Source organism: Paenibacillus pini JCM 16418 (genome assembly GCF_000576305.1).
GTDB classification, from domain to species: Bacteria; Bacillota; Bacilli; order Paenibacillales; family Paenibacillaceae; genus Paenibacillus_AQ; species Paenibacillus_AQ pini.
Genome location: NZ_BAVZ01000006.1, coordinates 57,672 through 115,342 on the forward strand (window position 1 = coordinate 57,672; position 57,671 = coordinate 115,342).

At 41.2% G+C, this 57,671-nt stretch carries 52 protein-coding genes and 7 pseudogenes (2 of these 59 cut by a window edge); 39 read left to right on the forward strand and 20 right to left on the reverse strand.

Going from position 1 to position 57,671, the window contains the following annotated elements; all coding sequences use genetic code 11:
• A protein-coding gene (gene catA, locus JCM16418_RS10620; protein ID WP_036648571.1) for a type A chloramphenicol O-acetyltransferase crosses the window boundary here: on the forward strand, nt 1-554 show its 3' portion. Its footprint begins 94 nt before the window's first position; only the last 554 of its 648 coding nucleotides appear in the window; its start codon lies off the left edge, out of view; its stop codon occupies nt 552-554.
• A gap of 563 nt (nt 555-1,117) precedes the next feature.
• On the opposite strand, the gene JCM16418_RS24935 is transcribed toward catA, so the two are convergent.
• Nucleotides 1,118-1,345: a DUF4190 domain-containing protein gene (locus JCM16418_RS24935; RefSeq protein ID WP_158442425.1), complete on the reverse strand. Its 228-nt coding sequence runs from the start codon at nt 1,343-1,345 to the stop codon at nt 1,118-1,120.
• Between the two features lie 89 nt (nt 1,346-1,434).
• Nucleotides 1,435-1,767 carry a DUF1904 family protein gene (locus tag JCM16418_RS10625; RefSeq protein ID WP_036648573.1) on the reverse strand — a complete coding sequence of 111 codons (333 nt, stop codon included), beginning with the start codon at nt 1,765-1,767 and terminating at the stop codon, nt 1,435-1,437.
• Between the two features lie 264 nt (nt 1,768-2,031).
• Between JCM16418_RS10625 and JCM16418_RS10630 the strand changes: the two genes are divergently transcribed.
• Nucleotides 2,032-3,570, forward strand: coding sequence for a bifunctional GNAT family N-acetyltransferase/carbon-nitrogen hydrolase family protein (locus JCM16418_RS10630; RefSeq protein ID WP_036648576.1), 1,539 nt, complete (start codon nt 2,032-2,034; stop codon nt 3,568-3,570).
• 18 nt (nt 3,571-3,588) lie between these two features.
• Nucleotides 3,589-4,464 (forward strand): carbon-nitrogen hydrolase family protein, encoded by an 876-nt coding sequence (locus JCM16418_RS10635; protein ID WP_036648579.1) that lies wholly within the window; start codon nt 3,589-3,591, stop codon nt 4,462-4,464.
• 308 nt (nt 4,465-4,772) lie between these two features.
• On the opposite strand, the gene JCM16418_RS10640 is transcribed toward JCM16418_RS10635, so the two are convergent.
• The 5 genes and pseudogenes from JCM16418_RS10640 to JCM16418_RS10660 form a co-directional block, all read right to left on the reverse strand.
• Nucleotides 4,773-5,309, reverse strand: coding sequence for an ABC transporter ATP-binding protein (locus JCM16418_RS10640; protein ID WP_306304771.1), 537 nt, complete (start codon nt 5,307-5,309; stop codon nt 4,773-4,775).
• Nucleotides 5,294-5,455, reverse strand: coding sequence for a hypothetical protein (locus JCM16418_RS26635; RefSeq protein ID WP_306304768.1), 162 nt, complete (start codon nt 5,453-5,455; stop codon nt 5,294-5,296). Before JCM16418_RS26635 ends, JCM16418_RS10640 begins: the two co-directional genes overlap by 16 nt.
• An 89-nt stretch (nt 5,456-5,544) precedes the next feature.
• Nucleotides 5,545-6,651, reverse strand: a complete 1,107-nt coding sequence (locus tag JCM16418_RS10645; protein WP_158442426.1) for an ABC transporter permease — start codon at nt 6,649-6,651, stop codon at nt 5,545-5,547.
• 34 nt (nt 6,652-6,685) lie between these two features.
• Nucleotides 6,686-7,818: pseudogene (locus JCM16418_RS10655) on the reverse strand (ABC transporter permease).
• Between the two features lie 376 nt (nt 7,819-8,194).
• The gene (locus JCM16418_RS10660; RefSeq protein ID WP_036648596.1) at nt 8,195-9,547 is read right to left on the reverse strand and encodes an MATE family efflux transporter; all 1,353 of its coding nucleotides are present in this window, start codon (nt 9,545-9,547) and stop codon (nt 8,195-8,197) included.
• Nucleotides 9,548-9,685: 138 nt separating this feature from the next.
• Here JCM16418_RS10660 and JCM16418_RS10665 point away from each other — a divergent pair, with 138 nt between their 5' ends.
• Nucleotides 9,686-10,387 (forward strand): TetR/AcrR family transcriptional regulator, encoded by a 702-nt coding sequence (locus JCM16418_RS10665; RefSeq protein WP_036648598.1) that lies wholly within the window; start codon nt 9,686-9,688, stop codon nt 10,385-10,387.
• 211 nt (nt 10,388-10,598) lie between these two features.
• Here the strand turns inward: JCM16418_RS10665 and JCM16418_RS10670 are convergent, their stop codons facing one another.
• Together JCM16418_RS10670 and JCM16418_RS25790 are read right to left on the reverse strand one after the other, a co-directional pair.
• Nucleotides 10,599-11,570 carry a DUF1214 domain-containing protein gene (locus JCM16418_RS10670; RefSeq protein ID WP_242403781.1) on the reverse strand — a complete coding sequence of 324 codons (972 nt, stop codon included), beginning with the start codon at nt 11,568-11,570 and terminating at the stop codon, nt 10,599-10,601.
• A 140-nt stretch (nt 11,571-11,710) separates the two neighbouring features.
• On the reverse strand, nt 11,711-11,983 hold the full coding sequence (locus tag JCM16418_RS25790) for a hypothetical protein (protein ID WP_242403782.1): 273 nt from the start codon (nt 11,981-11,983) through the stop codon (nt 11,711-11,713).
• A 355-nt stretch (nt 11,984-12,338) separates the two neighbouring features.
• On the opposite strand from JCM16418_RS25790, the gene JCM16418_RS10675 reads away from it, so the two are divergent.
• Together JCM16418_RS10675 and JCM16418_RS10680 are read left to right on the forward strand one after the other, a co-directional pair.
• Nucleotides 12,339-13,427 (forward strand): hypothetical protein, encoded by a 1,089-nt coding sequence (locus tag JCM16418_RS10675; protein ID WP_036648601.1) that lies wholly within the window; start codon nt 12,339-12,341, stop codon nt 13,425-13,427.
• A 272-nt stretch (nt 13,428-13,699) separates the two neighbouring features.
• Nucleotides 13,700-15,079 (forward strand): hypothetical protein, encoded by a 1,380-nt coding sequence (locus JCM16418_RS10680; RefSeq protein ID WP_036648604.1) that lies wholly within the window; start codon nt 13,700-13,702, stop codon nt 15,077-15,079.
• A 59-nt stretch (nt 15,080-15,138) separates the two neighbouring features.
• Here JCM16418_RS10680 and JCM16418_RS10685 read toward each other — a convergent pair whose 3' ends face one another.
• Nucleotides 15,139-15,609 carry a hypothetical protein gene (locus JCM16418_RS10685; protein ID WP_242403783.1) on the reverse strand — a complete coding sequence of 157 codons (471 nt, stop codon included), beginning with the start codon at nt 15,607-15,609 and terminating at the stop codon, nt 15,139-15,141.
• 331 nt (nt 15,610-15,940) lie between these two features.
• On the opposite strand from JCM16418_RS10685, the gene JCM16418_RS10690 reads away from it, so the two are divergent.
• The 3 genes from JCM16418_RS10690 (at nt 15,941) to JCM16418_RS10700 (ending at nt 19,468) form a co-directional block, all read left to right on the forward strand.
• On the forward strand, nt 15,941-17,347 hold the full coding sequence (locus JCM16418_RS10690) for an AcpB/EbpR/MafR family transcriptional regulator (protein ID WP_242403784.1): 1,407 nt from the start codon (nt 15,941-15,943) through the stop codon (nt 17,345-17,347).
• A gap of 189 nt (nt 17,348-17,536) precedes the next feature.
• A complete protein-coding gene (gene deoD / locus JCM16418_RS10695; protein ID WP_036648609.1) occupies nt 17,537-18,244 on the forward strand; it encodes a purine-nucleoside phosphorylase in 708 nt (235 codons plus the stop codon).
• Between the two features lie 42 nt (nt 18,245-18,286).
• On the forward strand, nt 18,287-19,468 hold the full coding sequence (locus tag JCM16418_RS10700) for a NupC/NupG family nucleoside CNT transporter (protein WP_036648610.1): 1,182 nt from the start codon (nt 18,287-18,289) through the stop codon (nt 19,466-19,468).
• Between the two features lie 118 nt (nt 19,469-19,586).
• Here JCM16418_RS10700 and JCM16418_RS24270 read toward each other — a convergent pair.
• Both JCM16418_RS24270 and JCM16418_RS10705 read right to left on the reverse strand, forming a co-directional pair.
• Nucleotides 19,587-19,718, reverse strand: a pseudogene (locus JCM16418_RS24270) (transposase); the annotation flags it as partial.
• An 18-nt stretch (nt 19,719-19,736) separates the two neighbouring features.
• On the reverse strand, nt 19,737-20,801 hold the full coding sequence (locus JCM16418_RS10705) for a WD40 repeat domain-containing protein (protein ID WP_036648612.1): 1,065 nt from the start codon (nt 20,799-20,801) through the stop codon (nt 19,737-19,739).
• A 440-nt stretch (nt 20,802-21,241) separates the two neighbouring features.
• On the opposite strand from JCM16418_RS10705, the gene JCM16418_RS10710 reads away from it, so the two are divergent.
• On the forward strand, nt 21,242-21,751 hold the full coding sequence (locus JCM16418_RS10710; protein ID WP_052020218.1) for a ribonuclease domain-containing protein: 510 nt from the start codon (nt 21,242-21,244) through the stop codon (nt 21,749-21,751).
• Complete coding sequence (locus JCM16418_RS10715) at nt 21,748-22,020, forward strand: barstar family protein (RefSeq protein ID WP_036648614.1); 273 nt, start codon at nt 21,748-21,750, stop codon at nt 22,018-22,020. The genes JCM16418_RS10710 and JCM16418_RS10715 overlap by 4 nt, the downstream gene beginning before the upstream one ends.
• Nucleotides 22,021-22,178: 158 nt before the next feature.
• Here JCM16418_RS10715 and JCM16418_RS10720 read toward each other — a convergent pair whose 3' ends face one another.
• The 4 genes and pseudogenes from JCM16418_RS10720 to JCM16418_RS10735 form a co-directional block, all read right to left on the reverse strand.
• Nucleotides 22,179-23,345 (reverse strand): DUF4179 domain-containing protein, encoded by a 1,167-nt coding sequence (locus tag JCM16418_RS10720; RefSeq protein ID WP_036648618.1) that lies wholly within the window; start codon nt 23,343-23,345, stop codon nt 22,179-22,181.
• Complete coding sequence (locus JCM16418_RS10725; protein ID WP_036648619.1) at nt 23,332-23,865, reverse strand: sigma-70 family RNA polymerase sigma factor; 534 nt, start codon at nt 23,863-23,865, stop codon at nt 23,332-23,334. Before JCM16418_RS10725 ends, JCM16418_RS10720 begins: the two co-directional genes overlap by 14 nt.
• Nucleotides 23,866-24,033: 168 nt before the next feature.
• Nucleotides 24,034-25,160 (reverse strand): annotated as a pseudogene (nspC, locus tag JCM16418_RS10730) (carboxynorspermidine decarboxylase).
• 1 nt (nt 25,161) lies between these two features.
• A complete protein-coding gene (locus tag JCM16418_RS10735; RefSeq protein WP_036648621.1) occupies nt 25,162-26,400 on the reverse strand; it encodes a saccharopine dehydrogenase family protein in 1,239 nt (412 codons plus the stop codon).
• 782 nt (nt 26,401-27,182) lie between these two features.
• Between JCM16418_RS10735 and JCM16418_RS10740 the strand changes: the two genes are divergently transcribed.
• The 5 genes and pseudogenes from JCM16418_RS10740 to JCM16418_RS10755 all read left to right on the forward strand — a co-directional run bounded on the left by JCM16418_RS10740 (nt 27,183) and on the right by JCM16418_RS10755 (nt 29,369).
• A complete protein-coding gene (locus JCM16418_RS10740) occupies nt 27,183-27,689 on the forward strand; it encodes a MerR family transcriptional regulator (protein ID WP_036648622.1) in 507 nt (168 codons plus the stop codon).
• A pseudogene (locus JCM16418_RS10745) lies at nt 27,686-28,129 on the forward strand (SRPBCC family protein). Before JCM16418_RS10740 ends, JCM16418_RS10745 begins: the two are co-directional and overlap by 4 nt.
• A gap of 105 nt (nt 28,130-28,234) precedes the next feature.
• Nucleotides 28,235-28,330, forward strand: a pseudogene (locus JCM16418_RS25795) (polyketide cyclase); the annotation flags it as partial.
• Nucleotides 28,320-28,514, forward strand: coding sequence for an SRPBCC family protein (locus tag JCM16418_RS25800; protein WP_242403785.1), 195 nt, complete (start codon nt 28,320-28,322; stop codon nt 28,512-28,514). The pseudogene JCM16418_RS25795 and the gene JCM16418_RS25800, both read left to right, overlap by 11 nt.
• Nucleotides 28,515-28,871: 357 nt before the next feature.
• Complete coding sequence (locus JCM16418_RS10755; protein ID WP_036648624.1) at nt 28,872-29,369, forward strand: hypothetical protein; 498 nt, start codon at nt 28,872-28,874, stop codon at nt 29,367-29,369.
• 84 nt (nt 29,370-29,453) lie between these two features.
• Here JCM16418_RS10755 and JCM16418_RS26895 read toward each other — a convergent pair whose 3' ends face one another.
• Nucleotides 29,454-29,789: a winged helix-turn-helix domain-containing protein gene (locus JCM16418_RS26895; protein WP_052020199.1), complete on the reverse strand. Its 336-nt coding sequence runs from the start codon at nt 29,787-29,789 to the stop codon at nt 29,454-29,456.
• Nucleotides 29,790-30,064: 275 nt separating this feature from the next.
• Between JCM16418_RS26895 and JCM16418_RS10765 the strand changes: the two genes are divergently transcribed.
• The 8 genes and pseudogenes from JCM16418_RS10765 to JCM16418_RS10795 all read left to right on the forward strand — a co-directional run bounded on the left by JCM16418_RS10765 (nt 30,065) and on the right by JCM16418_RS10795 (nt 39,018).
• The gene (locus JCM16418_RS10765; protein WP_052020200.1) at nt 30,065-31,870 is read left to right on the forward strand and encodes a S8 family serine peptidase; all 1,806 of its coding nucleotides are present in this window, start codon (nt 30,065-30,067) and stop codon (nt 31,868-31,870) included.
• Between the two features lie 283 nt (nt 31,871-32,153).
• A complete protein-coding gene (locus JCM16418_RS23705; protein ID WP_052020201.1) occupies nt 32,154-33,425 on the forward strand; it encodes an ABC transporter substrate-binding protein in 1,272 nt (423 codons plus the stop codon).
• 4 nt (nt 33,426-33,429) lie between these two features.
• Nucleotides 33,430-34,458 carry a FecCD family ABC transporter permease gene (locus JCM16418_RS10775; RefSeq protein WP_081765399.1) on the forward strand — a complete coding sequence of 343 codons (1,029 nt, stop codon included), beginning with the start codon at nt 33,430-33,432 and terminating at the stop codon, nt 34,456-34,458.
• Nucleotides 34,455-35,264, forward strand: coding sequence for an ABC transporter ATP-binding protein (locus tag JCM16418_RS10780; protein ID WP_052020202.1), 810 nt, complete (start codon nt 34,455-34,457; stop codon nt 35,262-35,264). Before JCM16418_RS10775 ends, JCM16418_RS10780 begins: the two co-directional genes overlap by 4 nt.
• Nucleotides 35,265-35,347: 83 nt before the next feature.
• Nucleotides 35,348-35,737, forward strand: a pseudogene (locus JCM16418_RS25810) (ankyrin repeat domain-containing protein); the annotation flags it as partial.
• A gap of 21 nt (nt 35,738-35,758) precedes the next feature.
• Nucleotides 35,759-36,199, forward strand: a complete 441-nt coding sequence (locus JCM16418_RS25815) for an antibiotic biosynthesis monooxygenase (protein WP_242403805.1) — start codon at nt 35,759-35,761, stop codon at nt 36,197-36,199.
• A 246-nt stretch (nt 36,200-36,445) separates the two neighbouring features.
• Nucleotides 36,446-37,858, forward strand: coding sequence for a YfcC family protein (locus JCM16418_RS10790; RefSeq protein WP_036648627.1), 1,413 nt, complete (start codon nt 36,446-36,448; stop codon nt 37,856-37,858).
• An 18-nt stretch (nt 37,859-37,876) separates the two neighbouring features.
• A pseudogene (locus tag JCM16418_RS10795) lies at nt 37,877-39,018 on the forward strand (M20 metallopeptidase family protein).
• A gap of 64 nt (nt 39,019-39,082) precedes the next feature.
• Here the strand turns inward: JCM16418_RS10795 and JCM16418_RS10800 are convergent.
• Entirely contained in the window at nt 39,083-39,964 is an 882-nt protein-coding gene (locus JCM16418_RS10800) for a LysR family transcriptional regulator (RefSeq protein WP_036648629.1), read from the reverse strand.
• A 291-nt stretch (nt 39,965-40,255) separates the two neighbouring features.
• On the opposite strand from JCM16418_RS10800, the gene JCM16418_RS10805 reads away from it, so the two are divergent.
• The 5 genes from JCM16418_RS10805 (at nt 40,256) to JCM16418_RS25820 (ending at nt 45,068) form a co-directional block, all read left to right on the forward strand.
• Complete coding sequence (locus tag JCM16418_RS10805; RefSeq protein ID WP_036648631.1) at nt 40,256-41,539, forward strand: GntP family permease; 1,284 nt, start codon at nt 40,256-40,258, stop codon at nt 41,537-41,539.
• Nucleotides 41,540-41,593: 54 nt separating this feature from the next.
• Entirely contained in the window at nt 41,594-42,370 is a 777-nt protein-coding gene (locus JCM16418_RS10810; protein ID WP_036648633.1) for a 3-hydroxybutyrate dehydrogenase, read from the forward strand.
• A 268-nt stretch (nt 42,371-42,638) separates the two neighbouring features.
• The gene (locus tag JCM16418_RS10815; RefSeq protein WP_036648635.1) at nt 42,639-43,373 is read left to right on the forward strand and encodes a glucose 1-dehydrogenase; all 735 of its coding nucleotides are present in this window, start codon (nt 42,639-42,641) and stop codon (nt 43,371-43,373) included.
• 193 nt (nt 43,374-43,566) lie between these two features.
• The gene (locus tag JCM16418_RS10820) at nt 43,567-44,619 is read left to right on the forward strand and encodes a lytic polysaccharide monooxygenase (RefSeq protein WP_242403786.1); all 1,053 of its coding nucleotides are present in this window, start codon (nt 43,567-43,569) and stop codon (nt 44,617-44,619) included.
• Nucleotides 44,523-45,068, forward strand: a complete 546-nt coding sequence (locus tag JCM16418_RS25820) for a carbohydrate-binding protein (RefSeq protein ID WP_242403787.1) — start codon at nt 44,523-44,525, stop codon at nt 45,066-45,068. The genes JCM16418_RS10820 and JCM16418_RS25820 overlap by 97 nt, the downstream gene beginning before the upstream one ends.
• A gap of 161 nt (nt 45,069-45,229) precedes the next feature.
• Here the strand turns inward: JCM16418_RS25820 and JCM16418_RS10830 are convergent, their stop codons facing one another.
• Nucleotides 45,230-45,811, reverse strand: a complete 582-nt coding sequence (locus JCM16418_RS10830; RefSeq protein WP_036648638.1) for a TetR/AcrR family transcriptional regulator — start codon at nt 45,809-45,811, stop codon at nt 45,230-45,232.
• Between the two features lie 401 nt (nt 45,812-46,212).
• Here JCM16418_RS10830 and JCM16418_RS10835 point away from each other — a divergent pair, with 401 nt between their 5' ends.
• From JCM16418_RS10835 to JCM16418_RS10860, 7 genes are all read left to right on the forward strand, one after another.
• Nucleotides 46,213-47,382 (forward strand): MFS transporter, encoded by a 1,170-nt coding sequence (locus JCM16418_RS10835; protein ID WP_052020219.1) that lies wholly within the window; start codon nt 46,213-46,215, stop codon nt 47,380-47,382.
• Between the two features lie 214 nt (nt 47,383-47,596).
• A complete protein-coding gene (locus JCM16418_RS25825; protein WP_242403788.1) occupies nt 47,597-47,992 on the forward strand; it encodes an MBL fold metallo-hydrolase in 396 nt (131 codons plus the stop codon).
• Nucleotides 47,993-48,060: 68 nt separating this feature from the next.
• Nucleotides 48,061-48,459 carry an MBL fold metallo-hydrolase gene (locus tag JCM16418_RS25830; protein WP_242403789.1) on the forward strand — a complete coding sequence of 133 codons (399 nt, stop codon included), beginning with the start codon at nt 48,061-48,063 and terminating at the stop codon, nt 48,457-48,459.
• Between the two features lie 384 nt (nt 48,460-48,843).
• Nucleotides 48,844-49,866, forward strand: a complete 1,023-nt coding sequence (locus tag JCM16418_RS10845) for a daunorubicin resistance protein DrrA family ABC transporter ATP-binding protein (RefSeq protein WP_036648640.1) — start codon at nt 48,844-48,846, stop codon at nt 49,864-49,866.
• Complete coding sequence (locus tag JCM16418_RS10850; RefSeq protein WP_036648643.1) at nt 49,863-50,678, forward strand: ABC transporter permease; 816 nt, start codon at nt 49,863-49,865, stop codon at nt 50,676-50,678. The genes JCM16418_RS10845 and JCM16418_RS10850 overlap by 4 nt, the downstream gene beginning before the upstream one ends.
• Before the next feature lie 175 nt (nt 50,679-50,853).
• Nucleotides 50,854-51,810 (forward strand): iron-hydroxamate ABC transporter substrate-binding protein, encoded by a 957-nt coding sequence (locus JCM16418_RS10855; protein ID WP_036648645.1) that lies wholly within the window; start codon nt 50,854-50,856, stop codon nt 51,808-51,810.
• A 224-nt stretch (nt 51,811-52,034) separates the two neighbouring features.
• Complete coding sequence (locus tag JCM16418_RS10860) at nt 52,035-52,946, forward strand: SMI1/KNR4 family protein (protein ID WP_036648647.1); 912 nt, start codon at nt 52,035-52,037, stop codon at nt 52,944-52,946.
• Nucleotides 52,947-53,036: 90 nt separating this feature from the next.
• Here the strand turns inward: JCM16418_RS10860 and JCM16418_RS10865 are convergent, their stop codons facing one another.
• Complete coding sequence (locus tag JCM16418_RS10865) at nt 53,037-53,633, reverse strand: TetR/AcrR family transcriptional regulator (protein WP_036648649.1); 597 nt, start codon at nt 53,631-53,633, stop codon at nt 53,037-53,039.
• Nucleotides 53,634-53,831: 198 nt separating this feature from the next.
• Between JCM16418_RS10865 and JCM16418_RS10870 the strand changes: the two genes are divergently transcribed.
• The 3 genes from JCM16418_RS10870 to JCM16418_RS10880 all read left to right on the forward strand — a co-directional run.
• A complete protein-coding gene (locus JCM16418_RS10870; RefSeq protein WP_052020220.1) occupies nt 53,832-55,349 on the forward strand; it encodes a DHA2 family efflux MFS transporter permease subunit in 1,518 nt (505 codons plus the stop codon).
• A gap of 290 nt (nt 55,350-55,639) precedes the next feature.
• Entirely contained in the window at nt 55,640-56,539 is a 900-nt protein-coding gene (locus tag JCM16418_RS10875) for a 3-hydroxyacyl-CoA dehydrogenase (protein ID WP_036648654.1), read from the forward strand.
• 215 nt (nt 56,540-56,754) lie between these two features.
• Nucleotides 56,755-57,671, forward strand: the 5' portion of a protein-coding gene (locus tag JCM16418_RS10880) for a protein adenylyltransferase SelO (RefSeq protein WP_036648656.1). It continues 559 nt past the right edge of the window; the window shows 917 of its 1,476 coding nt (coding positions 1-917); its start codon is at nt 56,755-56,757; its stop codon lies beyond the right edge, outside the window.

Consider the following 57,671-nt stretch of genomic DNA (forward strand, 5'->3'; position numbering starts at 1 on the left):
AAATTAATATTACTGTTCTTATGAAGAACTTAAAGAAAAAGGGATATAAGTTATATCCTGCGTTTATTTTTATGGTTACAAGAATAGTTAATTCTCACAGAGAATTTAGAACTTGTTTTAACTCAGAGGGTAATTTAGGTTATTGGTCAGAGATTTGTCCGTGTTATACCATATTTAACAATAGCACACACACCTTTTCAGCCATTTGGACGCCAAATATGAATAATTTTTCAAAGTTTCATTTTCAATATGAAAAGGATGTTCGAAAATACAAAGATACAAGTAGTTTATTTCCAATAGAACCTATACCAGATAATAATATTCCGATCTCTATGATTCCTTGGAGTTCTTTTAATGCGTTTAACTTAAATATTAATAACGGTGGAAACTTTCTCTTACCAATAATAACGGGTGGTAAATACTCCCTAGTTAATGATGAATTATTCCTGCCTGTCGCTTTACAAATTCATCATTCAGTTTGTGATGGCTACCATGCATCTATTTTTATGAATGATTTACAAAGATTGGCTAATGAAAGCGAAGAATGGGTTTAATGGATCTTTATGGTAAAATAATTACACATATTGGTCCAATGTTTAGACTTTGCTTGTTGAACAGGTTTACGTTCGATGGTGCCTCATGGTTTAAACGTATGTGATTACAAAGTAGGGCCATTCGACAAAGGATGGCCCTAAAACTTGCCGTTACAGACAGCGAGGTGAACCGTATTATAAATGAGGCGAAATTTTGGGACAGCCGCGGCGCAAGAAATTTCGCTTCTGAGATGATATGTAGGGCCTATCATAAGTGATGGCGACAAATGTTAGTGTTGGAAGGTGAAATGGGTAGTGGAGGATTAGTCATGGAGGTTGTTATTTATGCGTCAATCTCTCAAGGGACGGTTGTAAGGAGACTTTTGTATGGGGAAATACCCATCAGAGAAGAAATGCAAATGCTTCAGCTGTTCATTATCTGCTCTTAGATTATTTCACGACACTTGACCCCTAAGGTGAATTTACGACTACTCATGCTAAAAAGAACGGTGTAACAAATGATTCATTAGCTTTTTTAAACAGTCTGACCGCTTCCCAGTTTTGGGAAAGCGGTCTTGTTGTGTCTAGACATTATTCATACCACTCATGAAGGCAATCACAAACGAGATAACAAAGGCAAGCACACTAATAGACGTCGCGACAATTCCGCATACCAATCCTGAAATTTCCATACCCCGTCCTCGCAACTGTACCCGCTTGATTTTTTTTAACGATAAAGACGAGAACACAATCGCAGCGATACCGCTGAAGAAGCCAACGATTCCAAGGACTATGATTCCTCCAAATGGCAAAGTAATTACGCAAATTTTTATTAGAATATTGAGTATACTCGAATTGTAGAGCTTCTGAATGTTTCCAATACCACCATTTATACCATTAATCAGGAACCGTAACGTCGTCCGTTCATATAAAAATTGTCCTCGCGGCCAACACGGAAGGATATCTCCAGCTCGGGAATATCAAGTGACCGGACATGCCTGTCAATTGCTTCTGCCATCTTATCGCGCACTACATCCCCCCGCTCAAACCACCATACGTCGATGACTGGGTACGAATCCGTATATTTTCCGTCTAATATAGCGGTGACGTGCATGCATTCTAAGGTGAAATTATCTGTTCCGCATTGGCATATTGCGGCCATCTCTGCTACGAGAGGTATACTGATTGCACGTATGCCCTCGGCGGGAATTCCTCTAAATATTAACTGCGGCATTTGATTTCCTCCTGTTATTATGCTTCAGCCAATGTCTTTTTCTTATTGTATATGTACAAGTCTGTGTGCGGCAATCAGTGAAACAGATTTTGTTACATCACACCAATCATCAAAACGATAAAAGGGATGTCATTCTTAGAAAAAATAAATATATAGCAATTAATTGCGAATCATATGTTTACTTCTTTCGTCAGAGGATTATTAGAGGTAATAAGTGTATGTTAGAATATAGTTAAACACATTTGGTAAAGGAGCCTCTTTTCTATGACAACGGATCAAATTTCGCAATTTGAGAAGAAAATTATTATTCGTAACATTGAACGCGAAGATTTCGATAATATTATCGCGCTGCAAAATATTTGTTTTCCCAACATGAGTCCATGGAAGCTGGATCAACTGGAAAGTCACATCCGTACGTTTCCCGATGGTCAAATTTGCGTCGAGCTCGACGGTAACATTATTGGCTCCTGTTCTAGTTTGATCGTGAACTTTGACGATTATTTGGAGCAGCATACGTATTCCGAAATCACGGACAAGGGATACATTCGCAACCATAACCCCCGTGGCGGGAACCTCTATGGTATGGAAGTCATGGTACATCCAGATTTCCGTAGGATGAAGATCGGAAGAAGATTATACGAGGCAAGGAAACGGCTAGCGGAGCAACTTAATCTCAAGAGTATTATCGTAGGGGGACGCATTCCAGGGTATCACAACTATTCCGATAAGCTGTCGCCAAGAGCTTATGCGGAAGAAGTGTTGCAGCAGAATATCTACGATCCCGTGCTGACTTTTCAGATGATGAACGGATTTACGCTGAAGAGGATTATATCCAATTATTTGTCCGATGACGTCGATTCCGAGAATTTTGCGGCCCTGTTAGAGTGGAATAATATCGAATACAAGCCGAGCATCAACAAGACTCTTTATAAAATGTCTTTCCCCGTCCGCATTTGCGTGGTTCAGTATATGATGAAGAAGATCGATTCTTTCGAGGAATTCGCCAACCAGTGTGAGCATTACGTGGACGTGGCATCAGATTACAAGTCGGATTTCGCCGTTTTCCCGGAGAACTTCACCATGCAGCTGCTTTCCTTCTTGGATGAACGGTCTCCGAGCTTGGCTGTCCGGAAACTTACGACGTATACGACCAACTATGTGGAGTTATTCTCCGAACTCGCGGTCAAATACAACGTAAATATCGTAGGCGGCTCCCACTTCGTTGAGAACAATAACCGGATTTACAACGTCGCTCACTTGTTCCGCCGAGACGGCTCAATTGAGCAGCAATACAAGCTACATATTTCTCCGAACGAGCGGAAGTGGTGGGGCATCAACGGGGGTAACTCACTCGGGGTGTTCGACACAGATTGCGGTAAAATATCGATTCAACTCAGCAGTGACATCGAGTATCCGGAGCTGTCCCGTATCGTTGCGGAAGAGGGAGCGCAGATTATATTCGTTCCTTTCTGCGCGGAAGATCGGCAGACTTTCCTGAGGGTGAAATATTGCGCACAGGCCAGAGCGATCGAGAACCAAGTGTTCATTGTGACCGCGGGAACAGTAGGAAATCTAACCCATGTGGACAACATAGACGTTCAGTACGCCCAGTCCGGTATCTATACGCCGGCTGATTTCTCCTTCTCTCGCGACGGTATCGCAGGGGAGTGCAGCGAGAATACGGAGACAGTCATCATGGCTGAGGTAGACATGGAGACGCTCGAAAGGTACCGCAAGTCCAATGATGCTTTGTCGTTAAAAGATCGTCGGACGGACATCTATTCCTTACAAATTCGAACTTAAAACATACTAGAGGTGAATATGAAAAAGTTAACGATAGCAACTACGCAATACGGTCTCACCGATATCCGTACCGAAGAAGAGTTCTGGACGGGAATTGATATGAAGGTTCGGGAGGCTGCCGAACAGGGCGCCTCCATGATCGTTTTCCCGGAGTACATGACGGCTCACTTACTAAGCCTAGAGCCATCGATGTTGCACGATGAAGCATGTTATTTTCTGAACGGGCTGACGGATAAATATATCGAGTTCTTTAGAGAGTTAAGCCAAGAATGCGATATTGCCATACTAGCAGGGACGCATATATGTTTAGAGGGAGAGAACAAGTATTCGAACAAGGCATTCCTCTTCTTTTCAGACGGACGGGTGGAGACGCAGAGCAAGATACATCTTACGCCGGAGGAGCAGATTCGCTGGCCACTGGTAGCGGGTGACGAGCTTAACGTATTCGACACGGAGTGGGGCAAGATGGCAATCTTGACCTGTTACGACATCGAGTTCCCGGAACTGGCGAGGGCAGCCGCGGTTCGTGGCGCGGAACTGATTCTATGCCCTTCCTATACCGATAATTCCTTCGGATACCATCGCGTGCGGCATTGCGCCCAAGCGAGGGCGATTGAGAATCAGCTGTTCGTCGTATTGAGCGGCCTCGTCGGATCCTTGTCCGAGGATCGTCCGCAGGTGGACATGGGGTTCTGTCAAGCGGGCATATTCACCCCATGCGATTTGCCGTTCGAAGCAGATGGCATTTTACAGGTCGGAGAAACGAATGAAAACAGGACAGTGCTGGCCGAAATTGACTTCTACATGCTCCGAGAAAATCGTGAACGCGGAGCTGTAGCACCCTTCTTCGACCGCCGGCCTGAACTTTACGAACACCAGAAGACGCTCCTGTAAACTGAAAAGACGAGTATCAATCACATTGAAGCAGAGCTCTTACGTAAAATTTTTTGTTGCGAAGTATAGCAAACAACTGAACACGAAGGATAACACCAAGTCAGGGAATGCCTTTAGTATTCCCTCCCGAAAAGCATAAGAAGACCCTTCACAGGGTCTTCTTATGTTTTTTGCGCTAGTTTATCTGCTTAAATAATTTCTTAGGTATCCATAAGAAAAGAGCCATCCCGTTAAGGATGGCATTCAAACTTACCGTTTTAGTTGCACGGGTGAAATAAGATGAATACCCATGCTGAAAGCAAATCTAACTAACTTGCGACTACTTCTCCATCTTTCAATTCAATAATACGATTACATTGATTGGCTACCTCTGTATTATGTGTAACCATAATAATGGTGTTTCCAAGTTGATTTAATCTTTTTAATACCTGCATAATTTCCTCAGTTGTAGTGGAGTCAAGTGCTCCTGTCGGTTCATCTGCCAATATAAATGCTGGATTATTCACTATTGCACGAGCAATGGCTACCCTTTGTTGCTGTCCCCCAGAAAGCTGTAACGGTCGTTTATGGATATGGTCTTCTAAGCCTACAGATATTAAAGCATCTTTGCTTCTTTGTACTGCCTCTTTAAGATTGACCTTTTTCTTGCTATACAAATTATAAAATTGTAGATTGATCTTAACATTCTCCAACGCAGTTAACTCATGGATTAAGTTGAAATTTTGGAATACAAACCCGATTGTTTTGTTTCTGGTGAAGGCTCTCTCTTTTTCTTTTAATATATTTGTATCTTGATCTTCCAAGTAATATGTACCCGATGTTGGGCGGTCTAGTAGCCCCAGAATGTTGAGTAACGTAGATTTCCCCGATCCAGATGGACCATAATGGCAATCATTTCTCCATGATGAATGCGTAGGGATATATCTTTTAAGACATTTTTTCTTTCCACTTCAAAATATTTATGAATTCCATTTAGCTCAATATAGCTCATCTACCTAATCACTCCTTTAATCATCTCAATAGGTTCTATCTTCTTTAGCTTTATAAAAGGCATGATTATAGATAGCAAAATGAAAATAATCATAATGGCGAATGCATAGCTATAACAGATACATTCAACATGAGTGCTTCATTAACAAAAAGAGTTGCAAAAAGTATTTTACAAATAGCGGCAGCTAAAATGAAAGAACCCCCAAAAATAACGGTTATTTCTCCGAATACTAAACGAATGATATTATTTTTCGTCAGTCCTAATGAATAATAAATGCCAAAATCTTTATACCTTGTAGAGATATTAGCTAAAATAGCACCAATACTTCCTAACAGAGATAGTACTAAAAGAATAGCTGCGAAAGTGATTGTGCTTATAATAACTACCTTTCGGCTTTCATTATAGGAGTTTATTTCTCCCTGTAATGTGGTGTATTGTAAATCCAAACCGTTGCGGTTAAACACCGATTTAATTTGCTCCAAGCTTACTCCTCTTGCTTCGTGTTCTGGTAATTGAATTAATGAATTATATGCATATGTCAGATCAGATTCAAATTCTTTAAATTGGGGAGCTAAGATAAACTCTGTATTGTAAATGATATTATCACTAATCTTAGTTGAACCCCCCGGCCAAAAATGAACAGAAGGTGCCAGTACTCCCACAACCTTAATCTCTATCTTTTCAAGCTTGTCTGTATTTCCATTCATATAATATCGTGGATACGTTTGTCCTACTCTATATTGATCTTTCAGTGCAGCACTAACCACAACAGGTATATTTTCAAAAGAATGTATATCGGTTTGTAATGGTTCTATCGTTCCTTCCTGCAATGTAAGTTTTAACATTTCAATACTATCGTTGTTTAGAATATTTAAATGTGATTCATTCTTTTTTTCTTGAAAATTGGGATTGGGAATGTCATAAACATACATAGGCTCAAACAAACCGAGTTTTTCAACTAGATTCTTTTCCTTTAGTTGTTTAAAGACATTGCTATATTCGTTAAGCATACTTTTTTCTGATAAAGGATTTTTTTCATTAATATACGCATGAACTGTATCTAGGGGGACTAACGCTTCAATACTTTTTTTATATTGTAATAGATTGAAAATACAGCTTAATCCAAATAATAACGTAGCAAAACCAATTGTAAACTGTACCATTAACAGTGAAAATTTGCTTTTCTTTTTAATCATGGATTGGTAAATAAGTCTTATCACATATAACACCTCATGTACGATTAATTGCGTTGATGGGCTCAATACGCATAGCATTCAAGGCAGGAGCTATTGCCGAAATCATTCCGAACAATAAAGACACACCCATTGCAAAGAATAAATTCAACCATGTGATTTGAAAGCTTAGCTCTTTTCCAAGGGAAGAACTAGATAATAGTAGCATGGTAAGATATTGTACAAAGATCGCTAGTAAGCCGCCAAGGATTGAGATGATCAAGACTTCAAGCACCACGGTTTTGGCAATATAGCGTTATTCGCTCCTAAAGCTTTCATGATACCAATCTCTCTTTTTCGCTCAACTAACCAATACAGCATTAAATGAACAATGTTGATAACGGCTATGGTATAGATAAGTATGGTGGCCACTACAGTGATAACAAGTGAATTTCGGAAGGAACTAGCATCTATGTTACTCACATTCTTGTAATCTAATCTGATCCCTTTCTGATCGGCTGTCTCTATAAGACTCTTACTTTTTTGCATAAATCGGTCTTTTCCATTTTTCACAAGAATGCTAACAGCATTATGATCTTTTATTTCAAGGAAACACTCTGGATAAATATTCAGATAACCCTTCCAAGGCATATATATAACATGCTCCCATGAAGTTTCTCTCGAAGGACGCCCGCCAATACCAATCACGAGGAATTTTTTATCCCCAATAACTACGTTATCGCCTAGCTTAATCTTATGCTTATCAGCAATACTTTTTCCGATGATAATTGATTGGTTTCCTCCCATGTCTTCTGTTGAAAAATACTTACCCTCTACTAATGGTATATGCCAGTCTGGTTCCTGATGAAATAACACGGGAACGATTTGAAAGCTGTCATTATATTGATCGAGCTTTCGATTCTCCATATTAAGAAGCTGTGTTTCTCCAAATTCACTTAATCTTTCTATGGTATCTTCAACATCTTGTTGATTCCATTCGCCATTACGAGATAAAGAAACATCTACTTGCTGTTCAGGATTGCCACCTCTTTGATCATGTATATATTCTAATGATTCCATAGATGCACTTGTCCCAAGCGACATGACTAAACTGCCGATAAAAAATCCAATAACAATGAATAGAATGGTTACTTTTCTATTTTTCCATTGCCGAAAAATAAACTTGTACATGATCACACCACCTCCTGTTTTTAATTTATGTAGATCAGCTTTATAAGTGGTTATTACTAAAGTATATTTATACTAATTTAAGGGGTATCATCCTATTATTTATAAATTTAACTCTAATAGTATATTAATTTAATAAGAATTGGAATATTCACCCTTTTATATAGGAACTAGCGCTTCTGGTTTAGAAGAAGATTCGCCTTTTGGACTCCATGAGCCAGACGGAAGCGGTATTGATTCGGCGGAGTTGACGTTACGCTGGGAAATAGCAGTGCATAACATAAATAGGCCCAAGGAGGACAATCCTTGGGCCTTAAATTTTTTTTGTAGCATCAGGTTGAAACTTACCGACTTAGCCAATGAAGGCTGTGTAAATTATTTACTGTACTAAACTTTCTATATCCGGCTGTAATTTGTTCCGTAGCACATACAGCATGATGGCACCAACTAGGAACGAGACGGCATCCGCAATAACGATCGACCAGACTACCCCATGGAAGCCGTTCATATAATTAGCGATATAAAGCACAGGAATTAGAGTAACCCCTTGAATAATCGACATAATAAATGCAGCAGTTCCTTGCGCCGTTGCTTGAAAAATCCCTGTAAACAATGTGGTCATTCCAGTAATAAACAAGGATAAGAACGTCACATGCAGAATGTAGCTGCCCATTTGAATTAATTGTGGGTCATTCGTAAATAGACCAATTAAATTATCAGAAATCAGATAAACAAGGATGCCGAATACGACGGCTAATACCACGATCGTTTTGAGCGTGAATCCAATGGTCTGCTTCATGCGTACTTTATTCGCTGTAAACGTATAGGCAATGAGTGGAACGACACCTTCGCACAACCCCATCAGAATAAACTCAGGGAATTGCAATAAACGGGATGAAATGCCATAAGCCGCTACAGCCTGATCTCCATACTCGACAAGAAAACGGTTCAAGATCAGTGACATGGCTCCTAAGAAGATCGTCATAATAAAGACGGGAACTCCGATTTTGAACACATTACTCATTATTTCCTTCGAAATTTTAAACCATTTGACGGAGACGGATAAAAATTTGCTTTGTTTACTCATAAAGAAGATAAAGAATACACTTGCCACTAGGTTAGAGATGACTGTTGCAGACGCGACGCCAATGATGCCCCCGTGGAAGACGAAGATGACTAGCGCATCGAGAATCGTATTGACGACAACGCTTATAATCATCCCAGTCATCGACGTAATGGCTGCACCCTCGGCACGCACGATATTCTCGAGCGTAAAGAATAAGACGACGATAGGTGAACCCATGAGCATAACCGTAACATAATCCTTTGTATATCCGAAAGATTCAGGCGTTGAACCTAGGGCATGTACAATTTGGTCGATTAACGGGAGACCAACTGCTATCGCAATGAGACCGAGAACTAAACTGGCATAGAACGCGAATGAAGACGCATGCTTGACGTCATCATACCTTTTTTCGCCTAGTAAACGGGAGATAAATGCACCGCTACCGACGCCAATCAAATTACCTAGCGCCATAATAATCGCGAATAACGGCAAGGTTAGTGCAAGTGCGGTTAACATGGCCGTATTATGGAGCGTACCAAGGAAATAAGCATTCAAGATGGAATAGATGACACTTATTGACGTGCCTAAAATCATCGGTACAGCAAAGTGAGAGACCGCTTTTGCGACAGGTGCTTTTTCAAAATAATGGAGGTTTTCTGCGTCCATGTAAATCACTACTTTCTATATAAATTTCAAAGTTACTCTAACAGTGTTAGGTTGTGTCTTACAGTGTTAGATGATATCATAAACTTACGAACCTGTAAAGTATAAACTTACACTGTTAGATAAAAGGACGGATCTCTAATGAAAAAGAATAAGCAGCAGCCTCAGATTTCGGAGGATAGGATTTTGGAAGCCTCTTGGGTACTTCTGGGAGAGGATGGTATCGAGAAATTCAGTATGAGAAGATTGGCCGATCGGCTGGGCATACAAGCTCCTTCTTTGTACTGGTATTTCAAGAGTAAGCAGAATCTCTATCAGCGTCTTGCTAATTATGTTTCAAAAATTATTTTGGAGGAGTTTCACGCTGAAGGGGATTGGAAGGAGCAGCTAGCGGGGCTTGCAGTAACAGTGCGGAGCGTACTCGGCCGCTATCCATGCTCTTCGCAGCTCATGATGATTACGCTGCCCCATGAACCGGACATCATCCGGTTCACCAACAGAATGCTGCTCTGCGTGGAAGCAACGCCGCTTGAGCAAGCGGAAAAAATGCAAGTGGTCACTACGCTTGTGAACTATGTTTTCTACTTCGTTATGGATGATTATCAACATGAGCGGAATGTCTCGGCGATTCTTAAGGACCAGCCGGATGCGCTGCCAGGTGACGAGATGATTAGCCTGTTGAACACGATGAACGACAAGGAGGCAGGCTTATTCCGGCGGATGTTTAAGAATGGGCTGTTCGAATTGATGGGGACCGACGTAGCGTTTGATTTCGGCGTAAAGCTGATTTTGCTCGGAATTGAACAGGTGATTAAGGAGCAGGAAAACGCCAAGCTACCGTAAAGCGGGTGAATGAAATCAGGGAACATATAACAGCCATCCCCCACTTCAAGTGAGGGATGGCTGTTATCGTTAAGAACGAGGTTTGTAATTTCTCCTGCGGGATGTTTGAGCTCAGCTCACGGATGGAATGTCAGTTTGCTAAGAGTTCATGACTTAAATGATTATGAAGCCGATATCAGACGGATCCTTAATTACGGAGGCGCGGCCTCTGTCAGCGAAGTGCGTAACCGGCCGCCCGGTCGGCCAACTGCTGGTTACGCTGATTCGAAGTCACGTAGCTTGTATCGGACGGTAAAACACTACTTAGGTCAGCAAGCTTCACGACCTGTGTCTGTACGGACGGTCCACCTGATGCAGGAGTTGTACTCGGCAGGTTCTGCCAGCGAACCATAATCGTTCCTTCATGTAGACCTACAGGGTCAATCCAGTTAGCTACGCCCGGGTCTTTAACCGATACAACGAATGTATAGCTACCGTTAGCATTCGGCGCTGCCTGAATGTTGTTAAGACTTGATTGATGATGGATAGGATCTACAGTTACCATCCACGGGTCTGTAACCGGAAACACGACATAACCTGCTCCACCAGTAGTTACCCTTGCTACCAGCGCTTCATCATCTGCCAGTTTGAAGTGGCCGAACGAACTGGCTTGCGTGACCAGCGTGCCTAATGTAGATGATGAGGTCGGACTGGACAGTGTATTTACCGGATTGAGGTGTGTCTTGATGCCCAATGCACCAATACCATAATCGATAATTGATTCTTGCAGATTCGTCCAAGCTTCGGCAGCAATGGCAAGCTGACTCTTGGGCGTGTGCTGGCTGCCGTCCGGCAGCCGCTCTACCGTAAGCGCATCAGGCGTTTCGGTATTCCAATTGCCAAGGTTATTGCGTATGAACAACTGCACAGCCGCACTCGTGGACTGTATATGATTGGTACGCCCATTGGCCGGATCGCTATCAACGGTGATGCTGTAGCTCCCATCCGCATTCACGACTAGATCATTGCCTGACAAGAAGGTGATGGTGTTCTGCGAATTGGGATTGCTGATTAGCGAGAACGTTACATCGGTCGGTCCCGGAGAGGTACGTTTTCCGTGAATGATATACTTGGACGAGCCATCAATCGGGATAGTACGATAAATATTGTCCGGATTATCATAGGAATATCGTCCTCCCGGCACGTTCAGACCAGCCGAGCTCCGGGGTGGCGTGTTTAGCCAGTATACTTTAGGGAAATAAGGATCGTTGTTGGCCGCTTTCTGAATGGCGCTGAACGCGAGCTCATTGATAGCGTTATTAAGACGACTTTCCGCTTCTGAGCTTAAGGAGCTCCGTAAGCTTGCTTGTAAGCTGCCTTGGCTTGGGCCTTCAATAAAGGGTAATTGTTGTACTTATTGATTTGAATGCTTAATGCATCCAGTTCCTGTTGATCCGTAGTTCCTAGCACCGACGCAGACGCTTGGGCATTCTGCACCGTTACGGAGCTAAGGGACACGACAATAAGCGCGCTTAGTCCCAGTTTAATAAAGCGACTATGAAGCTTTTGAAAAACGTTCCTCTGTTTCTGTAAATGCATATTCATATTAGTCAGCATGCTCCCTCCAAATACAATATTTTTGCAAAACTAAAAGAGGCATACTTTGTTAACCCATATTATTGGGTTCATAGCATGCCTCTGGCTAACCAGTCGGTTGTATTAATTTAACAATAATGCATTTAATTACCTGTATTTAATTTAAATTATTCCGATATGTTTTGTCAACATATATTTAGATTGAATTTTATAATAGATGTTAAGCTGCCGGAATGCCTTCACTGCGGATCGGTTTCTGTAGGATGGCTTTAAATTTAAGAATTATAACGGGATTTTATGATTTGTGTTTGAATGTTAATAAATGCGTTTACATTATGAATTAAATAACAATACATAAAGAAAGAGGGATACGAATTTGAAGAAACAAGCATTTCAAGGTACTTTCAAAGCACTAATTTTGTTTATGATTTCTGTTCTGGTTATAACGGGCTGTAGTAAAGGTAACAAGGGTAGCGGGGATGACCTAAAGGTGTTTACTTCTAAGGATGGTCAAGTTCAGTTAACACTGGATAAAGCATGGGTTATGGATCCTGATCTGAATGACAAGGCTGTTCTGGGAGTATCTGAACGAAAAAAGGAAAAGTATGCAATGGTAAATATCGTATCAAAATCCGATATGCAGGACGATGCTACGTTGGATGAATTTAAAAGCGCATTTGTTAATAATACCAAACTTTCTGTAACGAATGCTGAGGAATCTAATAACAAAAAAATAAGTATTAATTCCACGGACGCCCAATTATTTGAAATTACGGGAGAGGCACAGAAAGTGAAGGTTCATTATTTAGTGGCCGTACTAGAAAAGGGTGGCTCATTCTATCAAGTGGTTACTTGGTCTCTAGCATCCAAATTCGAATCTAATAAAGATGAACTGTTAAAGGCCATTGAGTCATTTAAGATATTAAAGGAAACACCGGCTCCTTCAGCATCTGCTCCAAATTCTAAATCTACAGATACCAAAGATACTAACACCACAAAGGAAGACGATAAGAATACAAGAATGACCACTTTGAAGAGTGATGACAAAAAGATGGAGATTGCTGTTCCAGCATATATGACTTACGAACTAGAGCTATCTCCCAAAGCCGATATTCAAGCGTCACGTGCTGCACAAGAAGAATATATGATGGTTCTGCGAGAGAGTAAGGATGTTTTTTCCCAAAGCTACACATTAACGGACTATTATAACGCGATTAAGGGCTCCATGTCTAAATCAATAACTAATGCTACCCAAACAGAACCCAAGAAAATTCAAGTCAATGGACAGCCAGCATTACAATTCGAATTAAACGGCGAAATAGAAAAAATTAAAATTAGCTACCTGATAACACTTGTAGAAACGGATGGCAACTTCACGCAATTGCTCTTCTGGACTCTTCAAAATCGAATGGAAGATAAACGTGATATGTTCATTAAGTCATCGAGCACGTTTAAAGAACTTTAATAATCGTCCAAAACGAAGACTTTCATGGGTGCGCTTAACAGTTAGAGCATATACTGATATACTTTGCTAAACAGTTCATGAAACGCATCTATCATGTGCTTGGGAAGTGGATGAAGGCAAGCTTCTTCAATTAAGCAGTGCTCTGAGCCTGCAACAAATAAATAACTTAAAGATAAAGGCACCCGTTGAGGTGCCTTATCATTTGTTCTATAGAGGATTGGCTCCGTCTCTCTAATCATCATTTGTAATATAGTCAATGAAAGAAGGATATTATGGGTTTTAAAGATGAATTAAAACGTGAAGTACGTAATGCAGTGAAAGATGTAGAAAAGGAAGCACATCAAACGTGGAAGATTGACTATAAAGGACATGGTATTGAAATTACACACCAGTTAAAAGAAGAGCATCTTATTATAGATGGGATTACGGTAGATATGAATAAACGAAAAACTGTATTTTCACACATCATGCCGTATTCCAAATTATCAGGGACTCTTGATCTGGGTGATGGCGTGATGCATAAGATTTTCGTTAAACTTGGTGGCTACATAAGGTTTAATTGTATTGTCAAAATCGACAACGATACGGTGCTTGATCATTCCCTTAAGCTCGATTTTCTTCCGTGGAACCATAAAGACAAGATCGTTCCTTTTATTCAGCAACAAATTGAAACACACAGCAAAATAGTAGATGATCATTTACCTGATGACGAGTACGTATATGATGAGAATCATCCGCGAATGGCTGCGGGTTTGTCTGATCTCATAGTAGATGATATACCTACTCCTTTTTATGTGAAAAAACTGTTAAAGCTATTTAAAAAACAGCTCAATCATCCTACAAATAGGACACGAAAGGCGACATACGGGGAAATTATAACCGATCATATCGCTAGCTATCGTGATGATTTCATTGAACGGTTTCAGCAAGCGGAGTGGGATGAAGCTCTCGTACAGCAAGAGGCGTTATGGCTCCTTGAACATTCAGCGCATAGAGAGGTTGTGAAATTCTCAATCATCGTACTGGGTTGTACGAATTGTGAACAATATAAAGAACTGCTCTACACATTAGGAATGCATGAGGAATTCACCTCATATGTCACTTTCGCATTGAAAAATGGAACCAAGGAAGCAAATCAACACATTTGGCAGCTTGCTCAGTCTGTCCATGGATGGGGCAAGATTGCTGCAATTGAGCAGCTGGAAGCAACAACGCCAGAAATCAAGCGATGGCTGCTGACCATGGGCTGCGAAAATAATATCCCGAGCGAATATGTAGCCTATATTTGTGCTATTAAAGGAGAACTTGCCATAGCACTATATGAAGAGACGATTTCAAAAGAGTTATATGATGGAATAGGTTTGATTATCCAAACATTACTTAATGGTGATGTAGAGCATGATATTGAAGACTATTTATTTGAGAACGCGGTTCTATTTCGCTTTGTAAACCATGCTCGTATTCATTGCATAACACTCGAAGATATCTATCCTCTTATGATCATAAGTGAATATGTAAATGATGAGGAAATCTGGGAAGAAAAGCTTGAGGACGAATGGAAGCAACAGGAACGCGCTTCTATCCAGCAAGCTATTCAACCATATATTAATGATCCTAAATGGTCGAAGCTTACCACGCTGACGCAGAGTTAACCATGTGGAATGATAAAACCAAGAAGTCCGGGGAGGATGGACTTCTTCGTTGTCAAATCTTAGTAATCTAGCCGGTCTGTGATATACCCGGAGACATGCCATGTATTTGTACTGTTATAAAACTTAAAGTAATTTCCGACGGGTTGGCTTAAACCGTATACAGTGCCGAGGATCGCAGAAGCGACCTTAACATTATTTTTGTAAATATCGAATTTGCCAGTGATCTGATCGACAGTAGTCGATCCAAGACTAACTAGACGGAATTCAAAACGGTCGGGTCCGACTTCCGAGATTGCATTGAAAAATGCCTGATTTCCTGAGGCCAGCGGGGCTTCTGTCCAACTTGCTATCGCATTGCCGCTTGTCGAGGTCAGCCAATTGCCGGTCGTTCCATCCAATACATATAACGGTTTTTGCGAAAAAATGCCGTGCACATACGTGGATGGTGCTGCCGAGCTGCTTAAACTGAAACCCATGACAAAGACGGCAAACAGTAGGACAATAGAAGAGACTAGCCTTTTTCTCATCATTTCACACTCCTTTTAATTGATCATTCCCTCCCCATAACTGGAGCATATGATAAGGAAACCACTTTATACATAAATATGTAAATTTAGGTATTTTATTAGCGGCTATTCATTCATAGGAGAGGTTCAATTTGCTAATCATCAAAATATAAAAGCAGCGATCCTCCAATAGCCGGAGGATCGCTACTTTGCTTCCTTATATAGTATAGAAATGACGATTGGCTGCGCGAAGCTCCTCGTTCACGATGAACGGGTAAAAACCATCAAACAGGCTAAAGTGATTACGCTTGTTTATACTATATATATTCAAATTAAAATGAAATAGGGTGGGAACATGGATAAGGGCTTCACATTAGCAAGCCAACTATTAACGATGCTGGATACGGAACAAAGATGGTTTACCTTAGCTGAAGTTGAAAAAAGTTTAGGTATATCCGTTAAAACGATAAGTAAGATGGTTGAGGAAATCAGCAAGCAATTACCATCTAATGTAATCATTGAAGTTTCTAGAGGAAAGGGTATATTTCTTCGACGTGATGGTCGGAGTAAGACGATTAGTGAAGTGCTTTCTTCGATGTTTAGAGAAACCATCTTTTATCGGCTGATGCATGTATTGTTTATGAATGTAGGTCGACTGTCCGTGGAGGAGCTAGCGGGAGTCATGTTTATGAGTACTTCGTCTCTCAAGAAACTGATTGTGCAGATGAATAATCACGATCTAAAACCATATAAGCTACGCATTACGTATTCTACGCCTATGATCAAAGGAAATGAGATGAACATTCGATATTTTTACTGGAAGTTATATGGGGATGCGTATGAGTTTACAGGATGGCCCTTTGAGCATATTGATTTTAATGATATAAATCAGCTCCTCACCAATATAGAGAAAGAGAAGAACATCGTTTATTTTATCAATTCTAAACGAAAATTATCCTTTCTGCTCGCCATTGTAATCGAAAGAGTGGCTAAAGGGGAATGTGTCCAAATTGACGAACATAGTTACCCTTGGGAGAAGGGTTTTTTTCACGAACCCGTGATAACCCTTGCGAAGCAGCTGGAAGATGAGCGCGCCATTACGTTTTCCAAAAGTGAAATATTCTTTATTCAATCGCTCGTTAGTCTCAGCCAGTATCATTATTACGAAGGATCAGAAATAACACCAGTGAAAGAAATCGAATTACACAAAGATCAAGAAGAATATCGAATGGGCAATCTGCTTATCAAGCTATTGACGGAGATATTTCCCAATTTGGATGCGGGTGAACGATTTATTTTGGAGGTATACGGCTTCTTCGACAAGCTATTAATAGAAAACGCCATTCCTGAATGGATGATGATTTCGCAAACTAATTTATCGACATATGTTCAAAAGGAGTGCCAGCCGATTTATCAGGAATTGCTAACCTGCATGCAAACGTGGAATACGGCGTATCCTTCCGTTTCATACAATAATGTCCATTTAACCAAGTTGACCTTAATGGTTCGTTCAAGTTTACGTTATAAAAGCAAGAGGGCTTTCTTAGTGATTGGGGAAGAATTCTCGATTCGTCATTACATCGCGGACTTGATTAAGAAAGAAATTGGAGATCAGTTGATTATAGATACTTCCATAATGCAAGGCTTAACGGACGATATGATGCAGCAGCACCATATTGATTTTGTCATTAGTAATATCCCGGTTGCATTAGAGGCGGTACCTGTTGTTATCATCTCCACAATTCCCTCTAAAAGGATCTAGACAATATTCGTCAAGCTTTGCTTTTATAATTTGACCAATTATTTTCCGTATCCTACGTAATTTTTTGGTCTAGTTTGCTATGCGCAAAAAACGTATGCTCAAAGTAGTTTCAGAGCTGATTGACTTGATGGCTTGGAAGCGTTTTCTGTAAAATGATTTTTTGATATTTGAAAGTTTGGGGGAAGACATATGAGTAGACATTTAGGTGCAAAAAAAGGTGAAATCGCAGAACGGGTGTTGCTTCCAGGAGATCCTTTACGTGCAAAGTTTGTAGCAGAACGCTTTTTAGATGAGGCGTATTGTTATAACGAAGTAAGAGGCATGTATGGTTACACTGGATTATATAAGGGAGTACCGGTTTCGGTTCAAGGGTCAGGGATGGGAAATCCATCGATGAGTATTTATGCTACGGAATTGATTGTCGATTATGAGGTTAAGAAATTGATTCGTATTGGTACATGTGGCGCGATGCAGGAAAATATTAAGATTCGCGATATTATATTGGCCCAAGCGGTATCTTCAGATAGTAATATGACCGAGAAAATCTTTCATGGTTGTAATTATGCACCAACGGCAGATTTCTCCTTGTTAATGAAAGCCTATCAACAAGCAGAAGGTAAACCTGTAAACCTCTTTGTTGGCAACATCTATAATTCCGATGAATTCTACCGTGAAACCTTAGATCGACTTCATAAGTTTATGGATTTCGGTGTATTAGCGGTAGAAATGGAAAGCACATCATTGTATACATTAGCTGCTAAGTATGGTGTACAAGCACTATCGATTTTGACGGTGGGTAGTCAGCTGTTAACACAGGAACACTTAACACATGAAGAAAGTGAACAATCCTTTTATGACATGGTCGAAATCGCATTAAATACCGTCATTCAGGACTAATGTGGCAGTTAGAAAACTAACCGATTATTTGGGGGAATAAAGATGCACTATCTACTTTCTATTGCCGGTCTAATTATTGTTCTGTTACTAGCATGGCTTGCGAGTAATGACAAGAAAAAGATTAAGTATCGTCCAATCATTGTGATGATTGCGGTTCAGGTTATTTTGGGACTGCTTATCATAAAAACGAGTATCGGCGAATTTTTGATTAAAGGTTTTGCTGACGGTTTTAAACATTTACTTGATTATGCCAATGAAGGAACTAACTTTGTATTTGGTGGGATTGCTAATGAAGGAGCCCATACATTTTTCCTCTTTGTTCTAATGCCTATTGTTTTTATGTCAGCGTTAATAGGGATTCTGCAACACTATAAAATACTACCTTTCATTATCAAGTATATTGGATTGGTACTAAGTAAAATCAATGGTATGGGGAAATTGGAGTCCTATAATGCGGTTGCAGCTGCCATCGTAGGACAAAACGAAGTATTCATTTCGGTTAAAAATCAGCTTGGATTATTGCCGAAGCATCGCTTGTATACATTATGTGCGTCAGCCATGTCGACCGTATCCATGTCTATTGTAGGTTCTTATATGACTATGCTAGAGCCTAAGTATGTAGTGGCAGCGTTAATATTAAACTTATTCGGTGGATTTATCGTTTCATCTATTATTAATCCATATGAAGTGAAGCCAGAAGAAGATATCATTGAAGTGCAAGAAAATGAAAAACAAACGTTTTTTGAAATGCTAGGCGAATATCTGATGGATGGCTTTAAAGTAGCGATCGTAGTCGGAGTCATGTTAGTTGGTTTCGTAGGAATTATAGCTTTAATTAACGGAATCTTCAGTGGCATTTTCGGTATCTCATTCCAAGGAATTCTAGGTTATGTCTTTGCACCTATCGCCTTTGTTATGGGTGTGCCATGGCATGAAGCTGTTAGTGCGGGAAGTATCATGGCTACTAAGCTTGTTTCAAATGAATTTGTTGCTATGCTTGACTTTGTTAAAATTCAAGAGGGTTTAAGTGGTCGTACGACAGCAATTGTTTCTGTATTCTTGATTTCTTTTGCTAACTTTGGATCAATCGGAACTATTGTTGGTGCGGTAAAAGGATTGAATGAGAAGCAAGGAAATATTGTTGCAAGATTCGGATTGAAATTGTTGTATGGAGCCACGCTTGTAAGCGTTCTATCCGCAATTGTTATTGGTATTATATTTTAATTATAGTTTCAAATGAAAATATCGCTTAATCACAAAAGGCATTGGGAATGTATTCATTCCAATGCCTTTTGTCATTTTTAATTCTTTTAATGAATAAATCAGGCGGGTCCCATCCGATTTACGCCGGGATTGGTCTATTCCACGACCATCTCGCAATTTTCTTTAAGTTCATGGTAGCAAACGTAAGCATCGCCTGCATAGACAATTTTTTTAGCCCTCGCAGGGTTGTCCATCGCATGCCATGACTCTTATGGTTTTATATATTAAATTACTCAAATTTGATTAGAAATAATTCAGAAGAATCTTCATTTCTATAGCCTGCTATCAAATATCCCTCGTTTGTAAAATCTACAGTATCAACTTTATGATTTATGGATACCATTAAGTTAATCTTTTTATTCGATGATGTATCATAATAAACTAATTCATGATCTTTAGTTATATAAGCAGTATGATTTCCATATGAATCAAACTGGCTAATATAGTCTTTCTCAATCACATTAAAATCTTTGGTTTTAATATTATACGTTCCAAATTTTCCTGACGACCAAGTATTTATATCTTCGAAATTAATCGATATTATGTTATCGTTCAATAATTTAGCGTATCCCACATAAGGTGAAGAAGAAACGAACTCCTTTGTATCTCCTGTGGCTAAATTGTAAACATAATATTTACCTTTACTATTTACAGTATCTGTCCATAGTATATTTCCCTCGTTAAAATCAACAGAATTGTTATAGAAGCTTCCTAACTCTAACGTCGCTAATACTTTGTGTTTCTTGGAATCTAGATCATATAATACTACTTCAGATTTATTGTTTGTTGTTGTAATCCAAGCAATCATATTTTGATAAAGCCTAGGAGCGTCTAATGCCATTTTCTCTTGATCATCATATTTAAAGACAATTGATTTCTTGTCATTTGTTCTATTCCATGCATGAACGGATCCCTTTAGTCCAAACTCATCTGTTTCTGCCCAAACCATCCATTCATTATTACAAGTCAAATCATTTATAGTACCATTCTTAAGTTCTGATTTATAAATTGTTACAGATTCTTTTTTCTGTAAGTCATACTCTAAAATACTGTTCTGCAAGCGTTCTTTTTGGCTATTAAAGGGTATATATATTCTTTCATCTGTTGCGCAAGGTTGCGAATAACGTGAATACGGTATTTGTATATGTTCTACATCATACTCTAAGTTCTGAGTATTCTCTTTACTCTCACTTTTATCAACTATTGGTTCTGGTAAATTTACTACACTTTCGTTATTGCAAGCAGTAAATAGTAATAAAAGCATTAAAGCAATTGATGCTGATAAAAATTTCATTTGTCTTCTCCTTTAATAGTAATATACCATTGCTTTATTGGTACCATTTATGTCTGCAATATAAGAGAATCTTTTCATTTATAATTTTCACATCATTCATCATCGCTCCTGTAAAATGTCGTTAACAACTAGTATTAGTAGCATGGACCTTAGCGTTTGTGAAAACTGTGCACGAACTTAATAGTAATTGTAAATATTTTAATTAAATGGTAATTATATTAAATTTATTTACAATATTCAACACTATGAAACCGAATTAGAGAGAAGGTAAGTACTAAGATGGAGAGTTCGTACGCCATCGCTTACGGAAAGAGGTTTGCTCCGACGAGGAACGAGATCAGATTAGGGCGCGAGATGACCTTTATGCAGATGTCATGCTATGATGAGAAAGATAATGAATACATGTTTGGAAATGAGGTAAGAAAATGTTTTGCGTATTTATGAAACAAATCGGTAGGCACTCACGCTCCTTGCTGGCCGCGATGATTGTCATGCTGGCGATCATGCTGACGGGCTGCGGAACTCTGGACGTGGGGCCTTCTTCGACTAAGAATCCGTTTTCGTCTACTTCGATCTCAGAGGGACAGAAACGACCCCAACCCCCGCTAATCAGTTTTAAGGATGTATCGGATTATATACGAAAGCACCAGAAGCTTCCTGATAATTTCATTACTAAAAAAGAAGCTGAGCAGCTCGGCTGGGTAGCGGCTCAGGGCAATTTGAATACAGTTGCACCTGGAAAAAGCATCGGAGGCGACCGCTTCGGGAACAGGGAAGGACTGCTGCCAAAGGCCAAAAACCGGATATGGTATGAAGCGGATATCAATTATAAGAAGGGGTCGCGCGGAGCGGACCGAATTCTCTATTCAAACGACGGATTGATTTATAAGACGACAGACCATTACAAGTCGTTTACGGATATTACGAAGGAAGGTAGTGTCCCGCAATGAATAAAGTCACGGAACTGAGACAGTCAGAGGCAGATCGACACGAGAACGTCCATAAATGGTTGAAGCGGAAGCTCGGATTGCCAGAATGGTACGGGCACAATTTGGATGCCCTATGGGATTGTATCACTGGACATGTACCGTTGCCTTTACATATCCGTTGGATCGCGGATTCGGAACATGATGAGCGCTATAACGCGATCTTGGAGGTTTTTCAGGAGGCTGCAGACCAATTCGATAACATTAGCTTCGAGTACGTGTCTGTTCAGTAAGAAGACTGAATTCCTCGAGTGCTGGACTTTATATCGAAGAAGTCTTACCTGCTACCTCAAAAATTATTTAAATAAAAAGACGGAGCCATAATTGGCTCCGTCTTTTGTAGGTTTGCTAGACCCTTCTCCTAGTGAATAGGGTCCTTTTTACAGATAATCTATTTCACCGAAAATACAGTCTCTAGCTCAGGGATATATTCCTTGACCTTATGTGTAGCTTCCACTCGTCCTTCAGCCCCAGCAGGGTATTCTTCGGATATGACTAAGTACGGTTTGATGGTAACGGTACTCGGTAGAGTCTTGAAGGGTTCAAAGCGAATACTATATGATTCGCTAACAGGGTGAGTACCGATGGGCTTCAGTTGAACGCCATGCTCATCCACAATGTCATACTGAAGAGCGATGATGCTGCCTCCCCTAGTTTCATTCTTATATTTCGCAGGGATAGAAGCGAGCATTTCTTCTACACTCTGGCCCTTTTTGGTCTTGTACTCAACGGATACCTGCGTTGTGATTGGGGTGATTTCCAGCTTGCTGATCTGCAAGTTAATGTTATCGTGATGCTTGGTCTCCTCTGAAGTTAGAACGGTAGCTGGCGTTGATTTGGTAATAGGCAGCACGAATTGGAATGGATCATCGTAACCCTTTAACGTTACATTTACAGTCAAGTCAAACTGGTCAGGGAACTGGGCCTGTGTTGAGCTCTTCATTGCATAAGTGTTAGACACTTCAGCAATTAGGCTGGAAGCAGTCTCACCGTCCATGAATTCGTAACCCGAGGCCAGGGTTTGGCCTTTATAGAGGACCTCTAACTTATCTACTGCCCCTTTATTGGCATCGGAAGGCGGCGAATTGGGCTCCGAAGCCAGACGGTTTCCAGGAGTGGTTATGTTCATAAGAATGCGGGTTCCGTCAAATAACAACGTTGGAATATTCATCGTCAGCTTGCCATGGGTTACGCTTTGGTTTACGTTTGTGATGAAGTCCTCGGCTTGTTGAATACCGGGATCGTCGTTTTTGTCGCCCCACAAGGAGTAGATCTGTCCCAGAACCGGAATTTGCTTGAGTGCATCAGCCATGACGGGCGATACAAATCCGGAAGCCATGACTGTGACTCCAAGGATTGCAGCAGCTGCAGTGGAGATCCCCCATTTCGCAAAGGTCCTGGATACATTTGTCTCTCTCTGAATGGGTGAAGTGGAATTATTGGTTTCTCTGATCATTTGGTAAGTCTCATTTAGCTTGGAGCGGGTACTATTCGATATCTGATTGGGAAGTAAATTCTGATATTCCTTTAATTGTTCTTCAAGTTTAGTGTTCACCATGTGGTAACCCCTTTTCTTGTTTGATTTGAGATGAATGCTTTAGCTGTTTGCGAGCGCGATGTAGTCTAGTCTTTACCGCCACCGTAGAAATCTCGAGAACGTCGGCAACTTCTTTAATCGGCATGTCATGCAGATAATGTAGGAGAATGACAATCCGTAGATTCTCGTCCAGATGATTAACAGCATCCCATAATTCAATTTTCTCGTAATCCTTAGAAATGGAAGGGAAGTCGGGAACCTCTCCATAAGGAAGAGTTCTAGAGTTGCTTTTGACCATTTTATTGCATTCATTAATCAGAATCCGAAAGATCCATGTTTTGAAAAAAGCGGGTTCTCTGAGTGTATGGATGGACTTAAAGGCTTTAAGTATCGTCTCTTGAAGGGCATCTGCACAATCCTCATCTTTATTGACAATGGACCTTGCAGTTCGATATAAAGGTAATTCAATCTCTTGCATCAACTGCACGAATGCTTCAGGGTCACCCGCTTTGGCTCTGATGACAATAGGATCGATATGCAAAGGCTCACCTGCTTTCTTGACTAAAAGGTTTAGTATGTTCGTAACGTTACGTATATATTAGATCGGGTAGGTAGCTAGAAGGTTACATGAAAGAGAAATTAGCTTGTCGGAGCGTAAACGAAATAAGGCCGTAACCCTTATTGCAGGGTTACGGCCTTATTTTATTGATTAAGCAAGTCTCATCTTAAAATCCTGGTAGCCGAATTCGCGAACGACGCGGCAATTGCCGTCTTTATCCTGCACAGCGATAGCCGGCAGCGGCATGCCATTGAAAGTGTTGGTTTTGACCATGGAGTAGATGGCCATATCTTCAAACACTAATCTGTCGCCGTTCTTTAAGGCTGATCGAAGGAATAGTCTCCGATGACATCGCCTGTAAGGCAGGTCGGACCGCCAAGCCGATAGGTGTATGGCTTCTCACCGGCTTCGCCCGAACCGATAAGCGGTGGACGATATGGCATTTCCAGAACATCGGGCATATGACAGGTAGCCGACGTGTCCACGATAGCAATCTCAATGCCGTTCTTATGGATATCTAGGACGGAGGTAACCATATAGCCCGCATTCAGCGCAATGGCTTCTCCGGGTTCAAGGTAGACTTCCAAGCCGTATCTATCCTGCATTCGCGAAATGCAAGCTTCGAGTCTCGGAATATCATAGTCGTCTCTTGTGATATGATGCCCACCACCAAAATTGATCCATTCCATGTGCGCAAGCCATGGCCCGAACTTGTCTTCGACCGCATTCAGCGTAGTCTCCAAATCGTCCGAGTTCTGTTGACACAGGGTATGGAAATGGAGTCCCGACACGCCTTCAAGCAGGTCTGGCAGGAAATCCTCCCGTTTCACACCGAATCTGGACCCTGGCGAGCAAGGATCATAGATCTCATGTCCCTCTTGCGTTGAGCATTCCGGATTGATGCGAAGGCCTATTTTTCTACCCGCAGCAAGAGCTTTCGTTTTATACTTTTGGAGCTGGGAGAAGGAATTGAAAATAATATGATCACAAATGGATATAATCTCTTCAATTTCATCTTCACGATAGGCAGGGGCAAAGACGTGATTTTCTTTGCCCATTTCTTCTTGGCCCAACCGCGCTTCGAATAAACCGCTCGCAGTCGTACCGCTTAAGTATTGTCCAATCAGGGAATACATGGTGGTCATGGAAAAAGCCTTTTGCGCCAGCAGAATCTTGGCTCCCGAACGCAGCATGACGCCGTTCAGAATCTTCAGGTTTTTTTCGATGAGGGCTTCATCGACTACGAAACAGGGTGTCGGCAATTCCTCGAATCGCATATTAGCGAACGAGCTCCGTCTGTTTAGCTTCCTCAGGCAATTCGTCAACAAGCACCGGATTGAAGTCTTCTACCCATGGAAGTCCCCATTTGTTGAGCTCTTCCATGAATGGATCTGGATCGAACTCTTCGATATTAAATACGCCAGGTGTATTCCATTTGCCAGTCATGACCATCGCCGCGCCAATCATAGCTGGTACGCCAGTTGTATAGGAGATAGCTTGGGAGCCCACTTCTTTATAGCACTCTTGATGGTCGCAAATATTGTAGACATAGTAAGTCTTGTCTTGGCCGTCTTTTTTCCCTTTGAAGATACAGCCAATGTTCGTCTTGCCCACCGTACGAGGTCCAAGGGAAGCCGGGTCTGGAAGTACAGCCTTCAGGAATTGAAGTGGAATGATTTGTTTTCCTTCGTATTCGATGGGTTCGATAGAGGTCATTCCAACGTTTTCAAGTGCTTTTAAGTGCATGAGGTAGCTTGGGCCGAAGGTCATGAAGAACCGAATACGTTTCAGGCCAGGCATATTCTGCGCAAGGGATTCGAGCTCTTCATGGTAGAGCAGGTACATATCCTTTTCGCCGACTTCAGCAAAGTTATAACCGCGTTTAATTTCCATCGGTTTTGTCTCGATCCATTCCCCGTTCTCCCAGTAGCGTCCGTTCGCGGACACTTCACGGATGTTGATTTCCGGGTTGAAATTGGTTGCAAAAGGATAGCCGTGATCCCCACCGTTACAATCCAGAATGTCGATATATTCGATTTCGTCAAAATAGTGTTTCAGCGCATAAGCAGAGAATACGCCAGTAACGCCCGGGTCAAATCCGCTACCCAGAAGAGCGGTAATCCCGGCTTTTTCAAAGCGCTCGCGGTAATCCCATTGCCATTTGTATTCGAATTTAGCTGTATCTTCCGGCTCATAGTTTGCAGTATCCATATAGTGCGTTTTGGTAGCCAGACAAGCATCCATGATCGTCAAATCCTGGTAAGGCAGCGCCAGGTTCATGACGATATCCGGTTTAACTTCGTTAATAAGAGCGATCAGCTCATCTACGTTGTCCGCGTTGACCTGTGCGGTCGTAATTTTGGTTTTGCCACCGTCCAATTTTGCTTTCAGCTCATCGCATTTGGATTTGGTACGGCTGGCGATGCAAATTTCTTCGAAAACCTCGCTGTTTTGAACGCATTTATGAATTGCTACTGATGCTACGCCGCCGGCGCCAATGACAAGTGCTTTTCCCATTTTTATAGTCTCCTATTCCAAATGAATTTTTCTAAAATGTAAAAACGGCAACAAAAAAAGCAAGCGAAACACGCACCCATGCGCATCACACTTGCTTCGATATAATTAAATAATAAAATAGTCCCAATAATAATGACTGGAGGACAAACTTCAAGTACGTCATCAGTCAGCCATAAAACGCAATGTTTCATGGAAAGGCCCATTATATTCAAATATATCATGTTAGGATCAGAGTCTATATAGCAAATAATTACTTTTACCACTCTTATTGACCGTTTCACAAGTTATGTGCGTATGCACTGGTTGTAAAGTAACCAACTTATAAAATTTGAGCTTTTAACTCAATCAATAAGGCAACGAAAGTTGCCAATCGGCATTTGACCCGGCTGTCCGTATGGCCTTAACTTCTACATCGAAGTGGTCAAAGTTTATCTGCTTGGAAAGATCCTAAATATACTGAACATTCGCTTTCCAAAATCATACTTCTCCATAGTAGCAATATCAGGACTAATGAGCAAGAAGAAAATTTATATAAACTCATATTTTTTCTAGAGGTCAAAAAATGAGTTGTTATATACAAGGTATTCAACAGAGGTAATGTCGTCCGAAATGAAGTGAGGATTGAGTTTGATATTAAGGCAGATATGGCTTAACGAACCCAAAGTGCTTGATAAAGCAAAACAACAGTGAAAGCGTCATAATTTTGCTTGCACCTTACGTAACGTAATATTTTACAATAGAGCTACCGGTACATAGCTAGCGCCAAAGAGTGGGGATGGTTAATGAAGAAACATTGGAAGGTCGGGGATCTCGCCAAGCTGACGGGGCTTACCGTACGAACCTTACGTTATTATGATCAAATTGGTTTATTATCTCCATCTGGTCAGACGGAGTCGGGCCATAGGCTATATAGTGAATCAAACTTGTCACGCTTACACCAAATTTTATCGCTCAAAGAGCTGGGCCTATCTCTCGAAGAGGTTAAGTCGGCCTTAACTTGCGGGCAAATCAGTCCGATTGAGATCGTGGACTTGCAGATAAACCAAATCCAAGAGCAGATCAAAATGCAGCAGAAACTATTGGATCAGCTTAGACATGTATCTAGGCTTTTGCAGGGCAAAAGGAAATTAATGGTTAAAGATTTCACGAGCCTTCTGCAAGCGATGAAGATGGGATTTGAGAAAAAAGTCATAGATCGGCAAACAAGTTGGGAGCGACATCTGGATCTGTTGGGAGACTTTCTTGCCAAGGAGAACGAAATTTCGAAACATGAGGAGGAAAATAAATGATCGAAAGATTCATCAAACACGCGACTTTCGTCGTCGAGCGGACTTATGCCGCTTCGCCGGAACGAGTTTACCAAGCATAGGCCGACCCGTTGGCTAAGGCCAAGTGGTTCTCGAAGCCAGACATCTTTGATTTCAAGGTTGGCGGACGCGAGTACAGCAGCGGTGGGCCACCCGAAGGGCCAATTTTTATCTTCGACGCGAGCTATCAGGAGCTTGTCCCAGAGCAACGTATTGTCTATACGTACACATTGGATGCAGACGGTATACGCATTTCTGTTTCAATTACAACGGTTGAGCTGATTCAGGTGGAGGGTGGCACGAGGCTGATTTTCACGGAGCAAGGTTCTTACTTTGACGGACACGATACACCAGAAGTACGGGAACATGGTACTAGCGTCATGTTGGACGCACTTGGTAGGGTATTATTAGGGGAGGTATAATGCAAGACAGTTGGTGAAAATGAACTTATGGTTACGCGCGATTAAGATGTCCCGCGGGAGCTTGTATTTCGGGCATGGACAACCCCCAATTTATTAGCCAAATGGTGGGGTCCCCAAGGCTTCACGAATACGTTTCATGAGTGTGATATAAGGCCAGGAGGAACTCGGAAATTCACCATGCATGGTTCGGATGGCCTTTGATTATCCTAACCATAACGTCTTTGTTGAATTCTTGCCACTAGAGCGGGTTGTAATTGATCATCTTAACGTTCATGAATTTCCGATAACAGCTAATTTTGAAGACTTCGAGGGGCACACCACCAGGTTTATCTGCCGTCAGCTTTTCAAGAAAAAAGAGGAGTTTGAACAGGCTAAGTCGATTTGAATAAAAGATATTAACTTTGAACAGTCACTTATATAATGATTTTAAATTGTCGTCGTTCAAGTCCCCTGTTAGGAATTGGATGGCAATTTTATATTTGTAACTGGCGAAGTTAAATCAATAGCTGTTAAGTGAGTTATATCTGTATCACAAAAAGAGCTATAAATATTGTATTGGTGTATAAAAATCTACTGAAAATTGGGTCGGCAATAATAATTAATATACTATTAATATTTATTTTTAGTCATGTATTTCTATTATAGATTGAACCATTTAAGGCCATGACTATAACATTTTCTGTTTTTAATCGTTTATAGATATAGTAAGGTCATTTAATATGAACGAAAGAGGTGGTCGAAAATGAATTATTCTAAGTGGTTTGGCTTATCGTTAATGACTGCTCTGCTATCCATTCCTCAATTCTCCTCTGCTGAAGGTTTACAGGAAAAATTATCGCAAGTTATCAAATCAATGAAAGCATCAACTTCGGAGGTATATAAATCCCAATATCCAGTTGCGGTAAATCCATCTAGCCAAAAACCTAAAGGTGAAGTGGCCAATAAACAAGTAGACCTAAAGATTCTACCGCCTTTACAGAAAAAAATGGATGCCTTAGTCAAGAATAAGTTGGATAAAGAGATCGAGGTTAGCGTCATGCTAAAATATAATATATCTAAGGAAAAAGAGGATTTCATCAATTCTGATTTTGCGGCATATAAAAACTCAATTACAAATGTAAAAGGGTTGGGAGTGTATAGCTTTTTCGTGAAATTGACGATATCTGAAATCAAAGAAATTAGTAAATGGGATGCGATATCCACCCTCTCGATACCCGATGATATCTTTCCAGTATGGTAATTTAGTTAACCCAATCTTATTTAGTCTTATACTATTTGAACCTAGAGTTTATGTATACCTGCATAAACTCTAGGTTTTTTTATATTATGTAGATGAAGAGCTGAGTTTATAGCCCACGCTCCTAACCGATATAATCAGTTCGGGCTTTTTAGGGTCGTTTTCAATTTTTTTTCGAAGTCTATTAATATAAACGTATAATAAATGTAAATCTATATATTCATCCTCACTTACCATCCATACATATTGATATAATTTTCTAAAGGAAACAACTTCATCAATTTTATGGACTAGACATAACAAAAGTCGTAGTTCAAGCCTTGATAGTGCAGATGGAAAAGAGTTACATATAAAGACAGATCTATTAATATCAATATAGCATTCTTTATTCAGATAAATAGGATTAATCAAGAGATTCTCCAACTACGTACCTCCTTTTTTTATATTGATAAATTTACAAAATGTCACATTTAATATATATTATACAAAATTTTTAATTCATAATCTATTATAATAATGCATGAATCTAAACAGAATGTAAGTTTCAAGCAGGTTTATTATTATATTATTAATGTATTACGTTTGTTTCTCCTTTTCACGGTGCTATTAATATTTACTACATATAACAAGGAGTTAATAGTGTAATAATTTATGTCAAGAGAACAAGGTAATTTATTTTATAGGAGGAATGATTTTATATGTTGAAAAAAAGGATTATCGCCTTACTATTGGCCAGTATTGTTATGATTCCTACTAGTGTTAGTGCAACAACAGGAGATGTTTATAAAAACTTAAATACTTTAGATTTTAAAAAAAATACACCTGAAACAATAGCTGAGAATGAACTAGGTAGTTTTTCTCTTGATCTTAATAATTTCAAACTTCAGGAAAAATACAAAACTACAAGCGAGTCTAAAATTCTTCCTAAATTACAAGAAAAGCTTACAACCAATAAGTCTAAATATAATCAAAATAAAGAAGAGAAAAAAATGGACATAAGTGTAATGCTGAAATACGATAGTTCTCTAACTAAGGAAGATTTTATTAAAGAAAATGCTGATATTCTTGAAGGAAATATTATTGATCTTGCAGGATTTGGAGTTTATAGTTTTTTTGCCAGACTAACTGAAAATGAAATTAATCAAATCGTGAGTCGGGAAGAAGTAGATACGATTTCTACTACAGATGATGTAGTTTCCGTCTATGGCCAACCTGATGAAGCCCAATCTGAGGTTTATCTAAATGGAGCAACTGAAATGACGGGCATTCAAAAAGCAAAAAGTGATTATGGAGTCACTGGAAATCGAGATGGAAATTACACTTATTCTAAAAATGATTCCGTGATTGCAATCATAGATACAGGAATAGATGCCAATCATGTAGATCTAAGCGGAGGCAAAGTGATCGCATGGAAAGATTTCATTAACAATAAATCTACACCTTACGATGATTTAGGTCATGGCACACATGTAGCAAGCATAGCAGCAGGTACTGGTTCAGGAGATCCTGGTATTCAAACTGGAGTGGCTCCGGGGGCTGCACTCGTTGGATTAAAAGTTTGCGAGGCTAATTCAGATTGTTCTAATCAAGCAATTATGAATGCTATGGATTGGATTATTAATAATAAGAATATTTACGGAATAGATATTATTAATATGAGCTTAGGGTCACCAGGTTCTGCAAATGCGACCTTCTGTTCTAAGGTAAATACTGCAGCAGAGAATGGAATACTTACTGTAGTAGCTGCAGGAAATACGCAATTAGGAGCCAATTACGGTTCATTAAATTTATTTGGTAAATGTTCTGGTGTTGTATCAGTAGCTAATGTAGCTGATCCTTATGAAGGAGGATGGTATTTAAACCCAAGCTCTAACAGAGGTGAAGGAAGTGAAGGGCCGTCCATTTCTGCCCCGGGTACATCAATTCGTGCAGCAAAAGCTAATTCCACAAATGAATATATTAATTATACTGGAACTTCCATGTCTGCTCCTATGATTTCTGGGTTGGCTGCATTAATGTTGGAGGCAAGTAACGGGAGTCTAAATTATGATTTCAAATATGAAGATTATGGAATGACTGGATACGACAAAGTATATGGGTATGGACTGATTTTGGGACACAATACTATTAAGGCTGCAAAGGGCTCGTCTAACGGTTCTTTTAACAATTACCGTAACCATATTCGAGGCCAAAGCAATATTGCAGCAGGTACGGTCGATATTTACAGTATCAAAGTGACCGACGTCCAAGCATTTTTTGCAACTACATTAGTAATCAATGATGAAAATGGAGCTGACTTAGATTTATTTATATGGGCTCCTGGAGTGAATCCAATTCAAAATGGTGAATTAAGATTGGATCTAGCCTATAACGGTAGTAAAGGCTACTTACCTCAAGAAACGATAAGTTTTAAACCATCTGTTAAAGGCACGTATTCAATTGGGATCGTAGCATATTCACAAGCAACTTATGCCATTGATTTTTCAGGCCAAATATCTCAGTGAATGGAACTGCCCCAGATGTAGCACTTACGTTAAACCGGGTTAGAAATATTTCTAGACAAAACGGTATTAGACTGCATCCTGCTATAGGAGGGCAGTTTTTTATCGTTAGGACAAGATTATAATTAACCGAAAAAATTGGACTTCTGCAACTAGAAATTGAAATAAATATTCTAGGATTAATGGAAATATATTTCATAAAAGTTATTGACAACGATTATCATTATCAATAATATAAAGGAGTTAATTGAGATTGATTATCATTATTAATTAAGGGGATGGGAAAATGTTTTGCAAAGTATTAACTGGTTTATTGGCCGCATCGGTGTTGCTGGCCCCCGTAACAACAATAGGAAAAGGTAGTCTGGCAAGTGCCGCAAGTGCGGCGATTAAAGTTACCTTGGATGGGAAAACCATTTCACTAGATACTGCTCCCCGATTCGTGAATGGGAGAACCCTAGTCCCTTACAGAAGCATTGTAACCGCTCTAGGAGGGAAAGCTTCTTGGGATTCTAAGACCAAAACGGTCTCAGCAACTCAAGGCAATCATAATGTGAAGTTGACTGTAGATTCCAGTTCCGCATACATAAACGGCGTTCGTACAACGCTTGATTCAGCTCCAGTCTCGGTAAATGGTACGACTTTCGTTCCATTGCGTCTTGTCTCGGAAGCCTTTGGCAAATGGGTAAATTATCAGAAGAGCACAAACACAGTTGCGCTAAGTAGTAAGCTAACGGTAAATACGAGCACGGGTTCTTTTACATTGAATAAGAAACCCAGTCGTATTGTTACATTGGCCTCTTCAGATACTGAAATAATCTATGCACTGGGTGGTTCCGTTGTTGGTCGGCCTACTTCTCTTGGTGCTGTATATCCAGCTGAAGCAGCTTCTGCTCTTGAGGTTGGCAGCACACACGGTATCCTATTCGAGAAGCTTGCCACATTGAAGCCGGATCTTGTTATCGCAAGTCCATCGTTGAAAGCTCAAAAGGCAACGATTGAGAAGCTAGGCGCTCAAGTGATGTTCAATTCACATAATACGTACAATGAGATTCAGGCTTCGGTAAGATTATATGGTCGCATTCTTAGTCAGGAAACTAAAGCGGAGCAGCTTATCAAGGGGATGAACAACAAGGTGGCTTCACTCACCAAACCGAAGGTAAAGCCGAAGACGCTAATCGTTTATGGCTCTGCGAGTAGCTTTGTCGTTGCACTTCCGACAAGCTACCCTGGTAACTTTCTGGAGCTAGCTGGTGGTTCCAACGTTGCTACCAATTTCCCCAAAATGGATACCATGCCGCAATATGCAGAGCTTAGCTTAGAGCGCATTGTTGCCTCCAATCCGGACATTATTCTATTTATTGCACATGGTGATGCTGCAGAAGTTAAAGCAAGCTTTAAGAAGCAGTTTGAGACGAATGCGGCTTGGAAGAGTCTGAGCGCTGTAAAGAATGATCAATTTGAAGTACTGCCTTCAGATCTATTCATTGCCAACCCTGGTCTAAGAGCACCACAAGCCATTGAAACGATTAACAAGCTGCTTCGTCAGGTGAAGTAGTACGATGGCTATCGTCTTAACGAGGTCGACAGGTCAAGAGGTCCGAAATCCCAAATTAGTACGTAATAGCTTAATCCTAATTGTCAGTGTAGCGCTCTTGCTGCTGGCTGGGCTTGTTGGTTTAATGTCTGGTTCTATATCTATTCCGGCACGTGAAGTATGGACAGCAATATTCCATACTTCCGATTCGGAAGCTCGCCAGATTGTATGGAATTTAAGACTTCCGCGCATATTGACGGGGCTACTGGCTGGTATTTGTCTAGCTGTTGCAGGAGCATTCTTACAGGGGGTATTTCGTAATCCACTTGCCGATCCAGGTATTATCGGTGTTTCATCAGGCGGCGGGCTGGCCGCCGTTATCGTAATGATTCTGTTTCCAGAGCAAATCGCTTACTTGCCGATTACTGCATTTATAGGTGCATTAGCAGCGGCAGTCATTGTCTATGCGCTCTCTTGGAAAGGGGGGGCATCTCCCTTAAGGCTCATTCTGGCAGGAGTTGCAGTGAATTCCTTACTCGGGGCGGCTATGACGGCACTGATGATTCTAAACAGTGAAAAGGTTCAGGCAGTGCTACCGTGGATGTCGGGAAGCTTAAACGGACGCAGTTGGCCACATTTTGAGACATTGTTACCGTATACGGTAATTGGTATGATTGCTTCTATTTTTTTACTGAAGCAGGCCAACTTGCTTGTATTAGGAGATGATGCGGCGAAGCTCCTTGGCAGTAAAGTGGAATCGGGCAGACTTCTTATCATTTTATTGTCTACTTTTCTGGCCGGTGCTGCAATTAGTATTGTTGGAATGGTTGGTTTCGTCGGTTTGGTTGTTCCACATATCATGCGTTTGTTAGTTGGCAATGATTATCGCATTCTTTTGCCGATATCTGCAATTGGCGGTGCGACGCTTGTGATAGCGGCAGATACGGCGGCACGTAGCTGGTTTGACCCGATTGAATTTCCCGTAGGTATATTACTCGCACTTCTGGGCGCACCTTTCTTTCTCTATTTACTTCGAAGGGGGCTTAAAGGATGAATCAAGCGCTAACGGCATCTGAACTGAAATACGGCTACCGTCCATCGGAATCTATCGTAGAGGGGTTCAACCTGAATGTCTCTTCAGGTGAATGGCTAGGTATCGTTGGACCCAATGGATCTGGAAAATCCACTGTCTTACGCATGCTGGCAAGACTGGTTACCCCGCAGCGGGGAACGGTATCCATGAGTGGCCAGAATATGGCCAACATGAATAGCAAAGCGATCGCAAGGCAGATGACCATGCTAACTCAGTCACAAGAGGCTTCCTTGGATATTACTGTCCGTGATCTTGTACGCAGAGGGCGAAATCCCCATCTCAAATGGTATGAGGAATGTAGAGGCAAACATGAGGAAGTAGTCGATTGGGCCCTGCAAGTAACAAGTATGAGAGCACTGCAGCATCGTTCTCTTCTCGAATTATCGGGAGGGGAGCGTCAGCGTGCATGGCTTGCCATGTGCATGGCACAAACTCCGTGTACCCTCCTACTTGATGAACCGACTACGTATTTAGATATTGCACATCAATTGGAACTCATGGAACTTATTCGTCTCTTAAATCGTGAACAAGGCATTACGGTTATTATGGTTTTGCATGATCTTAATCAGGCGGCAAGATATTGCGATCGGATTGTAGCTATGAAGCAAGGTTCTGTTGTACGGGAGGGGAAGCCCTCGGAGGTATTTCAGGTCGATTTCTTTCGCGATGTATTCGGGATCGAGGCGAAGGTACATAACGATGAGGGTGTACCCGTTTTTCTACCCTGTGGGGTAGTTAGACCTCTAGTTCATGAAGGTATTACTTAGTTTAATAAACATAATGTTTGATTCTTTTAATGGACTAATATCTCATTTGTCTGTTCACAAATTATCTGAAAAGGAACGTGTTTATGGCAAAAGTAGCCCTTGATAACGAGTTGGTAAGAGCATTTGTAGGCGCAGCACATGCAGATCTTAGTAAAGTGCAAGCATTACTGGAGCAAGAGCCGGGCTTATTGCATGCGTCGATGAATTGGGGAGGAGACGATTGGGAGACGGCTCTTGGAGCGGCATCCCACGTTGGACGACGTGATATTGCAGAATGGCTATTGGCCAATGGAGCTCGAATAGATTTATTCGCGGCGACAATGCTGGGGAATCTTGAATTTGTACAGACGACGCTAACTAAATATCCACATATGATCAATGCAGCTGGTCCGCACGGCATTCCTCTGATGCAGCATGCACTTATGGGGGGCGAACAGGCTAAGGAGGTCTTGAATTATTTGAGATCATTAACTGGCACAGAGGAGAGTGGCAATATGATACTAGTAGAGAATCGAATTGAAGTGAAAGCTGGGTTTGGTGAAGCTGTTCTGGAAAGGTTCCGTTCCCCTAAGAGCGTACATACCTTCCCTGGATTTGTGCGAATGGATGTCCTGCATGCAACGAATGCAGAAGGAAATGAAGAAATTCGTGTTTGCACAACATGGGAGCAAGAATCAGATTTTCAAGCATGGGCGCATAGTGATTCGTTCCGCCATGCTCATGCGAAGCGTGCTGAGGCAGCGGCTTCCGCAGAACATGTAGATGTGCATCAATCTCCAACTTCCTCCGCTCACGGCCATAGCCATGGGTCGAAGGAGGCAATTGCAAGCTCTGGTCATGGTAGTCATCCATCAAATGAAGCTGCAGCAGCGAATGGACCTATCATTGGCAACAAGGTGACGATTTATCAAGTCGTGGCTTCACATCACAAATAAGGTTCACACCGTTATTCTGCTCAGAACTAATATGAGTCTAATATAAAGAGGTCACTCCCTTGGAGTGGCTTTTTTTGAATTACACATAAGTGTAAACATAGCAGTGTGACGTATTTTTGGAAGAAAAATGCTTGCTTACGCTATTGTATAAATATAAATATAAATGTATTATTAAATGTCGTTAATGATACAGGCTTAGTTGTTTTGAAAAAACGAATATTATAACATGGTATAAGGAGCTTAAGGATGAGCAGCTTAGATGAGAGTCAACTAGAACTTAAAGAGAAAGAGGCAAAAAGCTTTAATGTGTATGTATTAATATTTTGTCTAATCGTTATATCAGCTATTTTGACGTATATTATTCCGTCAGGGCAGTTTGATCGAGTAGAAGTAGACGGAAGAAGTGTGATTCAAGCTAATTCGTTTCATTATATTGAGGCTAATCCCGTTGGATTATTAGATATTTTCAGTAGTGTTCATTCAGGTATGGTAAATGGGGCCAAAACCATTTTCTTCGTATTAATTATCGGAGGAACGTTTGGCATATTTACGGCTACGGGTGCTCTGGATGCTTTTATCGCTATGATTTCACGCAAGATGGCAAACCGTGAGAAATTGTTAATACCCGTGTTAATGTTATTTTTTGCCCTTGCGGGTGCATTAATGGGGATGTCCGATGAGATACTTGTATATATTGCAATTCTTGTTCCACTAACCGTTGCCTTAGGATTTGACGCTATGACAGGCTTTGCCATGGTTACTATAGGGGCATCAGTCGGCTTTACAGCAGCAGTTATGAACCCTTTCACGGTGGGCATTGCTCAAGGAATTGCTGAATTACCCACATTCTCAGGAATGGGCTTTCGAATTATTATTTTTATTGTACTGTATTTAGCTGCCGCTACTTATGTATATCGGTATGCTTCAAAGGTCAAGAAGAATCCATCCATAGGTGTATACGGTAAATTCAAACAAGGCGAAGTGAAGGCAGTAGCGAATTCAGATGAAAAGATGATGACCAAGCATAAGTTGGTTCTTATGGCTTTCCTTCTGAGCTATATTATTTTAATTTTTGGGGTTATGAAATACGGATGGTATATTACAGAGATTGCTGGTTTGTTTTTTATGTTTGGCATAATTATGGGCATTTTAGGGAAAATGTCGCCCTCCACTATCGCCGACAGCTTTATTGCGGGAGCCAAAGATTTGCTTGGTGGCGCCATGATTATCGGTTTTGCGCAAGCCATTCTAGTTATTTTCAATACAGCCGGCTTAATGGATACCATTCTGTACCATGCATCTAATCTTTTAAGTAGTGTACCTGGTACGCTTACAGCTGTGGGTATGTTTATTCTGCAATTAGTCATGAATTTTTTTGTACCGTCTGGAAGCGGGCAAGCTGCACTTACAATGCCATTAATGGCTCCTCTTTCAGATATGATTGGTGTGACCAGACAAACATCCGTTCTTGCTTATCAGTTTGGGGATGGGATTTCAAATAGCATTTTCCCAACAGGTAATATTATTGCTGCACTTGCAGTCGGGGGTATTTCCTACGGGAAGTGGTTCAAATGGTATCTGCCATTCTTCATTATACAGTTTATTATTGCGATTATTGCATTGATTATTGCTCAATTAATTCATTACGGACCGTTTTAAGGAAAAGGTGATTTGTGTATGTTGAATAAAAATTTAGTTGTACAGGCCGTTCAAGATCGTAGGTTTCTTCATGAACACCCAGAACTTTCAGGTGAAGAATATGAAACATGTGCATTTATTCGAAAACGACTTGAAGCACTGAATATTGAAATCCTTGATTTTCAGCCTCCTAGTATTGTTGGGTTTGTTAAGGGCACGAAGGGCAACAAAACAATTGCTTTGCGAGCGGATATCGATGCCCTGCCCATTACCGAAGAAGGAGACAAGCCATATATTTCGAAAAACCCTGGTGTGGCACATATGTGTGGTCATGATGGACATACTGCTATTTTATTGGCCGTATCGGAATGGATCTCTCAGCATGCAGCGGAAATCGAGCCTAATATCCTATTAATATTCCAATCTGCTGAAGAGATTTCCCCTAGTGGGGCGGATCAGCTCATCAAGCAGGGTGTATTAGAAGATGTTGATGCTATTTTTGGTATTCACTTATGGCATGGAATGGACAAGGGGAAAATTGGATTAAGACCGGGTTCAATGATGCGTCGGTGGATGACTTTGAAATTACGATACAGGGATATGGTGGGCATGGATCTATGCCGCATGAAACCGTTGATCCTATATATGTATCATCTTATGTTATACAATCCTTACAAAGCATTGTAAGCCGCATGTTGAATCCGATGGAAGCAAGCGTGATTTCTGTTGGAAAGATTGAATCGGGAACAACCTATAACATTATTCCTGATTCTGCAAAAATAATTGGTACCATACGAACGCTATCGCCTGGGGCTGTCTCGATTATTCAGCATCAAATCGTTCAATTAACAGATGGCATATGTAGCGGATTTGGTGCGAAGAGTACCGTGGAGTTTATCGTTGGAACGCCGCCACTCGTGAATGATCCAAGGGAAACGGAGTTTGTCGAATCAATTATTCGAACAACATTTGGAGATGAAGTCTTTGAGCTAGCCGATCCGATCATGGGATCAGAAGATTTTTCGTATTATTTACAAGAAAAACCGGGTGCATTTATATATGTGGGTATGCGTGGAGAGAAAAGTAAATATCCTCATCATCATCCTAAATTTGATATTGATGAAGATGTTTTTCCAGAAGCAATCCAGCTATTTATTGAATTGATAAAGCATTACAAATAGAAGATGAGATGTAGAGGGTGTTTGAAGGTCCATTGGACTTTCAGACACTCTTTTTTGTATCCCTTCAGGTGAATTCAGTGAATAACATGTTCAAGAATTCTTTTAAAGCGAAGGACTGGTAGGCGTCTTTTTTGGTTATAACCCCAAGCTTCCAGTACAGGGTTGGATTTTCGAGCGGTATCATTTTAATATTTTTGTTATTTTGTCGATCAAAAATGGATTTAGGAAGTAATGTGATACCCAATCTTGAGGATACAAGTTCAATAATCAAATCCCACTGCGAACTCTGATAAGAAATAGAAGGGGTAAATCCTTGTCCCTCGCAAGCTTGAATAATGTAATCATGTAAGGTGAAATCATTTGTAAATAAAATAAACTTTTCGTCCTTTAAATCTTGCAAAGTAACGGTGGTTTTCTGGGCTAGGTTGTGATCCTTGTGAATAAACAATACGAATTCATCTTGAATAAACGGAACAACGTTAAACTTTGTTTCATCAGCTGGTAATACGACGATTCCCACATCGATCTGGGCATCCTCAATGAGTCGTCCGATGAGTTTAGCACCAAGCTCAACCAACTCAAGAGAAATATCTGGATATTTTTTATAAAACTGTTGAGCAATTTTAGGGAAGAATAACGTACCAATCAGTGGCGGAATTCCTATTTTGATTTCGCCAACGACAATGTTTCTTAAATCATCTAATAGTACATTCAACTCTGACAATGCTGCAAAAGCCTTCTGACTTTGTTGGTACACAATATGGCCGGCGTCTGTTAGGTATAAGTGTCTGGTTGAGCGATCGAATAGCTCTACACCCAGTTCATGTTCAAGTTTTTTGACGGATTTACTTAAAGAAGGCTGGGTTAAGAAGGAGTGCTCTGCCGCATGTGTAAAACTTTTGTGATTAGCTACTTCAATAAACGATTTTAAATCTCTTAGCTCCATAACGATCTCCTATTTATTCTTAATAAGCATAATATGTATTACTTTTATTCATTTTACAAATAAATAACTCAGATGTACACTAGCAGGGATTGTTAATCAGTTCATTCTGGATAGTCCGTACGTACGGTTAAGAACATTCATGATACCAGCAGCGACGATATGAGAAACATGCCCCTGCTTAACTTCATTCTTACGATACAAGAAGAAGGGATGTTGAACATGATTAGGCCATAACCAAAAACATCATAGGACTGGGATTATTGAGAAGAGAATGAAAAGAGGTTATTTCTTTTGTTAAGTATTGTTGTTGGCTTGATATTATTAATGGTTTTAGCTTATTTTGGATGGTCCATTATATGGGTGGCACCATTAGCAGCTGGCGTAGTTGCGATTATGAGCGGACTAGATGTGTTTAACACGTATACGGGAACCTATATGGATGGTTTAGTTGGTTTCGTACAGAAGTGGTTCCCTATTTTCTTACTGGGAGCTGTTTTCGGTAAATTAATGGAAGAAACAGGAGCCGCTAGATCCGTTGCCAAAAAAGTAACCCAGTTAATAGGTAAGAAGAGAGCTATACTGGGCGTATTAATCGCCTCCGCATTACTGACTTATGGTGGAGTGAGCTTATTCGTAGTCGTGTTCGCCATTTATCCAATTGCTCTTCAGTTATTCCGCGAAGCGAATATTACGAGGAAATTACTTGTCCCAACTTTTGCGCTGGGAGCATTTACGTTTACAATGACATCCATGCCAGGAACACCACAGATTCAAAACTTAATACCCATGGATTATTTTCATACTTCCCCTACATCAGGGTATATTATCGGGATTGTAACGACATTGATAATGGCAGTTGGAGGATACTTCTGGTTAGCTTACAGAGCGAAGAAGTTTTCGGCTAGAGGTGACGTATATACGGAACCTAAGAAAGAATTAATGGATGTTAAACAAGAAGAAAGAACTCCAAACTGGGTACTCTCCTTGATTCCACTTGTTGTGGTGGTTATTTTCCTGAACATTGTAAAATTAGAAGCCATCTATGCTCTATTACTCGGTATATTAAGCATTATGATCCTTAATTATAAGGATTATAAGAAATTTATTTTCTCCATTAATGAGGGCGGTAAAGGCTCTGTCATGGCAATCCTTAATACAAGTGCTGCGGTTGGTTTCGGAGCGGTTATAGCCGTGGTCCCTGCATTCGATCATATTACAACTTGGTTACTAAATGTTTCAAGTAATCCATTAGTTGCAGAGGCTCTCTCTGTACAAATTATGTCGGTCATTACCGGATCAGCTTCAGGTGGTATGGGTATCGCACTTACGACTCTCGGAGAAACCTTTTACAACGCTGCACTAACAACAGGAATAAGCCCTGATGCATTGCATCGAATTGCTGCTGTTGCTTCAGGCGCATCGATATTCCCTAATAACGGTGCCTTGTTAACGTTAATAGCAGTCACAGGGCTAACACATAAAGAAACATATAAAGATGTATTTGTAGTCGCTTTTCTAATACCAACGATAGCTTTAATAGTAGGCGTTCTGATGGGTATGCTTGGTTTAGTGTAAACCTTACACGGATACGTATTATACATTTTATGAATATATAGGAGGAAATTCACTATGGTAGAGAATAAAGTCGTTATTATTACAGGTTCAGCTCGCGGAATTGGTTTTGAAATCGGTAAATATTTTGCTAAAAATGGTGCTAAAGTGGTTCTTTCCGATATTAATGAAGATACGGTAAAAGAATCAGCAGAATCACTTAAAAAATCGGGCTATGAATCCATAGGAATTAAAGCCGATGTAACGAAAGAAGAAGAACTTCAAAATTTAGTGAAGGTCACTAAAGATACCTACGGCAGAGTTGATATCTTAATCAACAATGCAGGATTACAATATGTATCTCCAATCGAAGAATTCCCAACTGAAAAGTTTGAGTTAATGCACAGAATTATGTTGATAGCTCCTTTCATGCTGACGAAAGCCGTTTTTCCAATTATGAAAGAGCAAGGTTTTGGACGTATTATTAATATTTCTTCTATTAATGGTTTGGTTGGATTCTCAGGTAAAGCAGCATATAACAGTGCAAAACATGGTGTAATTGGATTGACTAAAGTAGCAGCTCTTGAAGGTGCTGAGCATGGTATTACAGTCAATGCATTATGCCCAGGTTATGTGGATACGCCACTTGTACGGGGACAAATGGAAGACTTGGCCAAAACCCGTAATGTACCCGTTGAGGATGTATTAGCAGAAGTTCTTCTTCCTTTAGTTCCTCAGAAGAAGCTGTTAGATGTTAGCGAAATTGCAGATTATGCACTGTTCCTGGCTAGTGATAAAGCGAAGAGTGTTACCGGACAAGCTGTCGTTATTGATGGGGGCTACACAGCTCAATAATTAATGAAAATGATTTGAATTTAGGGCTACACAATATCATTTCATTTTCCTGCATGAATACCTACGTGGATAGGGAATAATGTGTCTAAAGATGAAATTCAAAAGCTTGCTCATATCACTTTGGGGCTAAGTAGCTAAACTTTCTTTATTTTATGGAAAAGTTAAACAATCAGGGAAGCACTAGGATTTGAATATTATCTTAATTGTAGTATACTTTAATTGAAATAAAGTACTTAAATTAAAGTATTTAAATAAAGGAGACCTTCAAATGGATCGTTTAACAGGCAAAGTAGTCATCATTACAGGTGGAGCACGTGGCATGGGAGAATCTCATGTACGTAAATTTGTAAGTGAAGGTGCAAAAGTTGTATTTACGGATTTAAATGAAGAGGGCGGACAAGCTTTAGCAGCAGAACTAGGCGAAAATGTAAAATTCGTTAAACAAGATGTAACAAAAGCAGCTGACTGGGAAACCGTTGTAGCTGAAACAGAAAATACATTTGGTTCGATCGACGTGCTTGTAAATAATGCAGGTATCAGCATGAGCAAATCTCTTTTTGATATGACTGAAGCTGACTACCGCAAAATCGTAGAAATCAATCAGGTTTCTGTATTCCTTGGCATTAAAGCAGTTGCTCCTTCAATGAAAAAAGCTGGAAAAGGTTCAATCGTAAATATCTCATCCATGAATGGATTAGTTGGTGGAGCAATTGGTTACACCGATACGAAATTCGCTGTTCGAGGAATGACCAAGGCAGCCGCTCTTCAATTAGCACCGCTGGGTATCCGTGTAAACTCTGTGCACCCAGGCGTTATTGAAACACCAATGGTTACACAAGGTGATGCAGTTGAGACAATCAAGGAATTTTCAAAACATATTCCTCTTAGAAGATTAGCTCAATCCGAAGAAGTATCAGATCTAGTGCTCTTCCTTGCATCTGACGAATCCAGTTATTCTACAGGTTCTGAATTTGTCATCGATGGCGGATTAACCGCAATGTAATTGAAATTATATCTGTTACGAAAGAGACATCCAATTAGGATGTCTCTTTTTATTTTGCCAATTCACAAAATAGAAGGATGGGTACTTCTAGCCTATACTCAAATCTCCGATTTAGGGATATTATTGGTATGTTCTTCAATTTTTTTGTCTATCAAGATTAGTTCACTAAAAAGAATGAGTAAGGGGAGAAATAATGATATCACAACGGTTTAATCTTCAATTATCTTCTAAGTTAAAAGTATTCTTGGTTGGTTTTTCAGCAATTATACTAGGTTTATTAGGTTTAACAGTATTCTCAGAGAGCGCATCCGCTCACGGTTATATCGAGTCACCAGCAAGCCGGGCTTATATGTGTAAGCAAGGTGAGAATACGAATTGTGGTGCTGTTCAGTATGAACCGCAAAGCATTGAAGCGACGGGTAACTTCCCGACTACAGGTCCTGTAGATGGACAAATCACGGGCGGGGGTATTTTTAAAGAGCTTTATGAACAGAAGTCCGATCGTTGGAAAAAAGTAACGCTACAAACCGGACTCAATACATTCACCTGGAAACTAACGGCTGCTCATGCAACAGAAAACTGGAAATATTATATTACTAAAGCAAATTGGAACCCAAATAAACCGATTGGTCGTAATGATATTGAGCTACTCTGCTCATTTGATGATAAGGGAGCGAAACCCAATCCTTCGACTTCGCATCAATGTAATATTCCAGCCGACCGTACAGGATATCAACTGATCCTCGGCGTATGGGACATTGCAGATACTCCAAATGCTTTCTATCAGGTTATCGATGCAAACATTGTGAGCAGTGGTACAGCGCAAGGTCCGACAGTGCCTGCAAATGTTAGCTCGACGAACAAAACTGCTACAAGCGTAACGCTAACTTGGACAGCTTCTACAGCGCCAACAGGAATTAAAAATTATGAAGTATATCGTAATGGTAGTCTCGTTGGAACTTCTCCAACAAATTCATATGTAGATCAAGGATTAACTGCCAACACAGCTTATGTGTATACGGTGAGATCTGTTGACGGAGCAGGTGGGAAATCACAGGCTTCTCCAGCTGTAACAATTACTACATCCGTTACTGGCAATGGCAATGGCAATGGTAATACGAACCAGAATGGGTCTCCACGAAAGCGTATGTGGGTGGAGCGAAGGTACAATATAACGGTGCTTCCTACGAAGCTAAATGGTGGACACAAAATGAGCTTCCTGGTAAAGCGGATGTATGGAAATTAATTGTTAATACAGGTCAAGGAACTACAGGGCTTGCAGCGCCCACAGGTGTTCATTCGATGAAGACGACACCGACAAGCGTTTCACTCATGTGGACAGCCCCAACGGGAGCTACGCAGTATGAAATTTTTTCGAATTACACGCTGCTTGGAACGTCGACAACCACATCATTTGAAGTAACGAAGCTTTCAGCCAATACCTCGTACGTATTTACAGTAATTGCTCTAGATAGCACGGGTGTTAAATCGCAGGCCTCATCCCCTTTTACCGTGAAGACGGCAATTGAAGGGGGAGCAGGCGAAAACGCTGGAGATCATTATCCAGAGTGGGATGCCAAAAAAGCTTACGTAGGTGGAACAAAAGTACAATATAATGGTGCTTCCTATGAAGCTAAATGGTGGACACAAAATGAACTTCCTAATAAAGCAGAAGTGTGGAAACTAATTAAGTAGGACCATCAAAGTCTAATATCAGTTTGAAAAATATTTTGGAAAACAGAGTTTTCTCTAAATTGGTTCGCATGAAAAGTAAAAGACCCCTCGCGAGGGGTCTTTTGGTATTTTAAAGGAGTGTGATACCGATCGAATTGGGATCGAATTGAACTCACCCCAAATTAATCGAGCAATGAAAGTGTTACCTCTATTGTATTATCAACAAATGATCGCTCGGGACGGGCTTTCAACATTACGGTTAGTCCGATTAGTGATACGATTAGCGCTTGTGACAAAGCCTTCGCATTTACACGACTCTCGAGCTCACCTGATTGTATTCCTCGTTCAATGGTTTCTTGAAATAGGACTGAAAGGTACATTTGATGTTCTCTCGTAAGGATTTCAAATTTCTCATCATGGGGAGCAAGCTCGACCATGGTATTGATGCAAAAGCATCCTCTGCTGGGGCTTTCCATATATTCTACAGCAACCACACTTTCAAAAAAAGTGCGAAATGCTTCTTTTACAGATGGTTTACTCTGAAGTCTAGTGCGGACATCAGAAGCATGGGACATCGTGTATTTACGTAGCGCAGTTTCGAACAGTTCTTTCTTGTCACCAAAGGCAGAGTATATACTGGGTCGTTGAATTCCCATTCTGGAAGTTAAATCGCTTAATGAGGTAGCTTCATATCCCTTCTCCCAAAATAGTTGCATTGCTGCGTCTAATACCTTTTCTTCGTCAAATTCACGGTTTCGTCCCATGATATCAACCCCCTCGTACACGCTCGGCTTACCTTAACGTATAAATAATTCCGATGATATATAATCATTACATTTTATTTACCAAACAGTATATTATTATTTTACATTTGGCCACGTATACTGTCAATTAAAACGGATTTACTTTGATAATGAAAGCTCATATATTAAAAATTACACTGTATAATTTCAACATATGTATTGACAGTGATTATTTTGTGAGGTAAGTTTACTTGGCTTAATAACATACCGATCGGTAAGTTATTGAGGAAGGTATTCAAGCTTAATAGAAAAGAGATGAGTGTAAAATGAAGGACGCTAAAGAAAAAGTGGCTGTCGATGCCAGCGTAAAGGAGCATTCGTCACGAGGGAGGACTACCACATCAGATTCGATTCATGATTCCATGTCTCGCTATGTGACACTATTGTTTGCGGCTGCCTGCGGGATATCCGTTGCCAATATCTACTTCGCGCAGCCAATACTCGATAATCTGTCGGGTGAGTTCGGTATTGAGCATTCAACCCTTGGCATTCTCATTACCATCACTCAAATCTTTTATGGAGTAGGGCTGCTGCTGTTGGTACCGCTAGGAGATTTACTCAATCAGCGCCGATTGATTATAGGTCAGATGCTATTATCCGTCATAGCTCTAGTTATCGTTGGCACTGCCACCTCTAGCTCGGTACTATTTGTTGGTATGGCTTTAGTGGGACTGCTTGCCGTTGTGACGCAGACTCTTGTGGCGTTCGCGGCGACAATAGCTGCCCCTGCCGAGCGAGGACGTGTCGTTGGTAAGATAACTAGTGGGATCGTGATTGGTATCCTTCTTGCGCGAACCATTTCAGGAGTATTAACAGATCTTGCGGGTTGGCGTTCCGTATATTTGGTCTCTGCTGCACTAATGTTTCTTATGGTATGTGGATTATGTAGAGTGTTGCCAAATGTTGAACGTGAGGTACAATCATTGTCCTATCCCCAGCTACTTCGGTCGGTGTTGATATTGTTCGTACAAGAACGAATACTTCGCATTCGCGCTATTCTGGCAACACTAATTTTTGTAGCTTTCAGCATTTTGTGGACGTCACTTGTACTGCCTCTTAGTGCTCCGCCTTTATCACTATCACATACTGCAATTGGGGCGTTTGGTATCGCAGGAGTTGCCGGAGCATTAGCTGCAGCAAAGGCGGGGAAGCTAGCTGATCGAGGTTATGGACAAAGAACGACAGGCTTAGCTTTAATTATATTGTTGATATCATGGCTATTTATTAGTTATACGGAACAGTCGCTTATCACATTGGTCATTGGCATTGTTCTTCTAGATTTGGCAGTGCAAGCCGTGCATGTCACGAATCAAAGTATGATCTTCGCATTACGCAAAGAGGCACGTAGTCGACTCACCGCGGGGTACATGGTTTTTTATTCTATTGGCAGTGCTATTGGATCCATCACATCAACCTATATATATGCACATTATGGATGGGGCGGGGTATGTTTGCTTGGGGCGTCTGTTAGTGCTTTAGCTCTTCTATTTTGGGCAATGACCTTACGTGCTACGGCCATTGAGAAATTATAGCTGTGCCTTGCCTAAGAATATAGAATTTAGATACAGGAAAATGAATGAGGCTGTCCATTAGCTTTAACTTTTATCCTTCGAAATTTGTACGGGGTTACAAGAATTTAAAGGAGTTAGGTATTGGATTTTAATAACTTCAAACAAGAGGGTATAATAAAATAATGTGTCTGCTTGTAACTCGATTTTTAAAATAACAAAAGAGAAGGTATTGTAAATGCTAAAAAAACTTTCAGATAAAGTGTACTATATGCCGCAGTATTCCGAGACTGACCGTCCGACGCTAGGATTGATTTGTGGGGAGAATTTTAGCGTAATTGTAGATTCAGGAAATTCACCTGCTCATGCAAGGGACTTCCTTAATCTTGTTGAGCAAATAGATATCGCACCGGTGAAGTTCGTTGTCATTACCCACTGGCATTGGGATCATATTTTCGGTATGGATACGATGAAGCTATTATCGATTAGTCATAATCAAACGAAAGACAGAATAGAATATTTGAAAACTCTAACATGGGATGATGCCTCCTTGGATTCCCGGGTTGAGACTGGTGAAGAGATTGAATTTTGCAGTAGTATGATTAAACTTGAAATGCCCACAAGGATCATTTAAAGCTCAAAGCGCCAGATATTTCTTTTAATAGCACAATCGAACTGGATTTAGGCGGGGTACGCTGTATCGTGGAGCATGTTGGAGGAGTTCACGCACAGGATTCGTCCATTATATATATCCCTGATGAAAAGGTCATGTTTCTAGGCGATTGCATCTATCAGGACTTTTATAGCGGAGAATGGAGTTATGACCTGAATGAACTCACCGTCTTACTAGATAAAATTAAAAAGTATGATGTTGATTACTATGTGACAGGGCATCAGGATCCAAAAACACATGCAGAATTGTGGAGCTGGATGGATGAGCTTATTCAGATCGGGGAAATTGTGGGTGAAGAATCTTCTCTGGATAAGGCTGTCGCTAGATATAACGAGGTACAGAAGACATTGCCTAGTGAAGAGCAATTGGAGTATATTCAAAACTTTGTAAGTGGAAATCAGAAGAAATTGATACGGAATGAAGCTTAGGTAGTTAAAAGCCACTCCATAATAGGAGTGGCTTTTTCTTTATATATTATGAGATGAACTGGAACCATACGGGTACAGAACTATCGTAAGGATAAGTTATACGCCTCCTCATCTAGCTTAGTAATCGTTTGGATAAAGTCCACGGTGCTAAGCTTATTTTTGTGAAGATGTTGAAGTTCGGTCGCAATTCATATTCAGTTCATAAAAGCGTCTTATGATGCCCTACGTAGACAGTTTAGGGAGCAGCTTACAGGTAATCGTGCTTAGTTTTGTAAAAGCAGAACATAAAAAAATCAGTCCCGAGACGGAGCTTATATTCCGGCGTAGGTCCATGTTTGAATTAGTTAATGAATATTATAGTAATACGAAGAGGGAGGGTTCTTAATGAAGAATGTGAACGGAACGAAACAAAAAACGGCGAGCGGCGAATGGGCTGTTGAAGCGCGTGGGCTCGTCAAAAACTTTGGGGATAATCGTGCGGTGGATGGCGTTGATTTGAACGTACGTGCAGGTACGATATACGGCGTGCTGGGTCCGAATGGGGCAGGGAAGACCACCACCATCCGGATGCTGGCAACCTTGCTGCGGGCAGACGAAGGAACGACACGCATCTTCGGATATGATGTGGCGAAGGACCCTAATATCGTGCGTCAGCTGATCGGAGTAACCGGTCAATATGCCTCCGTTGATGAGTCGCTTAGCGCGACAGAGAATTTAATCATATTCTCACGTCTTCTGGGTCTTAGCCGCGTGGAGTCAAAGCGCAAAGCAGCAGATCTGCTGGAGGAATTCAGTTTAACGGAAGCCGCGAAGCGTCCGCTCAAAAATTTCTCCGGCGGTATGCGTCGCCGGTTAGATTTAGCTGCAAGCCTTATCGCCCAGCCGCCGCTGCTTTTCTTGGATGAGCCGACTACTGGACTCGATCCGCGAACACGTAACCAAATGTGGGATACGATCCGTAGATTGGTAAAGACGGGGTCTACTGTACTGTTAACGACGCAGTATCTGCAGGAGGCAGATGAGCTGGCCGATCGAATTGCCGTAATTGATCACGGCCGAGTGGTCGCAGAGGGCACCGTGAATGAACTGAAAGCATCCGTAGGTACATCATCCTTGCATTTGAGCATTCAGAATCAGCAAGATATTCAACATGCTCGTCAAACCGTTGAGCGGGTGCTTCAAGTCCAGTCAGCTGTTTCACCAGAAGGTGCAAAAATTACAGCCCCAATGGCGGATGCTGACCTAGTGACAGATCTGCTTATCGCCCTGCGCGAAGCAAGAATCCCCCTAGCAGAGTTAAGCGTGCAGAAGCCGACCCTAGATGAAGTATTCTTGACCATTACGGGTCATGGGGCGGAAGAGAATGAATCAACCAATTCCCATAAATCAGAGGGGGTAATAGCATGAACAACTCTTCGATTACCCCAATTGAACGCCGTCACCTGCGCAGCAAAACGAGCTTCAGGCAATCGGTTCGCCATTCCCTAACGATGGCTTATCGCGGCCTACTGAAGATTCGTCGTACACCTGAGCAACTGTTCGACGTCACGCTTCAGCCAATCATTTTCACCTTAATGTTCACTTATATTTTTGGCGGAGCCATATCCGGAGATGTGCTGAGCTATTTACCCATCATCATTCCGGGTATTCTCGTGCAAACCGTTATTACGACCTCCATTGTCACCGGTGTCCAGCTTCGAGAGGACATGGATAAGGGAGTGTTCGACCGATTTAAGTCGCTGCCGATTGCACGGATTGCGCCGCTCGCTGGGGCCCTGCTGGCAGACACCATAAGGTATACGATTGCGACAGTTCTTACATTCTCTATGGGCTATGTCATGGGTTACCGTCCGGAAGGAGGTCTGGGCTTTGTTGTTCTTGCCGCGCTGCTTGTGATCGTGTGCTCCTGGGCGATCAGCTGGATTTTTGCTTTCTTCGGCGTCATTGCCCGTACGGCTTCAAGTGTACAGGGGATTTCGATGATCGTGCTCTTTCCGCTCACGTTCCTGTCCAATGCATTTGTGCCAGCGGATACCTTACCTAGCTGGCTCCAGTGGTTTGTGAAGATCAACCCGATTTCGCATCTCGTTACTGCCGTCAGAGATCTTACCAACTCTGGCACCGCCGGTTGGGATTTAGGCATCTCACTAATCGGAGCTGCGGTAATTGTAGCTATTTTTGCTCCTATTACGGTACGTGCGTATATGCGCCGGACATAGTATAGGCTAACAACGATCATCTAAAAACGAAAAACCTCTTCGGAAGTATTGTTCTCCCGAAGGGGTTTTTCTGTGAATGATGAAAAGAGCAGTTCCTATTGACAACCGGATCAAGAAAAGATAAAGTAAGCTTTATGTGAGATTGATAATCATTATCAATATAAGGGGAGTGTACATGAAGAAAATGCTTTTACTTCCATTGCTGCTGATGATGATTGTAATCAGCGCATGCGGAAACCAAGCTGCTAACGACAAACAGGCTGCTTCGGACTCGTCAAATGCGGGCCAAGCTACCAATACTGACACGGTATCCGATTCGAACGCCAGTACTAAAACGTATCAGTCCGAGTCTGGTCCCGTAGAGGTTCCAGCCAATCCCAAACGTATCGTCGCACTGACGAATGCACCAAATGTGCTATCGCTTGACGGAACGCTGGTAGGTGTTGATGAATGGACGAACAAGAACCCATTGTTCACAAACAAGCTGGCAGGCGTGAAGGTTGTTTCGCCAGACAATTTGGAAAAGATTATTGAGCTGGCTCCTGACCTTATTATTGCCGGCACTGACAGTAAGAATTTAGACAAGCTCAAAGAGATCGCACCAACCGTTGCATATACATGGGGTAAAGTGGACTATCTGAGTCAGCAGCTAGAAATCGGAAAGCTGTTGAACAAGGAGCAGGAGACTCAGGCCTGGATCGACGACTTCAAAAAGCGCGCTGCTGAGATAGGTAAGGAGATTAAGACAAAGTACGGAGACAACGTGACCGTGTCCGTTTTCGAGACGGATGCGAAGAGTTTCTATGTATTCGGCAACAATTGGGCGCGCGGTACTGAAGTACTGTATCAAGCGATGGGGCTGAACATGCCTGAGAAGGTCAAAACCAACGCACTAGGCCCCGGATATTATACACTATCTCCTGAGGTGCTCGGCGATTACGCCGGTGATTTCCTCGTTCTTAGCAGAAGCTCCAAGGTTGATAATGCGTTCATGAAGACTGAGACGTGGAACAATATCCCCGCAGTCAAAAACAAGCATGTTATTGAGATCGACACGGAAGCATCTTCGTACAGCGATCCGACGACGCTTGAGTACTTGCTCGACATTTTCAAGAAAGGCTTTCTCGAATAAGTGGCGAGATATTTCATAGAGGGCGCGGAGTTCTTCGCCGCACCAAAAGGAGTCCAGCGTTTTTAGAACGCATGGGTTCCTTTTTTTGTAGAGAGTTAAGGTAGGTATGTCAGTCATTTTTGAATAGAGGGAGAACATTATCTTAAGTATGCTTACCCATACTGGAGTCACTATACCGGTAATGGTATAATTTGAAAAAGAGTATAGAGTGGGAGGCATACATGATGAGTGATGATCTTTTAGCAAAGCTGGATGCGCTGCATGAAGAAGATGAGTATGAAGAAATTGTAGATACCATTATGGAAATTCCTGCTGAAGACAGAGATTATGTACTGATCAGTCATTTGGGCAGAGCACTTAGTAATCTTGAACGTTACGAAGAGGCCATTGAGCAGTTCTTAATCATTGCAGCAGAGGGTGAGGATGATCCCCTTTGGCACTACCGTATGGGACTGGCCTATTATTATCTGGAACAATATGATAATGCCCAGAGGGAATTTAACATAGCAGATACGTTAGAGCCGGGTGATGAGGATACTTTGGAGTTCCTAGAATGGATACGGAACAAAACTGTCCAGAAACCTATAGAAGATTTCCCTGTAGAGTTGAATCCAGAGTTAATTACTAAATTTGCTACTGATTCCGATTTCGCAAACTTCTGGGAAGACAGTGAATACGCATTTGAGAAATATGTTATGGCTCCGCCTACAGACGATCTGATTGATTCGGTACAGCAAGAACTAGTCTTCGTGCTGCCTGCTTTTTATATTCAAATGATGAAGGTACATAACGGGGGAATCCCTCATAATCGAATTTTTCCAATCGTCGGAGCCACTTCTGAGGCAGACGCTGTTACGATCTCCGCTATCCTGGGCATTGGCCGAGAGAAGAGAAATTCACTATGTGGGGACTTAGGCAGCCGGCACGTCATTGAGAATGGTGGTTATCCTGAAATTGGTGTAGTGATTTGTGAATGTCCTTCTGAATCTGGGGTTGTCATGCTGGATTACCGTTCATCCGGTAATGACGGCGAACCAGAGGTTGTTCATGTGGGTAAAGAAAATCATTACAAGATTACCATGCTGGCTCCAAACTTTGAGATGTTTGTTCGCGGATTAGAGAAAGAAGTTGTTTAGAATATAGCTCAACACAAAAGCACCTTTCGAGGTGCCTTTTGTGTTGATAACAAGGACAATATTGAACCGAACGCTCTTTCCGATAAACGCTCAAACATGGGTAGTATCTTGAGATATTCGGAACAACTGTGCAAGCTGTTTGGCCAGAAAATGAGGTGTATAGGGCATATCATTACGAAGCCAGCAGATAATGGTACCGATGAAAGCAGAGGAGCCGTACCAGATTGCAATATCTTTCGGAACATTTACATCTGAACCAGATAGGGCGGCTTCTTTTGTTTCCGTCCTGCTTGTAATGACATCAACGAATAACTTCGTAAGACGATCTGTGAATACAGGTATACGTTTTGAAGCTAACAGCACCTTGTAAAATTTAGAGTTTTCCTCAATATGCTCAATCATTTTGACCATGATGGACGAATCCATATCCGAATGGGGTTGACTCGAAGAATTCTCCAAAATAGCATGAACTTCATGAACCATTTCATCGGCCATTTTCTCCAGCAAATCTGAAATATCCCTGTAATGAAGATAGAAAGTCACACGATTAATGGTAGCGCGTTCTGCTATACGATTCACCGTTATTTTCTCCAATTCAACCTCTTGCAGTAAATCAATAAAGGCATCTCGAATCAACTGGCGCGTGCGAAGTACACGCGGATCCGTACGCGGTGATGTTGTTGCCATGGACTGTAGTTCCTTTCCCTCGAAATATTGTGTACGACTATTTCGTTCAAATTGTAAATTATATTTGTGCTAGGCAATTAATATGGACTATATGTAAATTAATACACATTTATCGGAAATGTGTTGCTTGTGAAATACAAGAGAGCTGATTATAATTTTACGTTGAGTCTATTATACAACATGATGTTAATTAACTCTATGTTGAAATCGAAGGGATTGAGAAAGTTGAGCACAAGTGTAGCCTTTGACAGAAGTTCCATTAAGAAAGGACCTCTGTTGTTTGTTATGATTCTGGGTGCGTTCATTGCTGTTTTGAATCAGACGATCATGAGCGTCGCAACACCCGAATTAATGGTTGACTTTAATGTACTGGCGTCCACAGCCCAATGGTTGACGACCGGATATATGTTGGTAAACGGGGTTCTTATTCCGATCACCGCCTTTCTAATGCAGCGGTTTACGACCCGAGAGCTCTTCCAGACATCTATGATTATTTTTTTAGGTGGAACAATTGTTTCGGCTATGGCACAAAGCTTTGACGCACTGCTCGTTGGACGCCTGATTCAAGCAGCCGGAGCAGGTATTATTATGCCACTGCTAATGACTGTAATCCTGACTGTATTCCCACCTGACAAGCGTGGAGCCGCGATGGGTTTGGTTGGTTTTGCTATTATTTTCGCTCCGGCAATTGGGCCAACGCTCGCTGGTTACGTTATGGAGCATTATTCATGGCGTACGATGTTTTATGGAATGCTCCCGTTTGTTGTAATTGTAATTGTGATTGCCTTTATTTATTTGAAAAACGTAACGGAACGAAGCTATCCCAAGATTGACATTCTGAGCATTATTCTTTCAACAATTGGTTTCGGCGCTGTTCTGTATGGCTTTAGTAGCGCTGGAAGCAAAGGTTGGTCAAGCGCGGAAGTGGTTCTTACTCTTGTTGCAGGCGTGCTCTCTTTGATTTTGTTTACATGGAGACAATTGGTTATCAAGAGCCCGCTTCTCGATCTCAGAGCGTTTAAATACAGCATGTTCTCCCTGACGACCGTTATCAATATTACGGTCACAATGGTGATGTATGCAGATATGATGCTACTTCCATTGTATTTGCAGAATGCGCGTGGATACACAGCAATGGAGTCCGGACTCTTAATGCTCCCTGGCGCGCTTCTGATGGGAGTTATGATGCCAGTGACAGGAAGACTGTTCGATAAGTTTGGAGCGAAGTGGCTGTCTATTATTGGTTTAATTATTACGGTTATGACCACAATTGGCTTCGTTAATTTAACGGATTCCACGAGTTATACGTATTTAGTTTTGATGTCCACAGGCAGACGGTTCGGAATGGCCATGTTCTTGATGCCGATTACGACGGCTGGTCTGAATCAACTGCCCGCAAGACTAAATGCACATGGTACCGCTATCTCTAACACCATCAAACAGGTGGCAGGGGCGATAGGTACCTCTTTACTCATCACGGTGATGACGAGCAGTACCAAAACCCATCTTCAGGATATGATGGTGGCAGGTGGAACTTCTTCGATGAAGCATATGACAATGGAAGCGACTATTCAGGGTATTAACGATGCATATCTTGTTATTATTGGAATTGGAATTGTGGGTCTAGTGCTTTCTTTCTTCATTAAACGTACGGGTCAGGCCACGGAGGAAAGCAATAAAGTAAATGTGCAATCTAAGACAGTTAGAGAAATGTAAGAAGATATGAAGATGGAGCACATGCCTCCAGCATGCTGGGATGGTCAGATGCTTTAAGATTAGAAAACATGCGAAAGAGCCTCTCCGCTTCGTAAAGCTGGAGGGGCTTTTCTTTGTGAAGAACGTTATTATGCCGTTTCTGTATGCTAATATATTCTTCCTCCTATTCATAGTTAGTTATTGATGGGTAAATATGTAGCATAAGAGTCTAAAGTGTATGTGTTTTCTTAAGTGTGGGAATCTTTACAATATTAAGAATGGTCTTCAATTATTTAAAAAGGAGAATAGTTATGGACTATACAAATATAACAGTAGCTGGTAGTGGTGTTCTGGGCAGTCAGATCGCTTATCAGATTGCCTTCAAAGGATTCAATGTATCCATTTATGATATTAATGACGATGCATTAGATCGTGCCAAAGAAAGAATTATGGAGTTGAAGCCTCATTATCAAGCGGATTTAAAGGCTACAGAGGATGAAGTCAATAAGGCGTATCAACGGATTTCATATCATTCTAATTTATCAGAAGCCGTTGCAACAGCAGATCTCGTTATTGAAGCCATTCCTGAAGTCGTTCAAATGAAACTGGATTTCTATAAGGAATTAGGGAAGGTAGCTCCTAAAGAAACGGTATTTGCAACCAACTCCTCAACGTTATTACCAAGCCAATTTGCTGAAGCCACAGGCAGACCGGAGAAATTTCTAGCGTTACACTTTGCCAATGAAATTTGGAAGAACAATACGGCAGAAATCATGAAGCATCCGGGAACGGATACCCATGTGTTCAATGACGTCATTGAATTTGCAAAAGCTATTGGAATGGTGGCCTTACCTTTAAATAAAGAGCAGCCGGGCTATATTCTGAATTCGTTATTAGTTCCATTGCTTGATGCTGCGCAACAGCTTTTAGTAAAAGAGGTTGCTGATGTACAGACCATCGATAAAACATGGATGGTAGCTACAGGCGCACCTATGGGTCCCTTTGCGATCTTAGATGTGGTAGGAATCAATACTGCTTATAATATTGGACTTGCTAAAGCGGAATCTTCCGGAGATCCAACGTTCAAAAAAATAGCTGAGACATTGAAAACAGAGTATGTGGATAAAGGAAAACTAGGAAGAGCGACGGGCGAGGGCTTCTACAAGTATCCTAACCCTGATTTTACACAACCGAACTTCTTGAAAAGCTAATCCATAATCACGAAAAGGAGATGTTCCACAAAAGATGATATGTGTGGGCATCTTCTCATTTTTTGCTTAGTTAGATGCATGACTAGTCCAAAAATGTTAAGGACGCACGTAGTTGTGGGAGATATAATAGAGGGACGTAAGGGAAAATTAAATACGAATTCTGTTGTATGAATGTAATGATGATACTTCATACGAATGAAGGAGATAACCATACCATGTCAGAGAAGAATGAAATGATAGACACAGGTTGGAATTTCGATAATAGCTATGCTCTTTTGCCAAAGCCATTTTTTTCTATACTTCCTCCGACGCCTGTACAATCACCAGAGTTAATGATCTTGAATGCTCCTTTGGCTCAAGAACTGGGGCTGGAATTGTCGGTTCTGCAAAGTGAAGATGGCGTAGCGATGCTTGCGGGCAACCTGATTCCCGAAGGTGCTTTTCCGCTTGCTCAGGCGTATGCAGGACATCAATTCGGACATCTGAATATGTTAGGCGACGGCCGGGCTGTGCTGCTTGGTGAACAGATCACACCTACAGGTGAACGGTTTGATATCCAGCTCAAAGGGTCTGGTGTCACGCCATACTCCCGGAGCGGTGATGGCCGAGCAGCGCTTGGACCTATGCTGCGCGAATACATTATCAGCGAAGCTATGTATGCACTGGGTATTCCGACTACACGTAGTCTTGCTGTTGTGTCGACCGGTGAGGCCGTCATTCGTGAGACTAGGCAGATGGGAGGGATTTTGACCCGTGTGGCTGCCAGTCATCTGCGAGTTGGAACTTTTCAATATGCTTCAAAATTGGGTACTGGCGAGAATCTTCAGGTCTTGGCTGACTACACGTTGCAAAGACATTTCCCAGAAGTAGCCCTTGATGAGAATCGATATCTATCTCTCCTGAAAGAAGTAGTTCACCGTCAAGCGGAGCTCATTGCAGAGTGGCAGCTGGTTGGCTTCATTCATGGTGTAATGAACACAGATAATATGGCCATCAGCGGGGAAACCATTGATTATGGGCCTTGCGCTTTCATGGATGTTTTTGATCCAGCAACTGTGTTCAGTTCCATTGACACGAGTGGTCGTTATGCCTACGGTAATCAGCCGCAGATTGGTGCTTGGAATCTCTCAAG

Excerpts from the sequence above, each read along its gene's own strand:
- JCM16418_RS10625 (WP_036648573.1), bottom strand. The coding sequence starts at position 1,767 with ATGCCGCAGTTAATATTTAGAGGAATTCCCGCCGAGGGCATACGTGCA.
- JCM16418_RS10630 (WP_036648576.1), top strand. The coding sequence starts at position 2,032 with ATGACAACGGATCAAATTTCGCAATTTGAGAAGAAAATTATTATTCGT.
- JCM16418_RS10635 (WP_036648579.1), top strand. The coding sequence starts at position 3,589 with ATGAAAAAGTTAACGATAGCAACTACGCAATACGGTCTCACCGATATC.
- JCM16418_RS26635 (WP_306304768.1), bottom strand. The coding sequence starts at position 5,455 with ATGAGCTATATTGAGCTAAATGGAATTCATAAATATTTTGAAGTGGAA.
- JCM16418_RS10645 (WP_158442426.1), bottom strand. The coding sequence starts at position 6,651 with ATGATTAAAAAGAAAAGCAAATTTTCACTGTTAATGGTACAGTTTACA.
- JCM16418_RS10660 (WP_036648596.1), bottom strand. The coding sequence starts at position 9,547 with ATGGACGCAGAAAACCTCCATTATTTTGAAAAAGCACCTGTCGCAAAA.
- JCM16418_RS10665 (WP_036648598.1), top strand. The coding sequence starts at position 9,686 with ATGAAAAAGAATAAGCAGCAGCCTCAGATTTCGGAGGATAGGATTTTG.
- JCM16418_RS25790 (WP_242403782.1), bottom strand. The coding sequence starts at position 11,983 with ATGCTGACTAATATGAATATGCATTTACAGAAACAGAGGAACGTTTTT.
- JCM16418_RS10680 (WP_036648604.1), top strand. The coding sequence starts at position 13,700 with ATGGGTTTTAAAGATGAATTAAAACGTGAAGTACGTAATGCAGTGAAA.
- JCM16418_RS10685 (WP_242403783.1), bottom strand. The coding sequence starts at position 15,609 with ATGATGAGAAAAAGGCTAGTCTCTTCTATTGTCCTACTGTTTGCCGTC.
- JCM16418_RS10690 (WP_242403784.1), top strand. The coding sequence starts at position 15,941 with ATGGATAAGGGCTTCACATTAGCAAGCCAACTATTAACGATGCTGGAT.
- deoD (WP_036648609.1), top strand. The coding sequence starts at position 17,537 with ATGAGTAGACATTTAGGTGCAAAAAAAGGTGAAATCGCAGAACGGGTG.
- JCM16418_RS10700 (WP_036648610.1), top strand. The coding sequence starts at position 18,287 with ATGCACTATCTACTTTCTATTGCCGGTCTAATTATTGTTCTGTTACTA.
- JCM16418_RS10705 (WP_036648612.1), bottom strand. The coding sequence starts at position 20,801 with ATGAAATTTTTATCAGCATCAATTGCTTTAATGCTTTTATTACTATTT.
- JCM16418_RS10710 (WP_052020218.1), top strand. The coding sequence starts at position 21,242 with ATGAAACAAATCGGTAGGCACTCACGCTCCTTGCTGGCCGCGATGATT.
- JCM16418_RS10715 (WP_036648614.1), top strand. The coding sequence starts at position 21,748 with ATGAATAAAGTCACGGAACTGAGACAGTCAGAGGCAGATCGACACGAG.
- JCM16418_RS10720 (WP_036648618.1), bottom strand. The coding sequence starts at position 23,345 with ATGGTGAACACTAAACTTGAAGAACAATTAAAGGAATATCAGAATTTA.
- JCM16418_RS10735 (WP_036648621.1), bottom strand. The coding sequence starts at position 26,400 with ATGGGAAAAGCACTTGTCATTGGCGCCGGCGGCGTAGCATCAGTAGCA.
- JCM16418_RS10740 (WP_036648622.1), top strand. The coding sequence starts at position 27,183 with ATGAAGAAACATTGGAAGGTCGGGGATCTCGCCAAGCTGACGGGGCTT.
- JCM16418_RS25800 (WP_242403785.1), top strand. The coding sequence starts at position 28,320 with ATGGCCTTTGATTATCCTAACCATAACGTCTTTGTTGAATTCTTGCCA.
- JCM16418_RS10755 (WP_036648624.1), top strand. The coding sequence starts at position 28,872 with ATGAATTATTCTAAGTGGTTTGGCTTATCGTTAATGACTGCTCTGCTA.
- JCM16418_RS10765 (WP_052020200.1), top strand. The coding sequence starts at position 30,065 with ATGTTGAAAAAAAGGATTATCGCCTTACTATTGGCCAGTATTGTTATG.
- JCM16418_RS23705 (WP_052020201.1), top strand. The coding sequence starts at position 32,154 with ATGTTTTGCAAAGTATTAACTGGTTTATTGGCCGCATCGGTGTTGCTG.
- JCM16418_RS10775 (WP_081765399.1), top strand. The coding sequence starts at position 33,430 with ATGGCTATCGTCTTAACGAGGTCGACAGGTCAAGAGGTCCGAAATCCC.
- JCM16418_RS10780 (WP_052020202.1), top strand. The coding sequence starts at position 34,455 with ATGAATCAAGCGCTAACGGCATCTGAACTGAAATACGGCTACCGTCCA.
- JCM16418_RS25815 (WP_242403805.1), top strand. The coding sequence starts at position 35,759 with ATGATACTAGTAGAGAATCGAATTGAAGTGAAAGCTGGGTTTGGTGAA.
- JCM16418_RS10790 (WP_036648627.1), top strand. The coding sequence starts at position 36,446 with ATGAGCAGCTTAGATGAGAGTCAACTAGAACTTAAAGAGAAAGAGGCA.
- JCM16418_RS10800 (WP_036648629.1), bottom strand. The coding sequence starts at position 39,964 with ATGGAGCTAAGAGATTTAAAATCGTTTATTGAAGTAGCTAATCACAAA.
- JCM16418_RS10810 (WP_036648633.1), top strand. The coding sequence starts at position 41,594 with ATGGTAGAGAATAAAGTCGTTATTATTACAGGTTCAGCTCGCGGAATT.
- JCM16418_RS10815 (WP_036648635.1), top strand. The coding sequence starts at position 42,639 with ATGGATCGTTTAACAGGCAAAGTAGTCATCATTACAGGTGGAGCACGT.
- JCM16418_RS10820 (WP_242403786.1), top strand. The coding sequence starts at position 43,567 with ATGATATCACAACGGTTTAATCTTCAATTATCTTCTAAGTTAAAAGTA.
- JCM16418_RS10830 (WP_036648638.1), bottom strand. The coding sequence starts at position 45,811 with ATGGGACGAAACCGTGAATTTGACGAAGAAAAGGTATTAGACGCAGCA.
- JCM16418_RS10835 (WP_052020219.1), top strand. The coding sequence starts at position 46,213 with ATGTCTCGCTATGTGACACTATTGTTTGCGGCTGCCTGCGGGATATCC.
- JCM16418_RS25825 (WP_242403788.1), top strand. The coding sequence starts at position 47,597 with ATGCTAAAAAAACTTTCAGATAAAGTGTACTATATGCCGCAGTATTCC.
- JCM16418_RS10845 (WP_036648640.1), top strand. The coding sequence starts at position 48,844 with ATGAAGAATGTGAACGGAACGAAACAAAAAACGGCGAGCGGCGAATGG.
- JCM16418_RS10850 (WP_036648643.1), top strand. The coding sequence starts at position 49,863 with ATGAACAACTCTTCGATTACCCCAATTGAACGCCGTCACCTGCGCAGC.
- JCM16418_RS10855 (WP_036648645.1), top strand. The coding sequence starts at position 50,854 with ATGAAGAAAATGCTTTTACTTCCATTGCTGCTGATGATGATTGTAATC.
- JCM16418_RS10860 (WP_036648647.1), top strand. The coding sequence starts at position 52,035 with ATGAGTGATGATCTTTTAGCAAAGCTGGATGCGCTGCATGAAGAAGAT.
- JCM16418_RS10865 (WP_036648649.1), bottom strand. The coding sequence starts at position 53,633 with ATGGCAACAACATCACCGCGTACGGATCCGCGTGTACTTCGCACGCGC.
- JCM16418_RS10870 (WP_052020220.1), top strand. The coding sequence starts at position 53,832 with ATGTTGAAATCGAAGGGATTGAGAAAGTTGAGCACAAGTGTAGCCTTT.
- JCM16418_RS10875 (WP_036648654.1), top strand. The coding sequence starts at position 55,640 with ATGGACTATACAAATATAACAGTAGCTGGTAGTGGTGTTCTGGGCAGT.